This is a genomic window from Streptomyces sp. NPDC003284, from assembly GCF_053589675.1.
The window spans coordinates 56,696-111,994 of sequence record NZ_JBSFSI010000024.1; the positions used below are offsets into that span (position 1 = coordinate 56,696).

The 55,299-nt window shown below is 72.9% G+C and carries 47 protein-coding genes and 3 pseudogenes (1 of these 50 running past the window's edge); 17 read left to right on the forward strand and 33 right to left on the reverse strand.

Annotated features, from left to right (window positions below):
- From ACWDYF_RS32820 to ACWDYF_RS32835, 4 genes are all read right to left on the reverse strand, one after another.
- A protein-coding gene (locus ACWDYF_RS32820; RefSeq protein ID WP_389474037.1) for a GTP-binding protein crosses the window boundary here: on the reverse strand, positions 1-90 show its start. 561 nt of this gene lie to the left of the window's left edge; the window shows 90 of its 651 coding nt (coding positions 1-90); the start codon lies at positions 88-90; the stop codon falls past the left edge of the window.
- Positions 71-427 (reverse strand): DUF742 domain-containing protein, encoded by a 357-nt coding sequence (locus tag ACWDYF_RS32825; RefSeq protein WP_389474034.1) that lies wholly within the window; start codon positions 425-427, stop codon positions 71-73. Before ACWDYF_RS32825 ends, ACWDYF_RS32820 begins: the two co-directional genes overlap by 20 nt.
- Positions 424-843, reverse strand: coding sequence for a roadblock/LC7 domain-containing protein (locus tag ACWDYF_RS32830; RefSeq protein ID WP_037873192.1), 420 nt, complete (start codon positions 841-843; stop codon positions 424-426). The genes ACWDYF_RS32825 and ACWDYF_RS32830 overlap by 4 nt, the downstream gene beginning before the upstream one ends.
- 226 nt (positions 844-1,069) lie before the next feature.
- On the reverse strand, positions 1,070-2,911 hold the full coding sequence (locus ACWDYF_RS32835) for a sensor histidine kinase (protein WP_389474032.1): 1,842 nt from the start codon (positions 2,909-2,911) through the stop codon (positions 1,070-1,072).
- A 554-nt stretch (positions 2,912-3,465) separates the two neighbouring features.
- Between ACWDYF_RS32835 and ACWDYF_RS32840 the strand changes: the two genes are divergently transcribed.
- On the forward strand, positions 3,466-4,641 hold the full coding sequence (locus ACWDYF_RS32840; RefSeq protein ID WP_389474114.1) for an MFS transporter: 1,176 nt from the start codon (positions 3,466-3,468) through the stop codon (positions 4,639-4,641).
- A gap of 112 nt (positions 4,642-4,753) precedes the next feature.
- The gene (locus ACWDYF_RS32845; protein WP_389474030.1) at positions 4,754-5,521 is read left to right on the forward strand and encodes an AraC family transcriptional regulator; all 768 of its coding nucleotides are present in this window, start codon (positions 4,754-4,756) and stop codon (positions 5,519-5,521) included.
- A 34-nt stretch (positions 5,522-5,555) separates the two neighbouring features.
- Here the strand turns inward: ACWDYF_RS32845 and ACWDYF_RS32850 are convergent, their stop codons facing one another.
- Genes ACWDYF_RS32850 through ACWDYF_RS32870 form a run of 5 tightly spaced genes read right to left on the reverse strand, consistent with a single transcriptional unit; the run spans position 5,556 to position 11,264 of the window.
- On the reverse strand, positions 5,556-6,341 hold the full coding sequence (locus ACWDYF_RS32850) for a class I SAM-dependent methyltransferase (protein ID WP_389474028.1): 786 nt from the start codon (positions 6,339-6,341) through the stop codon (positions 5,556-5,558).
- Complete coding sequence (locus ACWDYF_RS32855; RefSeq protein WP_389474026.1) at positions 6,338-7,948, reverse strand: ABC transporter ATP-binding protein; 1,611 nt, start codon at positions 7,946-7,948, stop codon at positions 6,338-6,340. The genes ACWDYF_RS32850 and ACWDYF_RS32855 overlap by 4 nt, the downstream gene beginning before the upstream one ends.
- Positions 7,936-8,784 carry an ABC transporter permease subunit gene (locus tag ACWDYF_RS32860; RefSeq protein ID WP_389474024.1) on the reverse strand — a complete coding sequence of 283 codons (849 nt, stop codon included), beginning with the start codon at positions 8,782-8,784 and terminating at the stop codon, positions 7,936-7,938. The genes ACWDYF_RS32855 and ACWDYF_RS32860 overlap by 13 nt, the downstream gene beginning before the upstream one ends.
- Positions 8,781-9,725 carry an ABC transporter permease gene (locus ACWDYF_RS32865; protein WP_381736937.1) on the reverse strand — a complete coding sequence of 315 codons (945 nt, stop codon included), beginning with the start codon at positions 9,723-9,725 and terminating at the stop codon, positions 8,781-8,783. Before ACWDYF_RS32865 ends, ACWDYF_RS32860 begins: the two co-directional genes overlap by 4 nt.
- Before the next feature lie 6 nt (positions 9,726-9,731).
- Positions 9,732-11,264 carry an ABC transporter substrate-binding protein gene (locus tag ACWDYF_RS32870; RefSeq protein ID WP_389474022.1) on the reverse strand — a complete coding sequence of 511 codons (1,533 nt, stop codon included), beginning with the start codon at positions 11,262-11,264 and terminating at the stop codon, positions 9,732-9,734.
- Between the two features lie 294 nt (positions 11,265-11,558).
- Between ACWDYF_RS32870 and ACWDYF_RS32875 the strand changes: the two genes are divergently transcribed.
- Positions 11,559-13,172 carry an MFS transporter gene (locus ACWDYF_RS32875; protein ID WP_389474020.1) on the forward strand — a complete coding sequence of 538 codons (1,614 nt, stop codon included), beginning with the start codon at positions 11,559-11,561 and terminating at the stop codon, positions 13,170-13,172.
- On the opposite strand, the gene ACWDYF_RS32880 is transcribed toward ACWDYF_RS32875, so the two are convergent.
- The gene (locus ACWDYF_RS32880) at positions 13,159-13,956 is read right to left on the reverse strand and encodes a helix-turn-helix domain-containing protein (RefSeq protein ID WP_381736934.1); all 798 of its coding nucleotides are present in this window, start codon (positions 13,954-13,956) and stop codon (positions 13,159-13,161) included. The two genes, ACWDYF_RS32875 and ACWDYF_RS32880, sit on opposite strands and share 14 nt — an antisense overlap.
- A gap of 86 nt (positions 13,957-14,042) precedes the next feature.
- Here ACWDYF_RS32880 and ACWDYF_RS32885 point away from each other — a divergent pair, with 86 nt between their 5' ends.
- Entirely contained in the window at positions 14,043-15,638 is a 1,596-nt protein-coding gene (locus ACWDYF_RS32885) for an oxidoreductase (RefSeq protein ID WP_389474018.1), read from the forward strand.
- Between the two features lie 31 nt (positions 15,639-15,669).
- Here the strand turns inward: ACWDYF_RS32885 and ACWDYF_RS32890 are convergent, their stop codons facing one another.
- Both ACWDYF_RS32890 and ACWDYF_RS32895 read right to left on the reverse strand, forming a co-directional pair.
- Complete coding sequence (locus ACWDYF_RS32890) at positions 15,670-16,746, reverse strand: polyprenyl synthetase family protein (protein WP_389474016.1); 1,077 nt, start codon at positions 16,744-16,746, stop codon at positions 15,670-15,672.
- A 79-nt stretch (positions 16,747-16,825) separates the two neighbouring features.
- Positions 16,826-17,710, reverse strand: a complete 885-nt coding sequence (locus tag ACWDYF_RS32895) for a helix-turn-helix transcriptional regulator (protein WP_389474014.1) — start codon at positions 17,708-17,710, stop codon at positions 16,826-16,828.
- Between the two features lie 263 nt (positions 17,711-17,973).
- Here ACWDYF_RS32895 and ACWDYF_RS32900 point away from each other — a divergent pair, with 263 nt between their 5' ends.
- The 5 genes and pseudogenes from ACWDYF_RS32900 (at position 17,974) to ACWDYF_RS32920 (ending at position 21,652) form a co-directional block, all read left to right on the forward strand.
- Complete coding sequence (locus ACWDYF_RS32900) at positions 17,974-18,990, forward strand: zinc-dependent alcohol dehydrogenase family protein (protein WP_389474012.1); 1,017 nt, start codon at positions 17,974-17,976, stop codon at positions 18,988-18,990.
- 101 nt (positions 18,991-19,091) lie between these two features.
- The gene (locus ACWDYF_RS32905) at positions 19,092-19,508 is read left to right on the forward strand and encodes a (R)-mandelonitrile lyase (RefSeq protein WP_389474010.1); all 417 of its coding nucleotides are present in this window, start codon (positions 19,092-19,094) and stop codon (positions 19,506-19,508) included.
- Positions 19,509-19,750: 242 nt separating this feature from the next.
- Positions 19,751-20,568, forward strand: a pseudogene (locus ACWDYF_RS32910) (IS5 family transposase).
- Positions 20,569-20,675: 107 nt separating this feature from the next.
- Complete coding sequence (locus ACWDYF_RS32915) at positions 20,676-21,059, forward strand: PadR family transcriptional regulator (protein ID WP_026252246.1); 384 nt, start codon at positions 20,676-20,678, stop codon at positions 21,057-21,059.
- Entirely contained in the window at positions 21,056-21,652 is a 597-nt protein-coding gene (locus ACWDYF_RS32920; protein ID WP_381736929.1) for an HAAS signaling domain-containing protein, read from the forward strand. Before ACWDYF_RS32915 ends, ACWDYF_RS32920 begins: the two co-directional genes overlap by 4 nt.
- A gap of 7 nt (positions 21,653-21,659) precedes the next feature.
- Here ACWDYF_RS32920 and ACWDYF_RS32925 read toward each other — a convergent pair whose 3' ends face one another.
- On the reverse strand, positions 21,660-22,202 hold the full coding sequence (locus ACWDYF_RS32925) for a DUF4232 domain-containing protein (protein ID WP_389472800.1): 543 nt from the start codon (positions 22,200-22,202) through the stop codon (positions 21,660-21,662).
- A gap of 300 nt (positions 22,203-22,502) precedes the next feature.
- On the opposite strand from ACWDYF_RS32925, the gene ACWDYF_RS32930 reads away from it, so the two are divergent.
- Positions 22,503-22,880 carry a nuclear transport factor 2 family protein gene (locus ACWDYF_RS32930; protein WP_037894940.1) on the forward strand — a complete coding sequence of 126 codons (378 nt, stop codon included), beginning with the start codon at positions 22,503-22,505 and terminating at the stop codon, positions 22,878-22,880.
- A 76-nt stretch (positions 22,881-22,956) separates the two neighbouring features.
- Here ACWDYF_RS32930 and ACWDYF_RS32935 read toward each other — a convergent pair whose 3' ends face one another.
- The gene (locus ACWDYF_RS32935) at positions 22,957-23,322 is read right to left on the reverse strand and encodes a helix-turn-helix transcriptional regulator (RefSeq protein ID WP_381736926.1); all 366 of its coding nucleotides are present in this window, start codon (positions 23,320-23,322) and stop codon (positions 22,957-22,959) included.
- A 213-nt stretch (positions 23,323-23,535) separates the two neighbouring features.
- Between ACWDYF_RS32935 and ACWDYF_RS32940 the strand changes: the two genes are divergently transcribed.
- A complete protein-coding gene (locus tag ACWDYF_RS32940) occupies positions 23,536-23,838 on the forward strand; it encodes an STAS domain-containing protein (protein WP_389472795.1) in 303 nt (100 codons plus the stop codon).
- 21 nt (positions 23,839-23,859) lie between these two features.
- On the opposite strand, the gene ACWDYF_RS32945 is transcribed toward ACWDYF_RS32940, so the two are convergent.
- On the reverse strand, positions 23,860-24,321 hold the full coding sequence (locus tag ACWDYF_RS32945) for a MarR family winged helix-turn-helix transcriptional regulator (protein ID WP_389472791.1): 462 nt from the start codon (positions 24,319-24,321) through the stop codon (positions 23,860-23,862).
- Positions 24,322-24,399: 78 nt separating this feature from the next.
- On the opposite strand from ACWDYF_RS32945, the gene ACWDYF_RS32950 reads away from it, so the two are divergent.
- Positions 24,400-24,771, forward strand: a complete 372-nt coding sequence (locus ACWDYF_RS32950) for a VOC family protein (RefSeq protein ID WP_381736924.1) — start codon at positions 24,400-24,402, stop codon at positions 24,769-24,771.
- A gap of 104 nt (positions 24,772-24,875) precedes the next feature.
- On the opposite strand, the gene ACWDYF_RS32955 is transcribed toward ACWDYF_RS32950, so the two are convergent.
- On the reverse strand, positions 24,876-25,049 hold the full coding sequence (locus ACWDYF_RS32955) for a CsbD family protein (RefSeq protein WP_018566047.1): 174 nt from the start codon (positions 25,047-25,049) through the stop codon (positions 24,876-24,878).
- 136 nt (positions 25,050-25,185) lie between these two features.
- On the opposite strand from ACWDYF_RS32955, the gene ACWDYF_RS32960 reads away from it, so the two are divergent.
- The gene (locus tag ACWDYF_RS32960; RefSeq protein WP_026252243.1) at positions 25,186-25,356 is read left to right on the forward strand and encodes a hypothetical protein; all 171 of its coding nucleotides are present in this window, start codon (positions 25,186-25,188) and stop codon (positions 25,354-25,356) included.
- Between the two features lie 107 nt (positions 25,357-25,463).
- Positions 25,464-26,069: a class I SAM-dependent methyltransferase gene (locus tag ACWDYF_RS32965; RefSeq protein ID WP_389472787.1), complete on the forward strand. Its 606-nt coding sequence runs from the start codon at positions 25,464-25,466 to the stop codon at positions 26,067-26,069.
- A gap of 108 nt (positions 26,070-26,177) precedes the next feature.
- Here ACWDYF_RS32965 and ACWDYF_RS32970 read toward each other — a convergent pair.
- Positions 26,178-27,257 (reverse strand): annotated as a pseudogene (locus ACWDYF_RS32970) (coagulation factor 5/8 type domain-containing protein); the annotation flags it as partial.
- Between the two features lie 92 nt (positions 27,258-27,349).
- Here ACWDYF_RS32970 and ACWDYF_RS32975 point away from each other — a divergent pair.
- The 3 genes and pseudogenes from ACWDYF_RS32975 to ACWDYF_RS32985 all read left to right on the forward strand — a co-directional run.
- A complete protein-coding gene (locus ACWDYF_RS32975; RefSeq protein WP_389472784.1) occupies positions 27,350-28,444 on the forward strand; it encodes a barstar family protein in 1,095 nt (364 codons plus the stop codon).
- A gap of 93 nt (positions 28,445-28,537) precedes the next feature.
- The gene (locus tag ACWDYF_RS32980) at positions 28,538-28,951 is read left to right on the forward strand and encodes a hypothetical protein (protein WP_389472782.1); all 414 of its coding nucleotides are present in this window, start codon (positions 28,538-28,540) and stop codon (positions 28,949-28,951) included.
- Positions 28,952-28,957: 6 nt separating this feature from the next.
- Positions 28,958-29,650: pseudogene (locus ACWDYF_RS32985) on the forward strand (ricin-type beta-trefoil lectin domain protein); the annotation flags it as partial.
- A gap of 88 nt (positions 29,651-29,738) precedes the next feature.
- On the opposite strand, the gene ACWDYF_RS32990 reads toward ACWDYF_RS32985, so the two are convergent.
- The 16 genes from ACWDYF_RS32990 to ACWDYF_RS33065 all read right to left on the reverse strand — a co-directional run.
- Positions 29,739-30,704, reverse strand: a complete 966-nt coding sequence (locus ACWDYF_RS32990) for an alpha/beta fold hydrolase (protein ID WP_389472779.1) — start codon at positions 30,702-30,704, stop codon at positions 29,739-29,741.
- Between the two features lie 259 nt (positions 30,705-30,963).
- The gene (locus ACWDYF_RS32995) at positions 30,964-32,619 is read right to left on the reverse strand and encodes an MFS transporter (protein WP_389472776.1); all 1,656 of its coding nucleotides are present in this window, start codon (positions 32,617-32,619) and stop codon (positions 30,964-30,966) included.
- A 181-nt stretch (positions 32,620-32,800) separates the two neighbouring features.
- Positions 32,801-33,712: a phosphoenolpyruvate mutase gene (gene aepX / locus ACWDYF_RS33000; RefSeq protein WP_389472774.1), complete on the reverse strand. Its 912-nt coding sequence runs from the start codon at positions 33,710-33,712 to the stop codon at positions 32,801-32,803.
- Positions 33,709-34,881, reverse strand: a complete 1,173-nt coding sequence (locus ACWDYF_RS33005) for a thiamine pyrophosphate-dependent enzyme (RefSeq protein ID WP_389472772.1) — start codon at positions 34,879-34,881, stop codon at positions 33,709-33,711. Before ACWDYF_RS33005 ends, aepX begins: the two co-directional genes overlap by 4 nt.
- A 2-nt stretch (positions 34,882-34,883) precedes the next feature.
- A complete protein-coding gene (locus ACWDYF_RS33010) occupies positions 34,884-35,726 on the reverse strand; it encodes a TauD/TfdA dioxygenase family protein (RefSeq protein WP_381736916.1) in 843 nt (280 codons plus the stop codon).
- Entirely contained in the window at positions 35,720-36,784 is a 1,065-nt protein-coding gene (locus ACWDYF_RS33015) for a polyprenyl synthetase family protein (protein WP_381736915.1), read from the reverse strand. Before ACWDYF_RS33015 ends, ACWDYF_RS33010 begins: the two co-directional genes overlap by 7 nt.
- Positions 36,781-37,671, reverse strand: coding sequence for an SAM-dependent methyltransferase (locus ACWDYF_RS33020; RefSeq protein ID WP_389472767.1), 891 nt, complete (start codon positions 37,669-37,671; stop codon positions 36,781-36,783). The genes ACWDYF_RS33015 and ACWDYF_RS33020 overlap by 4 nt, the downstream gene beginning before the upstream one ends.
- A 231-nt stretch (positions 37,672-37,902) precedes the next feature.
- Complete coding sequence (locus ACWDYF_RS33025; protein WP_389472765.1) at positions 37,903-39,279, reverse strand: cytochrome P450; 1,377 nt, start codon at positions 39,277-39,279, stop codon at positions 37,903-37,905.
- Complete coding sequence (locus ACWDYF_RS33030) at positions 39,276-40,280, reverse strand: polyprenyl synthetase family protein (RefSeq protein ID WP_389472762.1); 1,005 nt, start codon at positions 40,278-40,280, stop codon at positions 39,276-39,278. The genes ACWDYF_RS33025 and ACWDYF_RS33030 overlap by 4 nt, the downstream gene beginning before the upstream one ends.
- On the reverse strand, positions 40,277-40,531 hold the full coding sequence (locus ACWDYF_RS33035) for a hypothetical protein (RefSeq protein ID WP_381736911.1): 255 nt from the start codon (positions 40,529-40,531) through the stop codon (positions 40,277-40,279). Before ACWDYF_RS33035 ends, ACWDYF_RS33030 begins: the two co-directional genes overlap by 4 nt.
- A 25-nt stretch (positions 40,532-40,556) precedes the next feature.
- A complete protein-coding gene (locus ACWDYF_RS33040; protein ID WP_381736910.1) occupies positions 40,557-40,955 on the reverse strand; it encodes a hypothetical protein in 399 nt (132 codons plus the stop codon).
- Positions 40,956-41,370: 415 nt separating this feature from the next.
- Positions 41,371-42,585, reverse strand: coding sequence for a cation:proton antiporter (locus tag ACWDYF_RS33045; RefSeq protein WP_389472813.1), 1,215 nt, complete (start codon positions 42,583-42,585; stop codon positions 41,371-41,373).
- A 298-nt stretch (positions 42,586-42,883) separates the two neighbouring features.
- Positions 42,884-44,182 carry a cation:proton antiporter gene (locus ACWDYF_RS33050; RefSeq protein ID WP_389472758.1) on the reverse strand — a complete coding sequence of 433 codons (1,299 nt, stop codon included), beginning with the start codon at positions 44,180-44,182 and terminating at the stop codon, positions 42,884-42,886.
- Positions 44,183-44,216: 34 nt separating this feature from the next.
- A complete protein-coding gene (locus ACWDYF_RS33055) occupies positions 44,217-45,791 on the reverse strand; it encodes a tryptophan 7-halogenase (RefSeq protein ID WP_381736908.1) in 1,575 nt (524 codons plus the stop codon).
- 202 nt (positions 45,792-45,993) lie between these two features.
- On the reverse strand, positions 45,994-53,205 hold the full coding sequence (locus ACWDYF_RS33060) for an amino acid adenylation domain-containing protein (protein WP_389472810.1): 7,212 nt from the start codon (positions 53,203-53,205) through the stop codon (positions 45,994-45,996).
- Between the two features lie 20 nt (positions 53,206-53,225).
- Positions 53,226-55,299 (reverse strand): condensation domain-containing protein (locus ACWDYF_RS33065; RefSeq protein WP_451584318.1); only part of this gene is annotated, 2,074 nt, incomplete at its 5' end.

Genomic DNA, 55,299 nt, shown 5'->3' on the forward strand with positions numbered 1-55,299 from the left:
GGTGTCGGCCAGCGGTGTGCGGTGGGAGGGCGGCTCAAAGGTCCGAGGCGATACGGACGCGTCGGACGTCTCAGAGGTTGCGGAGCCCATGGAGCACCTCCTTGAGAAGGGCGGAATCGGGGAGCGAGGCGACGGAGGGCGCCGCGCGCGGGTGCCGGGCGGTGATCCGGCCGGTGTCGAGCAGGTCGCCGAGCAGGATCCGCACCACGGTGATCGGCAGTCTCAGCTCGGCCGCGATCTCGACCACGGCCGTCGGGTGGGCGCACAGTTCCAGGATCCGGACATGCTCCGACTGCATCCCCGCCGCCGGACGGCACTCGCTGACCACGAGCGTGACCAGGTCGAAGGAGTCGCCTGCACGGCTGCGCCCGCCCGTGACCGTGTAGAGGCGGTCGGGGTCGCCGATGTCCACGGGCTTGCGCGTCATGAGGCACCGCTCCCTCGGACGGGCTGTCGGGGCTCCGCGCGCAGATGGTCGCCGATCTGTTCGACCAGCTCCGTCATCTGGTGGCCCACCACGCCCGGATCGGCGTCCTCCTGGGCGACGACGGCGAGGTGCGCGCCCTCCCCGGCCTCCACGATGAACAGCAGCCCGCCGTGGAACGCCGTCATGGAGTGGCGCACCCCGCCGCTGCCGTCGCCGAACTCCGCGGACGCGCCCTGGGCGAGCGCCTGGATGCCGGAGCAGATCGCCGACATCTGGTCGGCCTGGTCGAGGGTCAGATGCTCGGTCCAGCACAGTTTCAGTCCGTCCCGGGACAGGACCAGCGCGTGCCGGGTGCCGGGGGTGCGCTCCAGGAGGCTCTGGAGGAGCCAGGTGAGGCTGTTGTCGGTGGTCTGCATGACGGGTGTCGGGACGGTGGTGCCCGGCTGGCCGGTCACCGGCCCGTTCCTCCAATCTCATGTCTCATGAACTCGACGGGGAGGTGGGCGCCGGGAGCCCCGCGTGGGGCGCGGAAGCGGAGGGGCGGAAGAGGCGGAAGAGGCGGAAGGGGCGGCGGGGATACGGGCCGGGCGCGCGGGGGCGCCCGCGGAGCGGGGAGGGACGTGGCCGGGGTCGCGCGCCGGGCTAGGACGCGGTCGGCGGCCGGGAACCGGGCCGGTCCTCGCCGTCCGGTCGCGTGGCGCCGCCCGCGGACTGGCGCCCGCGGTGGAAGGCACCGAATCGCGCACCCGCGTCCTGCCCCGGCGGGCGCTCGGAACGGGACTCCGGACGGCCGTCCTGCGCCGCTTGTGACGCCTGTGACGGCGACCGGCGCTGCTCGCGCTCCCGCTCGGCCTCCGCCATGGTCCGGCCGGGGCTGCGCACCGGCAGGCCGTTCGGGGTCGCCCCGGCGGGGCGCCGGTGCCGCCCCGGCTCATGGGGGTCGGACCGGTCGGCGGGCCGCGCCGCGAGGGCGGGGCGCACCGCCGGGGCGGGGGCCTGCGGCTGCCTGGGGAGCGCGTCGAGGTCGGGAGCGGGTGCGGGCGCCGGGACGGCCGTGCGCGTGGCGGCGGGCGCGGCGCCCCCGGCGGGCGCGATGGCGGTGACCGGCGGGCGGACCGGCTCGCGCGGCGCGGGTTCGCGCTGCTGGGCGAGGAGTTGCGGGGGCAGCAGGACGACGACACCGGTGCCGCCGCGTGAGGAGGGCCGGTAGTTGACGCTGATGCCGTACTTCAGCGCGAGCCGCCCCACCACGATGAGGCCGAGCCGGGTGCCCTGGAGCGAGGCCAGGTCGCTCATCCGGCCGGACACCGCCTCCTCGGCCCGGCGCATCGCCGCGTCCGCCATCTTCAGACCGCTGTCCTCGATGGTGACCACGAGCCCGGCGCTGCGCTCCTCGACGTAGACGTGCACCTCGTCGATGGGCGGGGAGAAGTTCGCGGCGTTGTCCATCAGTTCGGCGAGCAGATGCATGACGCCCTCGGCGGCGAAGCCGGAGATCGCGGCGGTCGCGGAGCAGTGCAGGCGCACCCGGCGGTAGGCGGCGATCCGGCCCACCGCGCCGCGCAGGACGCTCTCCATCACGATCGGCTTGTTCCAGGCGCGGCTGGACCGGCCGCCCATCAGCAGCGCCAGCCGGTCGGTCAGCAGACCGAGCTGGGAGGTGTTGTGGTCCAGCTTCAGCAGGTCCCCGAACACCTCTTCGCTGTGTCGTTCCTGCATGTCCCGCAGATCGGCGAGCATGCCGACGGTCTTGGCCTGGACCCGGCTGAGCGCCTTCGCGGAGGCGGCCTGCGCCGCGGCCACGCGCCTCTCGCTGCGGGCGAGTTCACGGACGAACGACTCGGCGAGCGTGCGGACGGCGGGCAGTCGCGGCAGGTCGAGTTCGGCGAGCACCGTGTCGGCGGACTCGCCCTCGCCCAGCCGGGCGACCGCGGCCGGCAGCGTCTCCCGTGTCAGCCGCTCCAACTCGGTCATGACAGCGCCCACTTCGTGCCGGGCCTGCCGGCGCTCGCCGTCCAGGAGCGCCGTCTGCCGTGCGCCCTCCTCGACCGTGGCGGCGAACGCCTGCGCGAGCCCGCCCAACTGCGCGTCGCCCGGGGGCGGTACGTCCCGCAGCGCCTCCGCCGCGCTCGCGCCGCCCCGCACCCGGACGGCCACGGCGGGGAGCGTGACATTGACCAGGTGCGCGGTCTGAGCGGAGTGGTGCGCGAGCTGGGCCCGGAGCCTGCCCGCCTCGGTCTCCTGCGCGGCGGCCGAGCGGCGGGCCCGGCGCGCCAGCCGGGTGCCGACGAGCACGGCCACGGTCACACAGACCCAGCCGGTCACCGCCACGCCCAGGGTCCAGGCGCGGACGCCGCCCGGTGCCAGGGCGACCGCCGCACCGGCCGCCACGGCGCTCACCGCCGTCACGGCCACGGGGACGGCCGGTGAAGTGTGCGGCTCCTTCGCCGATCGGTGCTGGCTGGGCGGTGCAGGCACTGGCATTCCGCGGTCCCTCGGTCCGTGAGTGGGGGAGAAACGGTGCGGCCCGTGGACTACGGCCGCAGGTCGTCGCGACACGCCCCAAGAGGAGGACGATCTTCCGACCGGACTCCGGTTCATGTTAGCCATCCTGACCGCAGGAGACGTTCGGTCCAGCCGTACAGTCCCTCGTCGGCCCGACTTCGTCGCGAACTCGCCGTTCCGTTTCCGTCGGCGTGATAGAGGGGGCGGCCGGATCCGGACCCGGCTGACATGCACGGACCCGGGGTCGTCCGGCTGACGCACCCTCACAATGTGCTGGGATGCGAGGTTTTCGAGGTCCCGTCCCCTCACACGGACGCCTGGTTTCCAGCCAAGCACCGTCCCGCCCCTGACCGATCGCCTCGTTCCCGGGCCGGATGTGGCGGCCGGTGACGCCGTCCGGCGGTTCTCCGGCATCGATGGGCAGAATATGGGAAGCGCGCCTGCCCCCGGTTCACCATCGTGGTCCTGTGACTTCGACCCAGGAAACGACCCGCTCCCGCGGCGTCGGCGACCCGCCCGGACACTGGCGCCGGATGAGGGTGTGGGCCACGGCCCACGCCGTCGACGACTTCTATCAGGGCCTCGTGCCCGCCGCCGTCCCCTACTTCGTGCTGGAACGGCACTTCAGCTATGTCGAGGCCTCCGGGCTCGCGCTGGCCGCGACGCTGGGCAGCGCGCTGCCCCAGGTGCCGATCGGCCTGCTGGCCGACCGCCACCGGCTCCGCTGGATGGCACCGCTCGGGATCAGCCTGGCGGGCGTCGGAGCGGGACTGTCCGGTCTGGCGCCCGCCTACCCGGTGGTGTTCGCGCTGCTGCTGCTCGCCGGGGTCGGCATCGCGATGTTCCACCCGCCAGCCGGACGCGACGCCCGCCGGGCGGCAGGCGGCAGCGCCACCGCGATGAGCTACTTCGCGGCCGGCGGAAGCGTCGGCTTCTTCGTCGGACCGGCCCTGGTGACCCCGGCCCTGGACCGGCTCGGGATCGGCGCGACCGCGCTGTTCATCCCGCCCGCCGTCCTCATGGGCTTCGTCCTGCTGCGCCACCACACCCGCACGGCGGACACCGCGGTGCGCAAGGCCGGGCCGCACGGCAAGGACCAGCCGGGACGCTTCGCCGCGCTGACCGCGGTCGAGGTCGCCCGGTCCACGATCTCGACCGGTCTGAACACCTTCATCTCGCTGTACTGGATCCGCCACCTCGGCGCGGGCAGCGGACTCGGCGGGACCGCCCTGACCCTGGAACTCGGCGGCGGTGTGCTCGGCACCCTGCTCGGCGGACGGCTCGCCGACCGGATCGGCATGGTCCGGACCGTGCAGATCGGGAACGCCGCCATGCTGCCCGCCCTGTGGGCCATGCTGGCCTGCGACGACAAGTACGCGGCCCTCCCGCTGGCCCTGCTCGTCGGTCTCGTCTCGAACATCCCGTTCGCGGTGCTCATCAAGCTGGGCCAGGACTACCTGCCCAGCCGCCCGGGGACCGCGGCCGGTGTCACCCTCGGCCTGGCCGTGAGCGCCGGCGGACTCTTCATGCCCCTGCTGGGCCTGGTCGCGAGCCACCACGGACCGCGCGGCGCGCTCGTGGTCCTCGCCGCCGTCCCGGTCCTCGCCATCCTGCTCTCCACCGCGCTGCGCGAACCGGCGCACGAACCGGCGCACGAACCGGACCCCGGTGAACCCGCCGGACCAGCCCCCGGAGCGGCCCCACGGTGACCGGGGGACCGGGTGAGCGGGTGCGCGCCGCGCCGCCGTACGGGCGCGGCCACCTGCCCCGCCCGGCGCCGGGCCCCACGCCCCGTACCGACAAGACCTATCCTTCCCCTCGATGTCCGAGATCCGACACCAGCCGGTCGCGCCGACCAGCACCCAGTCCCGCGCGGGCGGCGATGTCATCGACCGCCACCGCCACGACGACCACCAGCTGATCTACGTCAGCTCGGGCGTCCTCGCGATCCGCACCGAGCACGGCTCCTGGATCGCGCCGAACGACCGGGCCCTGTGGATCCCGGCGCACACCTGGCACGAGCACCGCTTCTACGGCCGCAGCCGCTTCCACACCGTCGGCTTCCCGGCCGGGGACCCGAAGCCCGTGCTCGACGCGCGGACACCGGCCGTCGTCGCCGTCGACGCCCTCGTGCGCGAACTGCTGATCGCCCTCACCAGCCCCGACCTCACCCGCACCGAGACCCGTCACATCGAGGCGGTCCTGCGTGACCGGCTCCGCCGGGTCGCGGAGCAGCCGATCATGCTGCCCGTGCCGAGGGACCGGCGGCTGGCCCAGGTCTGCCGCCTGGTGGAGGCCGACCTGAGCCGCCCGTACACCCTCGCCGAACTCGCCCGCCACGCCCACGTCGGCGAACGCACCCTGTCCCGGCTGTTCCGCGGCGAGTTCCGTATGACCTACCCCCAGTGGCGCACCCGGGTCCGTCTCTTCAACGCCATGGTGCTGCTCGCCGAGGACGCCACCGTCACCGACACCGCCCACGCCTGCGGCTGGGCGTCGGCCAGTGCCTTCGTGGACATCTTCGCCCAGGCCATGGGCACCACACCCGGGACGTACCGCGCGGGAGTGCACGACCCTCGGGAGCGGTGAGCGTGTCCGGCGCGGTGTCCCGGCGCCCGAGGGTTCAGCGCAGCGCGGCCACCAGCGCGTCGCTCGCCGAGCACCACAACTGCCGTGCCTCGGTGAAGCCTTGCTCCCGCAGCGTGTCCAGGTGCCAGCTGGTGGCCGTGGGGCGGTCGGGTAGCGCACCGGCGGGGCGGGGCTCGCGCGGATCGCCGAGCAGGGCGAAGCGGCGGGCCGCCGGTCCGGCGAGAACGGGATCGTCCGCGACACGGCTCCACCAGTCGGCCCAGTCGAGGGCGCCCGCGCGCCGCCGCCGCTCCCGGCCTTCGAGCAGCAGGGCGTGCAGGGCCGCGTTGAGCCGGGGCGCCGACTCGTCGCACATGTGGTCGGCGTTGAGGAACACACCGCCCTCGCGCACCAGCGAGGCCAGGCTGCCGTAGAGGCGGCGGAGCGGGCCGGTGTCCAGCCAGTGCAGGGCGGTGGCGGTCACGACGGCGTCGAACGAGGCGACGGGCAGCCGCGCGGTCCAGTCCGGGTCGGTGAGGTCGGCCTCGGCGAAGGTGACCCGCCCGTCACCGGCGAAGTGGCCGCGGGCGATGGTCAGCAGGGCCGGATCGATGTCCACGCAGACGGTACGGGCGCCGGGGAGCCGCCGCAGCAGGCGGTCGGAGATGCTGCCGGTGCCGCAGGCCATGTCCAGGACGAGCGGAGTACGGCCCGCCACGGCCTCGACCGCGTCGGTCATGACCCGGAAGCGCTCCTCCCGGTCCGGCATGTACCACTCCTGCTGGCGGTCCCAACTCGTCTGCCACCGCTGCCAGTCGGACGCGGTCGAGGTGGTGGTCATGGGTGGGGGTGTTCCTTTCGCTGGACGCCGGACGGGGCCGGTTCGACGGGTGCCGTGCCCGCGGTGCCCAGATGCCGGGACCGCAGCAGCAGGCGGGTGGTCTCGGAGCGCGGGGCGGCCAGGACCGCACGGCTGCCGCCCGATTCCACGACGCGGCCCGCGTCGAGGACGACCAGGTCGTCGGCCAGCCGCTCCACGAGCGTGAGATCGTGGCCGATCCACAGCACGGCCGTGTCGCTCCGCTCGCGCAGGCGGCCGATCTCGGCGGTCACGAGCCCGGTGCTGACGGCATCGAGCGCCGTGGTGATCTCGTCGCAGACCAGCACATCCGGCTCGGCGAGCAACGCCCGTGCCAGCGCAGCGCGTTGCAGTTCCCCGCCGGACAACGAGGCGGCGTGCCGCATGGCGTGCTCCGGGGTGAGCCCGAGCCGCTCCCACACCTGCCGGGCCCGCCGCTGTGCCTCCGCCGCCGTCAGACCGCGCAGGCGTACGGCGGTGCGGGCGACCTGTTCCAGCACGGTGCGCCGCTCGTCGAAGGAGTTCCGCACCTCCTGCCAGACGTACTGCACACCCCGGATCTGCCGGGCCGTGCGGTGGCGCAGCACGGGCAGCGGCGAGTCCCGGAACGTGAGGTGTCCCCGGTGGCGTTCGTGCAGCCCGGCGAGGCAGCGCGCGAGCACGGTCTTGCCGCTTCCCGAGGGTCCGACGACGGCGGTGCAGCCGCCTTCGGGCACCCGCACGGACACCTCGCGCAGGACCTCGCCCCGCCCGCCCGGCCGCAGCCACGCGGTCAGGTCCCGCGCCTCCAGCACGGCACCGGCGACCGCGGTGGAGACGCGCGCCGGGGGAGCGGCGGGCGAGGGCGCTGCCTCCGGGAGCGGCGGGAGGACGTCCGTGGTGGGGCCCGTCGCGGCGACCCGGCCGCGTTCGAGGACCACGGTGCGCCCGGCCACCGCCCGTACCAGTTCATGGTCGTGGCTGAGCAGCAGCAGCGCGTACCCGTCGGCGGCAAGCCGCGTCAGCTGTCCGGCCAGCCGCAGCCGCGCCACCGTGTCCAGACCGGTGCTGGGCTCGTCGAGGACCAGCACCCGGGGGCCGCAGACGAGTACCTGGGCGAGCGCGACACGCTGCCGCTGGCCGCCGGAGAACTGGTGCGGGAAGCGGCGCCGCACGGCCGGGTCGTCCGGCAGCCCGGCGGTGTGCAGCGCCTCGGCGGCGTACCGGGCGGCGGCGGCCCGGCCGCGGGCGTCCGGCCGGTGCAGGCGCGCGAGTTCGGTGAGGACCGAGCCGGTCCGCCGGGCCGGGTTGAGGGCGTGGGCCGGGTGCTGGGGCATGTAGCAGACGACCCGGCCGCGGACGTCCCGTCCGGCGCCCGTCGGTCCGTCGGCGCCCACCACCGGGACGCCCGCGACCCGGACCGTGCCGCTCAGCCGTACTCCGGGCGCCGCCTCGCCCAGCAGGGCCAGCGCCGCCGTGGTCTTGCCGCTGCCGGACGGCCCCACCAGCGCGGTCACCGTGCCCGGAGCGGCCGTGAGCCCGACACCGTCCAGGAGCCGGGCCGTCCCGGCGTGCGCCGTCAGGCCGCTGACCTCGATCACCGGTTCCACGGCACCGCCTTCCCGCGCGTCCGCGCACCGGAGCGCGCGGCGTGCGGCAGCAGCCCGTCCGCGAGCAGGTTGGCGCCCACGGTGAACAGCACCAGCATCAGGGTCGGCGCCAGCACCGCCCACGGCTGCACGAACAGCGCCTCCCGGCTCGCGGCGATCACCACGCCCCAGTCCGGCGAGGTCGGATCGAGGCCGAGACCGAGGAAGTTGGCGGCGGCCACGGTGAAGACCGCGCCGCCGACGCGCGTCCCGGCGTCCGCGGCGGCCACCGGCAGCACGGCCCGCCCGACGTGGTGGACGAGGACGCGCGCCGCCGACTCGCCCTGGAGCCGCATCGCCTCGGCCACGGGACCGCTGGCCGCGTCCAGCGCCGCCGCGCGCAGCAGCCGGGCGACGGCGGGCACGTTCAGGGCGGCCACCGCCAGCGCCACCGCGACCGGATGCCCGCGCCAGCCGACCCCCACCACACTGATCACCAGCAGCGAGGGCAGCGGCAGCAGCAGTTCCACCGGCCTCATCAGCAGGTCGTCCAGCAGACGGCTGCGGGCTGCCGCGGCGGTCAGCCCGAGCGCACCGCCCGCGGCGACGGCCAGCGCCACCGCGGCACAGGCCACGCCCAGGGCGCTGGCCCCGCCGCGCAGCACCAGGGTCAGCACGTCCCGGCCCAGGGCGTCCGTCCCCAGCGGATGCCCGTCGCCGAGGGCGTAGGGCATGCCGTCGGACGGGATGCCCGGGTCCGTCACCAGCGGGCCGACGACCGCGGCGGTGACCGGCAGCGCCAGCAGCAGCGCGCCCCCGGCCGTCCGGCGGCCCCCGGACCGTCCGCGGGCCCTCATCGCAGTACCTCCGTACGGGGAGCCAGGCGCTGGCCGACGAGATCCGCGGCCAGGTTGAGCAGGCACGCCACGGCCGCCAGGGCCAGGGTGAGGGCCTGCACGGTGGGTACGTCGCGGTTCTGCACGGCCGCGACCAGTGCCGTGGCGGTGCCCGGGACCGCGAAGACGGCCTCGACGACGAGCACCCCGCCCAGCAACTGGTCGCCGGTGCGGGCCAGTTCCTGGATGCCGGGGACCGCCGCGTTGGGCAGGACGTGCCGAAGCACCAGCCGGGCGGGCGGCACACCGAGCCGCCGGGCCTGCACCGTGTAGCCGGAGTGCAGCGCGATGACGGTGCCGGCCCGGATCTGCCGGGACAGCACGCACACGGTGCGGGCCAGCAGCACCGCCACCGGCAGCACGAACAGCTCCGGCCGCCGCCACCACACGCCGTCCGCGCCGATCCAGGTCGACGGCAGCCAGCCCAGACGCAGCGAGAAGACACCGACCAGCAGCAGCGCCAGCACGAAGTCCGGTACCGAGGTGAGCGCCAGCGTCACCGCGGACACCACGCGGTCCGCCCTGCTGCCCGCCCGCAGCCCCGTCAGCAGGCCGAGCGCGACGGCCAGCGGCACCAGCAGCACGACCGTGACGGCGGCCAGCGCCGCCGTCACCGGGACCGACGACGACAGCACCTCGCCGACCGGGCCGCCGCCGACCAGCGACGTGCCGAGGTCACCGGTGAGCAGGCCGTGCGCCCAGTCGGCGAACCGCTCGGCGAGCGGCCGGTCGAGCCCCATCTGCTCCCGCAACTGGGCCACTTGGCCGAGCCCGGCCTGTTCGTTGAAGTCGACGGTGGCCGCGTCCCCCGGCAGCAGATCGGTCAGCAGGAAGACGATGACACTGAGCGCGGCGAGCTGGACGAGCGTCCACCCGCACCGCCGCAGGGCGAAGCGCAGCACCCGTGCTCAGCCCAGCCACACCGTGTCGAACCGCGCCCAGTCCACCGTGTTGGGCGGCGCCTCCCGCACACCCCGGACGGTGCGGGACACGGCGTTCAGCCACTGCGGATGCCCCCACAGCACCAGACCGCCCCGGTCGCGCAGCGTCGTCTGCACCGCGCGGTACCGCTCGGTGCGCCTGCCGTCGTCCGCCACGGCCCGTGCGGCGGTGAACGCCTCGTCGAAGTCCCGGTGCTTCCAGGCCGTCGCGTTCTGCGGGGCGTCGCTCAGCAGCCGCTCGCTGAGGTAGGTGGGGATGGTCATGGCACCGCACCGGTGGTTGGTGACCGTGCCCTTGCTCAGCACGTCGGTGAAGTACGACTCCGGCGGACCGTCGACGACCTCCACCCTCAGACCCGCCTCACCGGCCTGCTCGGTGAACAGGTGGGCGGCCTGCGCGAATCCGTCGGCCGCCGTGGAGGTGTAGAAGGTCACCTTCTTGTTGTACAGACCGGTGCGCCTGAGCAGCCGCCGGGCCTCGGCCACGTCCCGTTCGCGCTGTTCGAGCCCGTCCGGGTAGTACGTGTAGCCCTTGCCGTACACGTCGTTGCCGATCTCGGCGCGGCCCGAGCAGACCACGTCCACCAGCCGCCTGCGGTCCACGAGGAGCTTGACGGCCAGCGCCGCCCGCGGGTCGTCGAACGGCGCCCGGTCCGTCTTCAGCGCGAAGCCCTGCACCCCGCTGCGTTCGGTCGCCACCACCCGCACCCGGCTGTCGTGCTGCACCGTACGGGCGAAGGTCGGCGTCATCTCGTGCGCGAAGTGCACCTCCCCGCTGCGTACCGCTGCGGCGCGCGCCTCGGTCTCGGCGGACAGGATCCGCACCTCGTCCAGGTGCGGGGCGCCGTTCCAGTGGCCGTCGAAGCGGCGTCCGGTGAACTCGCGTCCCGCGGTGAAGGAGACGAACCGGAACGGGCCGGTGCCGACGGGGTGGCGCGGGTCGTTCCAGCCGTCGCGGACGACGGGTGTGCCGGTCATCGCCAACTGGCCGGGCAGTTCGGCGTCCGGCCGGGTGAGCGCGATCTCCACACTCCGGCGGCCCGCCTTGCGGCAGTTGGGCAGATCGATGTGGGCCAGGGAGTTCCTCGCGAGATGGTCGGCGGCGCGCGGGTCGAGGATCCGGGAGAGGCTGTACAGCACGTCGTCCGGGGTGAGGGCGTGCCCGTCGTGGAACCGGGCCTCCCGCAGCTCGAACCGCCACACCCGGGCCTCGGTGTCGCTCGACCAGGAGCGGGCCAGCCGCGGCACCGGCCGCAGTGTGGAGTCGAGTTCGACGAGTTTGTCGAAGACGGCCTTGTGCCGGGCGATGTCGACGAACTGCCGCTGCGCGTGCGGGTCCATCGTCTCCTTCACCCCCGCGCCCGGGAAGGCCGCGCGCAGCGTCCCGCCCTTCTTCGGCGCGGAGGAGCCGGAGTCCGCGGCCGAACAGCCGGTGAGCAGGCCGGCGCCTGCCGCGGCCACCGCGGTGAGCACACTCCGGCGGGTGGGGGTGACCGGCATGTGGACGTCCCTTTCAGCCTGTTGCTCCAGAACCACGGCACACGCATCAAATAAGCAATTGCAACGATCATGCAATAGCGGCCCGTGTGGGACTGGTCACGCGGGCGGCGCGGCGACCGTTCAGGCGGGCGGAGCGGCCCGGCCCCAGGTTGTCCGCTGCGCGACACTGCTCGTCCTGGTACGTCATTTCCGTCGGGCCGCCCGCCCCCTAGCGTGATCGGTGCGGCACCGGCCCCCCACTGCACGGCGGTGTCCCCGCACCCGCATCCCATGCCCGCCCACCAGGGGGAACCCATGCCCTTGACCGCGACCGACACCCGCGGAACACCACCCGTCGACATGCCACGCCGCCCCGGCACGGTGCTGTTCATGGTCTGTGCCGCGATCTTCATGCTGATGCTCGACGCGACCGTCGTCACCGCGGCACTCGCCGACATCCGCACGCAGTTCGACGCCTCCATCGACGGCCTCCAGTGGGTCATCGACGCCTATTCGATCCCGCTGGCCGGCCTCCTGCTGACCTTCGCCACCCTCGGCGACCGGTTCGGACGCAAGCGGATGTTCCTGGCCGGCATGGCCGTGTTCACCGGCGCGTCGCTGGCCCTCACCCTCGCCGGCGGCATCGTGCAGCTCGACATCCTGCGCGCGGTGCAGAGCGTCGGCGCGGCCATGCTCTTCGCCACCGCGCTGCCCCTGCTGTCGGCGGCCTTCCCCGAACCCGCCGCACGGGCGAAGGCGATCGGCGTCTACGGCGCGGTGATGGCGGGCGCGACCGTCCTCGGCCCGGTCATCGGCGGCGCGCTCGTCACCCGGTTCGGCTGGCGCTCCATCTTCACCGTCAACCTGCCCATCGGCGTCGCCCTCCTCGTGCTCGCCGCACTGAAGATGCCCGAGGCGGCCCGCGCGTCCGGCCGCCGGGCCGACCCGCTGGGCTCACTGCTGCTCACCGGCGGTCTGGTGGCCGGTGTGTTCGCCGTGACCCGCAGCAGCGTCCTCGGCTGGACGTCACCGGCCGTCCTCGGTCTGCTCGCCGCCGCGGCCGTCCTGGTGTCCGGCTTCCTGGCCTGGCAGATACGCGGAGCCGAGCATCCGCTGCTCGACGTCGCCATGGCGAGGAGACCCGGCTTCACCGGCACCGCGATCGTGTCGGTCGCCCACATGGCGACACTGATGGCCGCGACCACCTACCTCTCGCTGTTCCTCATCGGCACGCTCGACTGCACACCTCTCCAGATGGGCCTGCGGGTCATCCCGCTCAGCGTCGGCGCGATGATCGCCGCACCCCTGACCGCGGTCCTCGCGAAGAAGGTGCCGATCTCCGTCTCGCTGACCGTCACCATGGCACTCGTCGCGGCGGGCATGTTCCTCCTCGGCGGCTTCGGCCCCGACGACGACTGGACCCACTTCCTGCCCGGTGAACTGGTCGGCGGTGTCGGCCTCGGCGCGATCACCGCGGCCACCCAGGCCGCGTCCCTGACCTTCGCCGCACCGGAGAACGCGGGAATGGCCAGCGCCACCTTCGGCACGCTGCGGCAGGTCGGCATGGCTGTCGGGATCGCCGGACTCGGCTCGGTGTTCGGCCATGTGGCCCGGCAGCAGGCCGCCTCCGGCCTCGCGGCCGTACCGGGAGCGGACTCGGTGCCCCAGGACCTCAGGGACGCGTTCGTCCACCAGGTCGGGGCCGGCTCGGGTCACCAGGTGCTGGAGGCGGTACCGCCCCGGCTCCAGGGCAGCGTGCCCGCGCTGACCCGGGTCGCCGACCACGCGTCGGTCGACGCGCTCAACTCCGTGGCCACCCTCGGCTCGGTCGTCGCCGCGGTCTCCGTGGTCCTCGCGGTGATCGCCTTCACCGTCGACCGCGGCCGCGCCGCCAGGGCGGCGGCCCGAACGCGGCTCACCGGGGTGTGAGACCCTCACCGGCACCGGCACCACTCGCGCCGAAGTACGCCGCGGGAGTGGTGCCGATCTCCCGCCGGAACGCGGCGACGAAGGCGCTCGCGGTCCGGTAGCCGACCGCGCGGGCGACCCGCGCGATCGGCTGTCCCGCGCCCAGCAGCGGCAGCGCGGCGTCGAGCCGCTGAAGCGTCCGCCAGCTCGCGAAACTCACCCCGGTCTCGGCACGGAACCGGCGCGACAGCGTGCGCGCCGATGCCCCGACCTCCTGGCCCCACTCCTCCAGATCCCGTGCGTCGGCCGGATCCGCACGGATGGCGAGCGCCACCCGCAGCGCCAGCGGGTCGTCGGGAAGGATGACCGGCAGGGTCGCGACCGGCACGGGCTCCAGCAGGTCCCACAGCACCGCGGTGGCCCGCGTCCGCCGGTCCCCGGTGCCGATGCCGCCGTCCAGCTCCATCAGGTAGGACAGCAGCGGCCCCACCAGCCCGGTGGCGTCGACGATCGTCGGGGAGACCCACCGGAGCGGGCAGCCGTCCGGTTCGAAGTACAGCGAGAGCATCGCGCCGGACGCGCCGGGCAGGACCCCGTGCTCCACCCCACCGGGGATCCACAGCGCGCGCGACCGCTGCACGACCCAGCGGAAGTCACCCGCCTCCATCGTCAGCACACCGTCCGGCGCCCAGGCCAACTGGTGCTGCGGATGGCTGTGCGTGGGCAGTCCGCCGCCCGCCGCGAGCGGGATGACGATGCCCGCACGCTCCTCGTAGCTGATGCTGATACGCCCCGGGCCGCTCACAACAGCCCACTCTACGCCGGGCACTTCGGCACGGCGGCCGCACGAGACCTTGCCCGGCCCATCCCGCACGGGAAAGATCGACGACCATGCGCCCCGACGAACTCAGCCCCTACGAGAGCCGGTTGTGGCACGCCTTCGCCCACGGCGGCACCGTCGACCTCCGCGACGTCCGCGACGGCCCACCGGCCGTCGAACCGGAGATACGGGCCGAGGTCGTCGCGGCGCTGCTGACGGGCGCCGCAGCCGCACCCGCCCCCGGCGCCCGCCCGGCGCTGCGCCTCACGGGAGCCCGCGTCACCGGCCGGCTCGACCTGCGCTTCGCCGAGATCGCGGCGCCCGTCGCCCTGGACGAGTGCGCCTTCGACGAAGTGCCCCTGTTCCAGGGCGCGAACCTGCGCGACCTCGCCCTCACCGGCTGCGCCCTGCCGGGTCTCGCCGCCGACACCGCCCGGATCGACGGCCGGCTGGTCCTGTCCCGCTCCCGCCTGACCGGCCCCCTCGTCCTCACCCGCGCCCAGATCCACAGCGACCTGGATCTCCGCGAAGCCGTGGTCACCGCACCCGGCACGGAGGCGGTCTCCGCGGTGCGCCTCACCACGGGCGGCGACGTCCTGTGCACCGGTCTCACCGTCCGGGGCGCGTTCCGGCTCACCGGCGCCACCCTGTCGGGCGAGCTGGACATGGAGGGCGCCTCGCTCAGCAACCCGGGCGGCCACGCCCTCGACGCCTACCACGTCCAGGTCACCGAGGACTTCACCTGCCATCCGGGCTTCAGCGCCGAAGGACGGGTCATCCTCTCCGGCGCCACGGTCGCGGCGGCGATCGGCTTCTGCGGCGCCCGGCTGGACAACGCGGGCGACATCGCGCTGGAGGCCGTCGACGTCAGCGTCGCCCGCAACTTCGACCTCGGCCAGGGCCTCACCGTGAACGGCGGCGTCACGCTCGACGGCAGCCGCATCGGTACGCGGCTCAGCTTCCGCGACGCCACGCTGACCGACCCCGGCGGCACCGCCCTGTCCCTCCGCCTCACCCAGGCCCGCGAGACCGACCTGCGCACCCGGCGTCCGGCCGAGGGCACGGTGGACGCGAGCAACGCCCACCTGGGCACCCTCTACGACACCCCGGCCACCTGGCCCGCCGACCTGCGACTGGCCGACACCGCCTACACGGCCCTCGCCGCCCCGCTGACGGCCGCCGAACGGCTCCGCTGGCTCCGGCGCGGCAGCGACGGCTACCACCCGCAGCCCTACGAACAACTCGCGGCGGCCTACCGGCGGCTCGGCCACGAGGACGAGGCACGCACGGTCCTCCTCGCCAAGCAGCGCCGCCGCCGCTCCCTGCTGCCCCCGCACACCCGCCTGTGGGGCTACGTCCAGGACGCGACCATCGGCTACGGCTACCGTCCGCTCCGCGCCGGACTCTGGCTCCTGGCCCTGCTCTGCTGCGGCGCGCTCTTCTTCGGCGCCCACCACCCCGCGCCCCTGGAAGCGGGCAAGGCACCGCCGTTCAACGCCCTCTTCTACACCCTCGACCTGCTCATCCCGATCAGTGCCTTCGGCCAGGAGACCGCCTTCGCCCCCCGGGGCACCGGCCAGTGGCTCGCCTACGCGCTGACCGCGGCGGGCTGGATCCTGGCCACCACCACGGCCACCGGCATCTCCCGGTCGATCAGCCGCCAGTGACCGGCCCGCCCCGGTGCCGCGGCACCCCAGGTCACCGGGCGCGGCGCGCGGCCCACAGCGGCAGCCGCTCGAAGAACGCCACGGCCTCCTCGCGCCACCGCGGCCGCCAGCCCGCCGCGACCGAGGCCGCCTCCTCGGCGAGCCGGTTGAGGTCCGTGCGCATCCGCTCGTCGACCCCGTGCCGACGGGCGATGTCACGGACCTGTCCGACCGTCTCCGGGCGGCAGCCGGGACCGGCGAGCGCGGCCTCCACGACCTCCCGCTCGCGTCCGGTCGCCGCTGCCAGGACCGCGCACACCGCGTAACTGCGGCGCCCCTCCCGGAGATCCGACCCGGCCGGTTTGCCGACCGTGTCGGAGTCCGCGAACAGGTCCAGGTAGTCGTCGCGCAGTTGTCCGCCGACGCCCACCAGCGTCGCGTACCGCGCGAGGTCCTCGTCATGGGCGGCAGGATCCGCGCCCGCCGCGAGCAGACCCAGCCGCAGCGGGGCGAGCACCGAGTACCGGGCGCTCTTGTACTCGGACACCAGGTCCAGCATCTCCCGGTCGGGAACCGGGCCGAAGTCCCGTTCCAGGTCCAGGATCTGACCGGCGACCGTGTCGGCCCCCGCCGTCGCCTGGACGGCCGCCATCGCCTGCCGCAGCTCGGGGGAGACGGGCGCGGTCAGCAGGACCCGCAGCGACAGGAACGCGGCCAGGTCCCCGGCCAGGACCGCCAGTCCCAGGGCCGTCTGCGGCCGGCCGGGGAAGCGCTCGCGGTACGCGTAGTACACCGACGGCGCCCCCCGGCGCACGGGGGAGTCGTCGATGATGTCGTCGTGGATCAGCCCGTGCGTGTGCAGCAACTCCATGCTGAGCGCGGCCTCCTCCAGCCCGGCCACGGCCTCGGGGGTCACCAGCCGGGCCGCCTCGTACAGCAGGGCGACCCGCAGCCGCTTCCCGCCGCGCAACGACATGTCCCGCACCAGCTCCAGCGCCTCGGGCACGAACACCCCGCGCGAGGGCCGCTCCCGGGCGACCGTGTCGAAGTAGCGCGCGAACCCGGCGTCGAAGCGGTCCCGGTGGCCGGTGAGCCGCTCGCGGACACCGGTCTCGTTCCCAGTGGTCATCGTTCTCCCCGGGTCGGTGGGCCGAAGCAGAGTGGCGCCGGTCGGCACCACCGGCCCGCATTCAACACCACCCGTCCCCTCAGGCCCGCACGTCCGGTGCCGGGCTCTCGTGGGTGGCGGCCCAGGAGGCGAGCAGACGCAGGGCCTCCTCGGACGCCGAGCCGGGCTCGGCGGCGTAGACGGTCATCGTCAGGCCGGGCTCGGCGGCCAGTTCGAGACCCTCGAAGGCGAGCGTGACCTCACCGACGATGTCATGGTGGAAGTGCTTGGTCCCGGTGCCGTGGTGGCGGACGTCGTGGGCGCCCCACCGGGTGCGGAACTCCTCGCTGCGGGTGGCCAGTTCACCGATGAGGTCGTGCAGGTCCCGGTCGTACGGGTTGCGGCCCGCCTCGGTGCGCAGGACGGCGACGGTCACCCCGGCGAACATGTCCCAGTCGGGGTAGAAGCGGCGGGAGGCCGGGTCGAGGAACTGGAACCGGGCGAGGTTGGCCTGGTTGCCGGGGTCGGCGTAGAGATCGCGGTGGAAGGCGCGGCCGAGCTGGTTCGTCGCGAGGACGTCCAGGCGGCCGTTGCGTACGAAGGCCGGTCCCGCCGTGACGGCGTCCAGCGTCCACTGGAGGCTGCGGTGGACCTTCCACCGGTCCCCGGTGCGGTGGCGGCGCGGGCGGGCCAGGACGTCGGTGCCGTCCGCCGCCTGGGCGAGGTTCAGCAGATGGGCGCGCTCGGCGTCGTCCAGCCGCAGCACGCGCGCCACGGACTCCAGGACGGCGGGGGAGACCCCGGCGAGGCTGCCGCGTTCGAGCTTCGCGTAGTACTCGACGCTCATGTCGGCCAGGGCCGCGACCTCGCTGCGGCGCAGGCCCGGCACCCGGCGCCGGGGTCCCTTGGGCAGTCCGGCCTGCTCGGGGCTGATCCTGGCGCGCCGCGAGGTCAGGAAGTCGCGGACCTCATCACGGTTGTCCATGCCTCGACGGTACGGCCCGCGGGCCCCCTGAGCGATGTACTGCCGGTACACCCTTCACCGGTGACTCGCTCCCCGGCCCGAGCAGCGGTTTCCTGGAAGACGTGGCACCCGGAGGCCGCCCCGAGGGGCGGCCGGGGTGCCCGGCCCGGGACCGTGGCGCACAGCGCGCCGCCCTCGCCCCGGTCCGCCACCGCGGTCGGCGGCGACCGGCACACCGGAGGGTGCGCGGTCCGCCACAGTACGTCACGTAAGGAACTTCTCTCATGCGCGGAGCAGTGATCCACGCCCCCGGCGACATCCGCTACGAGACCGTGGACGACGCGAGGATCCAGCAGCCGACCGACGCCGTCATCCGCACGGCCGTGACCTGCGTGTGCGGCTCGGACCTGTGGCCGTACCGCGGCGCGGAGCCGACCGAGCAACCTCATCCCATGGGGCACGAGTACGTCGGCTTCGTGGAGGAGGTCGGCTCCGCGGTCACCGGCCTGCGGCCCGGACAGTTCGTCGTGGGCTCGTTCGCCACCTCGGACAACACCTGCGCGAACTGCCGCAACGGCTTCCAGTCCAGTTGCCTGAACCGTGAGTTCATGAGCACCTGCCAGGCCGAGTACGTCCGCATCCCCCACGCCCAGGGCACGCTCGTCGCCACCGACGGGGTGCCCGACGAGCGGTTCTGGCCGGGACTGCTGGCCGTCTCCGACGTGCTGGGGACCGGCTGGTGGGCGGCCGACGCCGCCGAGGTGACGCCCGGCTCCACCGCCGTCGTCGTCGGTGACGGAGCGGTCGGTCTGTGCGCGGTGATCGCGGCGAAGGAGAGGGGCGCGGAGCGCGTCATCGCCATGTCGCGCCACGAGAGCCGGCAGCAGCTCGCGCTGGAGTTCGGCGCCACCGACATCGTCGCCGAACGCGGCGAGGAGGGCGTGGCCCGGATCAAGGAGCTGACCGGCGGGATCGGCGCCGACAGCGTCCTGGAGTGCGTCGGCACCGCCCAGGCCATGCGGCAGGCGCTGCACTCGGCACGGCCCGGCGGCAGCGTCGGCTTCGTCGGGATGCCGCACGGCGTCGCCGTCGACGGCCAGGAACTCTTCTTCTCGCACGTCGGGCTGCGCGGCGGCCCCGCGCCCGTGCGGCGCTACCTGCCCGACCTCATCGACCGCGTGCTGACCGGGAGCATCGACCCCGGCAAGGTCTTCGACCTCACGCTCCCCCTGGACCAGGTCGCCGAGGGCTACCGGGCCATGGACGAGCGCCGCGCGATCAAAACACTCCTCGCACCCTGACGGCCGGGGCCGGACCCGCTGTCCGCCCCCTCGGCGCGAGGACCGTCCGACCTCGGCAGACACATCCCCGTCCGATCGACACGCACCGGAGGAAGCACCGAATGGAACTCATCGAACCCCAGCCCACCAGCAAGGCACCCGCGGACTGGTTCACCGGCGACGTGTGGTGGGACGTCATCGTCGCCGGCCGGGAACCCTCCCGGATACGGGCCAACCTCGTCCGCTTCGCCCCCGGCGCCCGGACCCACTGGCACGCGCACGCCGTGGGCCAGACCCTGCACGTCGTCTCCGGCATCGCCCTGATCGGCACCCGGGACGGCACCGTCCTCGAAGCCCACCCCGGCCAGACCGTCGCCTGCCCGCCCGGCGAGGAGCACTGGCACGGCGCCGCCCCCGACCGCTTCATGGAACACCTCGCCCTGTGGGAGGGGACCGGCGACGACACCCCGGAGACCCGGTGGGCCGAGGCTGTGACGGAGTCGCAGTACGGCGGGGCGCGTCAGAAGAGGCAGGAGTGAAGGGTATGGATCGTGACCTCGGCGCCGGGGAGTAGGGCTTCGTAGCGGGCCGGGGCCAACTCCCCCGAGTTCTGCCCCGGATACAGCTCGACCGAGCGGATCCGCGGGCAGCCGGCCGAGGCGGGGAAGTGCGCGGGAGGGGAAGTGCGCGGGAGCGGTGAGGCGTTCGCCGTGCCGGGTGAGGGTGCGCGGCGGGAGCACTAAGACCGTGTCCTATGTGGTGATCGCTCGTTGGGCTGTCTATGGGGCGGGGTACGTGGAGTTGGATTGTTCCGGACGGCTTGTGGGAGATCGCCGAGCCGCTGATCCCACCGTCGAAGGTGCGGCCGCAGGGCGGGGGAACGCAGGACACGCCTGATGAGCCGCTGTTCGCGGCGATCACCTACGTGCTGGTCAGCGGTTGTGCCTGGCGGGCTCTGCCGCCGTGTTTCGGGATATCGAAGTCCACCGCGCACCGCCGGTTCCTGATCTGGTCGCGGGCTGGCGTGTGGGGACGGCTGCACGAAGCGGTGCTGCACCGATTCGATGACGCTTGCCTCATCGACGTCTCGCGGGTCGTCCTCGACTCCGCTCATGTCCGGGCTAAAAAAGGGGCGAACTCACAGGTCCGAGCCCCGTGGACCGGGGTAAGCCGGGTTCCAAGATGCATGTCCTGTCGGACGCGAACGGACTGCCCCTGGTCGTCGGCGTCTCGGCCGCCAACACCCACGACAGCGAAGCGCTGAAGCCCATGGTCGAGGGTCACCAAACGAGACACGACCCCCACCGCGGCCGCCACTTCAAGCCTCAACGCATGCACGCCGACAAGGCGTATGACGTCCCCCACCTGCGGAAATGGTTACGCGGCAAACGCATCGGCGTGCGCATCGCCCGCAAAGGCATCGAGTCCAGCGAACGGTTGGGCCGCCGAAGGTGGGTGATCGAGCGGACGATCTCATGACTGTCCGGCTACCGCCGACTCAGCCCCCGCTACGAGCGCGACCCCCGTAACTACCTGGCCTTTCTCGGCCTCGCCGCAGCCATCTGCTGCCACAAGCGACTCGTCCGCCTCACCACATAGGACACGGTCTAAGGGGATCCGGTCGGCGAGGCGGGCAGACCCGCACCTGCCCGGTTTCCTGGGACCCCCCTTCCCAGGCACTTGTCCGACCAGGTATCTTGCATCGCATGGAACCAGGTGATTCGACCAAGCAGGCTCGGGCGGCAGCCCAGCTGCGCAAGGGGGTCCTGGAGTACTGCGTACTCGCCCTGATGCGGGACCGCCCCCGCTACGGTGTGGAGCTTCTCCATGCCCTGGAGGACTCCGGTGCCCTCGCGACCAGCCAGGGCACCGTCTACCCCCTGCTCTCGCGGCTGCGCCGCGACGACCTGGTCACCACCACCTGGCAGGAGTCCGCGTCGGGACCGCCCCGCCGCTACTACGCGCTCACCGACAGCGGGCGGGCCGCGCTCGACGAGTTCACCCACGTCTGGCCGGGCTTCCGCGACGCCGTAGACACCTTCCTCGCCACCCCGCACCACCCGCACCATTCCACCGGAGACCTCGTATGAAGACCACCGCCGACCCCGTACGCGACTACCTCGCCGCCGTCGAGCGCGAGGCCGGCGCACTGCCCGCCGACCGCCGCCAGGAACTCCTCGCCGATCTCGCCGAGCACATCGAGGTCACCCGCGCCGAACGCCCCGGTGTCGCCGTCGGCGCGGTCCTGGCGGAGCTGGGGGACCCCCGTGCGATCGCGGCGACGGCGCTGGCCGAGGCGGGGGAGCGGACCACCGGGGCGCAGGCCGCGGGCGGTGCCCCGGCACCCGCGCGACGGGGCAAGGTGCACCCCCTCGTCCCGCTCGCGATGCTCACCCTCTCGCTGCCCTTCATGATGGTCTTCCCCGGCCAGCCCGGCCCGCTGTTCGGCGTCCTGTTCCGCATCACCGGCGCGGTGCTCCTGTGCACGTCGGTGCACTGGACCGCCGTCCAGAAGTCCACCGGTGTCCTGGTCACCGCCGTCCTGCCGACCGCCGTCATCGCCACCTGGAACCTGTCGCGCGGCGGCCCGTTGGGTGGTTCCCCGGCCCTGGTGGCCAATCTGGCGATGCTCGCCCTGCTGACCGGCGCCGCGGCATGGCTCTGGCGGGTCCGCCGGCCCTGAGGTGTCGCTACAGCCCGACCGGGTTGAGATAGGTGGCCGGGTGGGTGGCGCCGTCCTGCTTGAGGATCTGGCCGCCGAACGGCCACTTCAGCGTGAAGTGCCGCGTCTCGTCCGGCGGTGTGACCAGGAACGTCGCCGGGACGAACTTCTCCTTCCGCGGCGTGGAAGCGGCCACCGGGAGCAGGGTGATGCCGAAGTCCACCGTGTCGCCCCGCTCCAGGGTCATCCGCACGGGCTTCGCGGAGGAGCGCACCAGCGACCAGGTGCCGTCGGTCTTCTGCGCGCCGACCATGTCGACGCCGGCGAAGCCGGACAGGGTGCAGGTGCGCTTGCTCCGGTTCGTGAACCAGATGTGCGCCTGCGTCTGCTTCTTGGTCTGCTTCATCTCCGGCATCGCGTCCTCCCCCGTGGCGAAGCCGGCCTTCAGATCGGCGGTGTGGCAGCGGGTCGGCCGGGCCGCGGCGGGGGCGGCCGAGGCCGGGACGGCGGCAGCGGCGGTACCGGTGGCGACGGCGGCCGCAAGGGCCACGGTGATCAGTTTGCTCTTCATGGAGTTTCGCGTTCCCCTCGCAGGACGGACCGGCGCGCGCGGTCGGTGCGCGCCTGTGCACCTGAAGATGCGCGACACCCGTGGGAGGTTCGGCGTCAGGAAGAACCTTTTGCGTGACCTCGGGACCCGATGGGAACGCTTGCCCGTATGCCAAGTACGGGTGTTCCCATGGGGGTTGCGGGCGCCCCTGACGGCGGCGGCCGGACGGCCCGCGGCACGTGACACGGACCCGCGAGGCCGCGGCCGACGCCCCCGCCCTCCGGCTTCGCCGCCGACCGGCTCGGCTGGTATTACTGGGGCATGCAGGAAGAGACCGCACGCTCCGCGATCGACACGTTCATCTCCGCGTTCAACGCCTCGGACGACAGCTATGTGACGGCCCTGCTCTCCCAGGCCCTGACCTCGGACGTGGTCTTCTGGGGGCCGTTGGGGCGCAGCGAAGGGATCGAGGCGGTCGAGCGGTTCGTGCTGGACATCCGGCGCCACCCGGCCGGGACCGGCACGATGGTGCGCTGCTCGGCGGTGGACATGCCGGACGAATGGGCCCGGTACCAGTGGGTCTTCACCACCCCTGACGGAGGCCCCCGCCTCGCGGGAACGGACGTCGTCCATCTGCGACGGAGCCTCATCGACCAGATCATCGTCTTCGCGGGGGAGATCGAGCCGTTCGCCTCCTGAGCCGTCCTTCCGCCGCTGCCCTTCTCCCGAACCTGCCCCGTCGGCGCTCCGGCCCGCTGTTTCCCCGGTCGGAGCGCTACCGGGCGCCGTCGTCACGGGCCGTGCGCCGCGCGGACCGGGCCGTCGGCTGGGCGCCGCGTTCGGTCTCGTCGCGCACCAGGAGGGAGAGCAGCGAGGCCACGGAGAGACCGGCCTCCGCCGGGTGGCGCAGCACCTTGTCCGGCTCGATGCGGTAGGTGTTCGTGCGCCCGTCGCGGGTGTGGGAGAGGTAACCGCCCTCCTCCAGATCGGAGATGATCCGCTGGACGGCGCGCTCCGTCAGCCGGCAGTGGGCGGCGATGTCCCGGATGCGGACGTTCGGGTTGTCGGCGATGGCCGCCAGCACACGCGCGTGGTTGGTGATGAACGTCCAGCCGGTGTGGGATTCGGGTACGGCGACCATGCGCAGCATTTTAGAGCACATCATTGCCGGAATGCGGATACGTGACATACTTTTCGTGCAATGGCTGACCGGCTCCCGTGGGGGGAGGCGACAGTGAGGAGCCCGAGAGTGCCTTGGGAAGAGGCCCCGATGTCCGACATGAGGAGCACTGCCGGGAGGGGTGACGGGGTGCCGGAGCGGACCGGCCCACGCGCCTCGGCGGGAGCCGCGGTGATGCAGTACGAACTGCGCGGAGTCCGGGTCGTCGTCATGCACGGTGCCTACGACCAGCACTCGATCCCGCCCCTGGAGGAGGCGCTCGCCGCCGCGGCCCGGGACTGCTCCCTCGTGGTCCTGGACGCCTCCGGTGTGAGGTTCGCCGACTCGTCCCTGCTCAACCTGATGCTCCGCACCCGCCGCGTGGTCGCCCTGCGGCTGGCCGCGCCGCCGCCCCAGCTCCAGCGGCTCCTGGAGATCACGGGGGCCGACGCGGTGCTGGACACGCGGGCGACCGTGGAGGAAGCCGTCGGCGCATAGGCCCGGCGGCGGGACGGACGCTCACTCGTCGAGCGCGGCCGTCATCGCGTCGAGGTCGGCGAGCAGCGCCGCGAGACGGTCCTCGGGTACGTGTCCGATCATGCGTCGCTCGACGGCGTACACGGCGCCGCGGGCGGCGTGCAGGCGCTGCTGCCCGGCCGGAGTGAGATGGACCGGCAGGGCACGGCCGTGGTCGGTGGTGGCCGCCCGGGTGATGAGGCCGGCCTCGCTGAGGCCGCGCAGGACGACGTTGGCCGACTGCCGTGTGACGAAGGTGCCCCGCGCCAGGTCGGCGTTGGACAGGCCGGGCCGCTGGTCGAGGAGTTCGAGGCAGGAGTACTGCGGGACGGTGAGGCCGTGCTCGCGCAGGGCCTTGTCCATGGCGCCGCGCAGCGCGGCCGCGGCACGTTTGAGGCGGTACCCCACATGCTCCGTCACGTCCTGGGCCGGATGGGGCGGGGGCACGGCTGAACGATCATCCATGTCAGTATTTTGACATACCAGGAGCGGGCGCCTACGGTTTCTTATGTCAAAGTCCTGACATACACCTCCGGAGGAACCATGACCGCCACCGTCGAAGGCCCCGATTTCATCGCTCTCCAGGTGAAGGACGTGCCCGCCGCGGCCGCCTTCTTCGAGGAGCGCCTCGGACTGCGCCGCGCGCCCGCCTCGCCACCCGGCGCGGTGGTGTTCACCACCAGCCCGGTCCCGTTCGCGGTGCGTGAGCCGCTCCCGGGCGTCGACCTGGACGGTGCTGCCCGCCCCGGCCTGGGTGTGGCGCTCTGGCTGCGCGCCTCGGACGCGAGCGCGGTGCGCGAACAACTGGTGCGGGCGGGCACGGAGGACGTCAGCCCCTTGCAGGACAGTCCGTTCGGCCCGATGTTCTCCTTCACCGGCCCCGAAGGATATCGGCTCACCGTGCACGGCGGCTGACCCGGAACACCGCGCGGAGCGGCCTCGAACACAGCGGAAAGGGGCCTCCCTGGACGGGAGGCCCCTTTCCGGGGTCCGGGCGGCGGAAAGAAGGAAAAGGGATCTCAGTCCTTGAAGACGTCCTTGGTCTTCTCCTTGGCCTCACGGGCATCACCCAGACTCTTCTCGGCCTTCCCCTCGGCGGCCATCCGCTCATTGCCGAGCGCCTTGCCCACGGCCTCCTTGGCCACGCCCTGGGCCTGCTCGGTCTTCGCCTTGGCCTTCTCGCCCGCGGTCATGACAGGCACCTCCTCAGAGAGTATTCCGGTGTTGCGACGACCCCCTTGTGCCCCTGCTTCCCCACCACAAACAAAAGTTTTCCGAGGAATGCGCGACGGGATGCAGGGCACACGGCAGTCCAGGAGGTTGATAACTATGGTTCCCCTTTTGCTGGTCCTGCTTCTCGCCCTCGTCCTTTTCGGCGCGGGTTTCGCCCTCAAGGTCCTGTGGTGGGTGGCTCTCGTCGTCCTGGTCGTGTGGCTGCTCGGGTTCCTCATGCGCTCCACCAACGCGGGCGGCGGCCGTGGCCGCTGGTATCGATGGTGACCTGACACCGCAGCTGCCCCCGCTCTTCGCAGGGCCCGACCGCACGGCGGTCGGGCCCTGCGGGCATGAGGGCGAGCGGGCCGCGGGGCCGTCCTATAGTTGCCCGCATGAGCCGTTGGAGGGATGTGACCGGGGGGAAGTCCGGAGAGGACTACGCCGCACGGTTCGCGGCCCTGGCCCGCGCGGGCCAGGACGTGCACGGCGAGGCCCGGTTGTGCGCGGCGCTCGTGCCGCCGGGAGCACGCGTGCTGGACGCCGGGTGCGGCACCGGGCGGGTCATGATCCGGCTCGCCGAACTCGGCTACGACTGCGTCGGCGTGGATCTCGACGCGTCGATGCTGGCGGTCGCGCGGCGCGAGGCCCCGGGACTTCCCTGGTTCCAGGCCGATCTGGCGGAGTTCGACCCGGCCGGGCTCGGCATCGCGGGAGACTTCGACCTGGTCGTCGCCGCGGGCAATGTCCTTCCGCTGCTGGCCGCGGACACCGAGGCCGCGGTGGTCCGGCGGCTGACCACGGCGCTTGGTCCGGGCGGTCTGCTGGTCGCGGGCTTCGGCCTGGACGAGGCCCACCTGCCCGTGCCGTCCGGCATCACCCTGCCGGAGTACGACGGCCACTGCGCCGCGGCCGGTCTCACTCTCGTCGACCGCTTCGCCACCTGGGACGCGGAACCGTACGACGGCGGTGGCTACGCCGTCAGCGTCCACCGCCGGTGAGGAGCGGACGGCGCCTTTCCCGCGGGCCCTTCGCGACCGGGGGTGCGCGGAGGGCACCGGGGCATGCGGGAGCCTCCTGGGAACCCGGCCCGGCCGGAGCCGGGCGGGTTACGGGTAGCTGGTGAGGTAGGCGACGTTGTGACTGGGGGTGACCGTCGCGCCGGAGTCGTTGATGATGTGCGTGATGGTGCCCGCGCCGCCGAGAACGGTGGTCACCATGTCGTGGAACACCACCCCGGGTGTCTGCGGCACCTCGAAGGAACGTGCCTCGACCACGGACGGGTTCACGTTGAAGTACGCGTAACTGCCCAGCCCCCACGCCTGGTGACTGGTCACGGCGGCGCCCACCTTGTAGGCGGGGTAACCCTTGGTGGAGCCGTTCGTCCAGGAGCCCTGGTCCGGGGGGTCGTAGGGCAGTTCGTTCTGGAAGAAGTAGGTGCGTCCGCCGTCGCCGTTCCAGACGACCTGGGTCTTCTGGAAGTGCTCGACGAACAGGCCGTAGGCCGTGACGTTCCGGCCGTTGACGACCAGTCCCGTGTCCGCGGTGTTGGTGTTCCAGCCGACCGTGCCCGGGTTGCCGTGGTCGGCGCGCCAGATCCAGGTGTGGTCGATGATCGTGTCGCTGGTGTTGACGACGAGGGACTGGGTGGCCTTGCCGGTGGCGGCCCCGCCGATGCGGAAGAAGACGTCGTTGAGGGTGACCGGATCCGAGGTGTGGCGCGCCGACGCGCCGTCCGGGCCGATCCGCATCAGGACAGGGGAGTTGGCGGTGCCCGCGTCGACCAGCACCCCGGCGATCTCGATCCCGTCGACATCGGCGGTGCTCAGCGCGGTGACGCCGTGGTCGGGGACGAGGGTGGCCAGGCCCATGCCGAGCACCACGGTGTCCGGCCGGGTGACGTTCAGTGTCCGGTCGAGATGATAGACACCGGGGGTGATCAGCAGGTTCTTGCCCGCGGCCAGTGCGGCGTTCATGTCGGCCGCGCTCGCTCCGGGCCGGGCGATGTAGAACTGGTCGATCGGCAGGGAGGTGCCGGCCTGCGTCCGGCCGCTCCAGGTGGTCGCGGAGGCGTCGCTCTGCACGGCGGGGACGTTGGTGTACGTCGGGAACGACTGGGCGGGCGCCCCGGTGTCACCGACGAAGACCATGTTCCAGTTGGCACCCGACCACGAACCCATCCGGGAGTTCAGCGCTTGTGTGCGGGTGGTCAACGACCGCGCTTGAGGCATCGCGACCGACTGCGGAGGAAATGGCTTCGCCGTGGGAACCTGGTCCCGGCATGATTCCCTCCGTGCACGAGGACGAGGACCATCGCGGGCGAATGCGGTACACGCTGACTGAGACGGAGCATGGGCATGCCTGGGGCGTCTGCGCCGAGGCGGAAGGGCTGTTTGGGGAACCCCAACGCGGGACTTACGAGCTGTTCGGCTGGGTTCCACAAGCGGAAGTGCACGGCTGGGTCGGCAACCGAGTGTGGCTGGTGCCGGACGACGAGACACTCGACCCTTGGCTGCTCGAGGACGCGGAGAACTCGGTGCAGCTCCTTGGGACAGACAGTCTTGTGCTCACCGGCCTGGACGACTATGAAGGCCCGCCCGAGGGACACAGGGGCCGCGTCCGCGTGCACGACGGGCACCGTTGGCTCGGCTCCTGCCGGGAATTCGCCCGTGTCCTGCCGCGCGAGCAGGGCGCACACCCGCTCGTCCTGCGAGGGCTCGCCCCACGTGATCAGCTGAGGGCGGCACTGATGAAGGGCACCCGACGGGCGCTGGACCTGGAGCAGGCCTCCCTGGAGATACAGGACGACCAGGGCGAGCCGCTCACCGAACGCCTGCTCTGGGCCAGAGTCAGCGCCTGGCGCCCATCCTCCTACGGGACGGATCTGATCGACCTGGAGCTTGACGGCGAGCTCGTCACACCCGTTCCCGAATACGCCCGGCCCATCTGGGAGCGGTGGCTCGCCGGGCCGCCGGACACGGCGGCTGCCTGGGCGGGCCTCGACACCCGGCGCCGCTGGGCCTGGCACGATCTCGTCCGAGAGCGGGCCTGCCGGCGTACTCACCGTGACCGGCCAGCCGGTCACGCCTACGAACTCGATGGTCGGCATGTCACCGACGAACCGGGCCTCTACCTGGCGCTCGGCGAGGCAGTGAACGGGCCGGGTGGCTACTTCGGCGGCTGTCTTGCCGCCCTCGACGACTGCCTGCGTGGCACCTTCGGCTACACCGCCCCGGCAACTCTGTTCTGGCGGGACGCTGCGACCGCACGCGAGCACTTGTCCCAGGCCCTGTCACCGGGTGGCCAGCCCTACGACCTGTTCGGTGTGGTCCTCGATCTCCTGGCCGAGGGTGGCATGCACGTCACCCTGGCGTGAGCCATGGTCCGCCCGCCGGGCATCGGCCATGTCCGATCGGTTCCCAACCACTTGTGCGCCGTGGCATTGACAGCGATGCCGTACGGTCCGTGGGTGTTGCAGCTTGGAGCCTGGTCAACCCACTTCATCACTAGGGATCTGCCCGAGTCGGCAGAACCGGCTGGCTACCTGCGCCTTCCCCCTGCCGAATGGGAGCGAAGGCTGGATGACCTGGGAATTCCCGACGGCACGCCGTACCTTCTCTCACCGAGCTTCGTCTACGACGTCCGCCTGAACTCGTACTTCCGTCGGGTGGATTTCCTGGAGGGTCCGCTCAACAGCCAGAACAATAGTGCGTCGGCTTTGGCGCGGTTCTTGAACTTCCTGCACTCCCATCGCGGCGGGAAGGGCTGGCAGGACGCCACCGAGGCCGATCACCTCGCCTGCCACCACTGGCATCGACGTGACCTGCGCGGGCCCAGGGTCGACGGCGGTACCTGGAGCCAGGAGGTGTCACATCTCCAGTAGTTCTACGAGTGGTACAGCTGGCAGAACGACCTGCGGAACAACCCCGCCATCGACATCCTGGCCTCGATGGACCCCTCGACCTTCCCGATCGGCACCGACCCCGACCAGACCTGGTACAGCGGCTACTACCCGATCGTCTGGTCCAACCGCGACTACCGCATGGTCTACAACAACTTCGGGCACAACGCGATGGACTACGCGACGAACACCGCGCTGTCGTCGACGTTCGCGAGCCCCGGGCAGAACCGGCTCCTGCTCCAGGAGATCGCGTGGGCGGCCGGCGGCAGCGGGCCCGTCACCCCGCCGCCCGGAGGCGTGTCCGGCCGGATCACCGGCTACGGCGGCACATGCGTGGACGTGGCGGGCGGCGGCTCCGCCGACGGCACGGCCGTCCAGCTCTACGCCTGCAACGGCACCGCGGCCCAGCAGTGGACGGTCGGCTCCGACCGGACGCTCAGGGCGCTCGGCAAGTGCCTGGACGTGACCGCGGCGGGAACCGCCGACGGCACGAAGGTGCAGTTGTACGGCTGCAACGGCTCAGGAGCCCAGATCTGGGCGCACCGTTCCGACGGCGAACTGGTCAACCCCGCCTCCGGGAAGTGCCTCGACGCCACGGGCCCCAGCTCCGCCAACGGCACCCGGCTCCAGATCTGGACCTGCTACGCGAGCGCCAACCAGCAGTGGAAGCTCCCGAGTTGACGCCACGTGCCGACGCGCGTCCCGCCGGTGCGCCGCCGGGAGGGAGCAGCCTCCCGGCGGCGCACCGGCACACCGCCGCGGGACTCCGTCACGCGCCCCGCGGACAGGAGCGGAAGAAGTCGACGAGGGCCGCGCTCACCTCGGCGGGCCGTTCCTGCTGGGTCCAGTGCCCGCAGCCGGTCAGCTCCAGGGGCGGGCGCAGCAGGCCGGGCATCCGGTCGGGCAGCTTCCGGATGAGTTCGGGGGTGCCGGGGAAGGCGGCGACGGGGTCCCGGTCCCCGTAGACGTACAGGGCGGGCGAGGTCACGACGGCGCCCGCCCACGGAGCGGTCAGCTCCCAGTTGCGGTCGAGATTGCGGTACCAGTCGAGCGCCCCGGTGAAGCCCTCGGAGAAACTCTCGGTGAGCGCGTCGAGGTCGTTCTCGGTGAACCACCCGGGCAGCGTCCCCGGGTCGGGCATGGCCGCGAGCCAGCCCCGTTCGGGATCGACGAGCGGCTGCCTGATCTCGCCGGGCACATCGCCGGACGCCCAGTAGATGAACTTCCGCAGCGCGGTGCGCGGGTCCCGCCCGAACTCGGCGTCGGCCACCCCGGGGCGGTTGAAGTAGTTCCAGTAGAAGCGCCCGCCGAACGCCTTCTCCATGGCGACCAGGGGCGGCTGCCTGCCCCGGAACGGCGGCGGCACGCTCAGTCCGGCCACCCCGAGGACCAGGTCCGGGCGCAGCAGCGCGGTGTGCCAGGCGACCGGTGCTCCCCAGTCGTGCCCGACGACGTACGCCTTCTCCTCGCCCAGCTCCCGGATCAGCCCGACGACGTCACCGACCAGGTGCAGGATGCTGTACGCCGCGACGTCCGCGGGATGGTCGCTGCGGCCGTAGCCCCGCTGGTCCGGGGCGACCACGCGGTACCCCGCCTGGACCAGGGGACCGAACTGGTGGCGCCAGGAGCGCCAGGACTCGGGGAAGCCGTGCAGCAGCACGACCAGGGGGCCTTCCCCCTCCTCGGCGATGTGCAGCCGGATCCCGTTCACATGGACCACGCGATGCTCGATCATGAGCCGAGCGTACGCGCCGCCGCACGCCCTGGGCGGGGTCTTCGCACGGCCGGTGGCAGGCCCGTCGCCCGGTGCCGGACGCCGTGCGCAGACGCGTCGGGCGGCACGACGCGGACCTCGCCGCGACGATGTCCGCGCGTCTGCTCGGGCCCCGCTTCGGCGACCTGGAACAGCGCCCACCCGCGACCGCCCGGCACAGCGCGGCGCCGACGGACAGCTCCGGGCTGAGCCGCACACGGTCGACGCGCCGATCGTCCGGCTACGCCGACGGCCCGGTCTCCCGGACCTGATCCGGGCCGTCCGCGGGACCGGCCACCGCCTGACCGGCCCCGTCCGACGGCCCGGGGCCCATCACCAGGAACACGAAGACGGTGGTGAGGAGCACGACGACCGACGCGGCGAGCCAGGTGGTGCGCATGGCGTGGAGGAAGCCGCCGTACGCCGCCTGGGCGACGGCGTACGACTGCGGGCCGTGGCCGTGCGCCGCCAGGTCCTGGGCGACCTGGAGCGTCGCCGCGACGGATCCGCGCGCCCGCTCCGCCAGTCCGTCGCCCAGACCGCCGACCGCCGGGTCGATCCGGGAGCGGTAGGCCGCGTTGAGCACGGAGCCCAGGACGGCGGCGCCGAGCGAACCACCGACCTGCCGGAAGGTGTTGTTCACCGCCGAGGCCGCGCCCGACTCGCCGGCCGGCAATGTGGAGACCACCGTCGCGGTCGACGGCGGATGCACATGCGCGGTCCCGGTGCCGAAGACGAACAGCCAGATCTCGAACAGCCAGATCGGCGTGGACCGGCCGACCGCCGCCAGCCCCAGCAGACCCGCCGCCATGGTCGCCAGACCGAACGTGCACACGGCGCGCACACCGAACCTGGCGACGAGCCTCGGCACCCGGGGCGCGAAGATGATCAGCGAGGCCGCGAGCGGCAGCACACACACCCCGGTGAGCAGCGGCCCGTAGCCGCGCACGCTCTGCAGATAGAAGGTGATCACGAAGGTGCCGCCGACCAGCGCGAAGTAGAGGACGGCCAGCGAGGTCGCCGCGGCGGCGAAGCCGCGCTCGCGGAAGTAGCGCATGTCCAGGGCGGGTTGGGCGACGCGCCGCTCCCACAGGACGAAGGCGGCCAGCAGCACCGCTCCCGCGGCGAGCGGCAGCCCCGCGTCGCGGCCCGTCCAGTCGTTCAGCTCGCCGGCCCGGATCACCCCGTAGACCACGCCGAGCAGCCCCAGACCCGACAGCGCGATGCCGAGCAGATCCATGCGGCGGCCCTCGGAGGTGCCGGACCGCCGGGCGGCCGGCACGAACCGGACCATCGCGACCAGGGCCACGGCCACGATCGGCACATTGACCAGGAACACCGAACCCCACCAGAACCGTTCGAGCAGCGCGCCGCCGATGATCGGGCCGAGGGCGACGGCCACGCCGACCACCGCGGTCCAGATGCCCAGGGCCTTGGTGCGCCGCTCGCCGGGGAAGACCGCGGAGATGATGGCCAGGGTCGCGGGCATGATCAGCGACCCGGCCACGCCCATGACCGCGCGCAGCCCGGTCAGCTGGTCCGGTGTCCTCGCGTACGCCGACAGGGCGGAGGAGACACCGAACAGGGCGACGCCCGCCACGAGCAGCTTCTTGTGCCCGACCCGGTCGCCGAGCAGCCCGGAGACGAGCAGGAGGCCGGCGTAGGCGAGCGTGTAGGCGTCGACGGCCCACTGGAGCTGGCTGTGGTCGGCGCCGAGGCCGACGGGCGCGGGCTCGGCGAGGGTCTTCAACGCCACGTTGAGGATGGAGTTGTCCATCGACACCAGCAGCACGGCGGCCAGCACGGCGACGAGGACGGCGGTGCGGCGTGGCTCGCGGCCGGTGCCCTCGTGCGTCCGTGAGGGGCGGTCGGCCGCGGCGGGGACCGGTGTGCTCAAAGTCCTGTGTCCTCTCGGGGACAGCGACGCCCGGCGGGGCCGGGCGGGCAGGAGTGCGGTCCGGCCGCGTGCCGGTCCCGGACCGGTCGGCTCGGCTCGGACGTCTCGGCTCGCGCGGAGTCTATCCGCGCGGGACGGGGACCGAGGGGAGCGCGGCCGTGTCGTCCCGCGTGATCGCGCCTCAGCGCCTCGGGGCGTTCCGCCTGGGCAGCCAGCGCTGTTCCGCCTCCGCCAGCTCGTCCTCCCCCTGTAGTTCGAAGACCTCGGCCAGGGACGCCACCGTGACCTCGACGTTCCGCAGATGCTGTTCGGAGTGGATCGTGGCGGCGGTGAGCTGCATGGCCCGCAGGGCCGAGCGCATGAGGTGGTTGGCCCACACGACGGTGGAGATGCCCTCCTCGGCGAAGACCTCGGTGGGCGTCGTGTAGTACGTCGTCGGCACGATGACGACCGGCAGCCGGTCGCCCCACTCCGCCTTGAACGCCAGGATCTCGCTCGGGTCGGAGCGGGCCGAGTGGATCAGGATCGCGTCGGCGCCGGCGCACCGGTACAGCTCGGCGCGGCGCAGTGCCTCGGCCGGTCCCTCGCCCGCGATGAGCGCCTCGGTGCGGGCCACGACGACGAAGTCGGGGTCGTGCTGGGACGCCTTCGCGGCCTGGATCTTCCCGGCGAACTCCTCGGCGTCGGCGAGTGGTTGGGTGCCGCCGCGGACGAAGCTGTTCGTCTTCGGGAAGAGTTTGTCCTCGATGCACACTCCGGCGATCCCGCGCTGTTCGAGTTTGCGCACAAGACGGCGTACCGAGTTGAAGTTGCCGTAGCCCGTGTCCCCGTCGAGCAGGATGGGGATGCCGGTCGCGTCGCTCATGAACTCGGCGACCTCCAGGACCTGGGTCCAGCTCGCCTCGTTGCTGTCGCGCACCCCCAGCGCCGCGGCGATCGACAGACCGCTGGCCCAGATGCCCTCGAAGCCGGCGCGTTCGACGAGCTTCGCCGACAGGCCGTTGTGCGCCTCCATCAGGAAGCTGATCTCCGGGCGGTCCAGCAGGTGTCTGAGCGTGGCTGTCTTGTTCGACGCCGGGCCGGTGTCGCTCATGAGGCCGTCGCCGTCGTGACGGGGGAGCCGTACAGGGCGCGCAGCCGTGTCGCGATCTCCGGGAGGGCGAGGGGGACCCGCGGCGCGGGCACCGGGTCGGTCGTCACCTTGATCTCCAGCAGCCGGGGCCCCGGTTGTGCCATCAGTTTGCCGTACGCGGACGGGAGTTCGGCCGGTGCGGCGCAGTACGCCGTCGCGGCGTAGCCCAGCAGGTCGGCGGTCGCGGCGAACGGCACCGGCCCCTGGAGCGGCTGGCCGCCGGTGGAGTCGTAGCAGCCGTTGTTGTAGATGACATGGAGCAGGTCCGGCCCCGACGCCGCGACACTGACCAGGGTCCCGAAGCGCATCAGGGACGCCCCGTCGCCGTCGAACACCGCCACCGGCCGTCCGCCCGCGCGCGCGATGCCGAGGCCGACCGCCGAGGCGCAGCCCATGGATCCGCTGAGATAGAGATGGGTCGGGCGGTCCCCGGCGGCGTACAGCTCACGGCCGGTCAGCCCGGTCGTCGTGACGACCACCTGCTCCTCGGGCAGCCGCTCCCGCAGCCATCTGATCGCCTGCGCCCTGCTCAGCCGGTCGCCGGTGCCCGGCACCTGCTGCGGCACGCTCCGGCCGAGCGGCACGGCCTGCGGGCCGTCCCGGAAGGTGCCCTTCCTGATCAGCAGGCAGTAGGCCCGTCGGGAGGCGTCCATCGCCCGCTCGGCCTCCTCCACCGCCCGGACGAACCCGGCGGAGTCGGCCGGGACCCACGCGTGGGCGATCCCGACGTCGTCCAGGATCCGCGCCGTGGTGCGTCCCATCACGTCGTGGTGCGGCTCGTCCCGGGTCCCCGGCTCCCCGCGGACCGACATCAGCAGCAGCACCGGCACGCCGTAGGGCAGGCACAGCGAGGCGAGCGGGTTGAGGGCGTCCCCGAGCCCGGAGTTCTGGAGGGCGACCACCACGCGCCGGCCGGTGAACCAGGCGCCCGCGGCGACCGACACCGCCTCGCTCTCGCAGGTCGCCGGGAAGTAGGTGACGTCCGGGCGCCGGGCGGCGCGCGCCAGCAGCGGTCCGAGATAGCTGCACGGCACCGCCGCCATCTCGCGGTAGCCGCGGGCCAGCAGGGTGTCGAGGACGAGGTCGGGGTCCAGGGCCGGGGTGTCCCCGGGCGCGGACGTCGCGTTCACGGTCACCTCGCCTGGATCCGGCGCATCAGCCGACGCGCCCCGTCCGGGATCGCGTCCCGGCGGTGCATCATCGCCCGGTTGTCCCAGACCACCAGGTCGCCCGGCTGCCACCGGTGCGCCCAGGCCGCCGCCGGGTTGTCGCAGTACCCCCACAGCTCGTCCAGCAGCGCCTCGGACTCGGCGAGCGGCAGACCCGGCACATAGGCGTTGAGCCGGCGGCCCAGGTACAGGGCCTTGCGGCCGCTCTCGGGCCGGACGCGCACCAGGGGGTGGACGGCGCCCGAGGAGGTGGTGATGTCGGTGACGGGAGTACGGCCGTGGCGCAGGTCGCCCGCCGCCGTACGGCTGTCGTCGTGCTTGCACGACAGCGACCCGATCCGGTCGCGCAGGGCGGCGGGCAGCGTGTCGTACACGGCCGACATGTCGAGGAACCAGGTGTCGCCGTGCCCCTCGGGTGTCTCGACGGCGTGCAGCGCGCTGGCGAGCGCGGGCTCGGCGACGTAGCACATGTCGGTGTGCCAGCCGAGTTCGCCGCCGCCCAGATGACCGAGCGGACGGCCGTCCTCGACGATGTTCGAGATGACCATGACCTCGGGCGGCAGCCCGGTGGTGTCGACGATCGCCTCCTGGGTGGGCACCGGCACCGGCGTGCCGAACAGCGCGCCGAACCTCACCAGGTCGTCGGGGGACAGCTCGCACCGGTGGAACACCAGGACCGGATGGCGCAGCCACGCCTCCTTGATGCGGGGCGCGAGTTCGGGCAGCCGGGCCGAGGTGAGCGGCGGCAGGGTCGCGAACGGGGGGACGGCCGGCGCGGCTTTGTCGGCCGACGAGTGCGTCACCACGTGAATCCTCCTTGCGGCAGGGCGGGAGCCGGACCGGTGAGCCCGCCGAACAGGCTCTCGGTCAGCTCGACGAGATCGGAGACGGCGAAGCGGTCCAGCGGCGGCCGTCGCAGACACGCGACGGCCAGCTCGGACAGGCGCGCGACTTCGCGCAGGGTGGCGCCCGGGGCGTCGGCCCCGTCCAGCAGTTCCATGATCGCCGCGATCTCGGTCTCGCCCGGATGCGGGACGGTGAGCAGGGCCTGGAGGCGGCGGCGCTCGGCCGGAGCGCACCGCTGGTGTCCGACGACGATCGGGAACGTCTTCTTGTGCTGGCGCAGGTCGCTGCGGAGCGGCTTGCCGTTGCGCGCCTCACTGCCCCACAGCCCGCGGTAGTCGTCGATGACCGAGAACGCCGTGGCCACCAGCGCACCGAACTCCCGGAAGGCCGCGCGGACCTCGCGCTCGGGGGTGCTGACGGCCGCCGCCAGCTCGATCCCGCATCTGATCAGGCACGAGCGGCCCAGAGCCACCGTCCTGACCTGGTCGAGCGTCATGTCGAGCCGCTGCTCCCAGTCCAGGTCGATGTGCTGGGAGTCGGCCATCTCCAGACACGAGTCCAGCAGGGTCCTCGACAGGTCCCGCGCCTCGACATGCGGCCATGCCCCGTCCAGGTAGTCCTGGAGCGCGTCGAGTCCGACGACATAGATCCCGGCCGCCGCCGTCATCGCGTGCCCGGTGCCGTAACTGACCCAGAGCGCCGGGCGGTTCCGGCGGGTGCGGTCGCCGTCCATGATGTCGTCGAGGATGATGCTGAAGTCGTGGACGAGCTGCACCGCTATCGCCGCCGGTACCGCTCTTCGGTGGTCACCGGCTATCGCCCGCGCGGTCAGCAGCGCCAGCAGCGGCCGCACCCGCTTGCCGCGGGAGTCGTCCGCCGTCGGCTCGCCGTCGTCCCAGGAACGCCAGGCCATGTGGTCGCTGACCATCCGCCGGAACGTCTCGGACCGCGGCTGCTCGCGGTGCAGGAAGGCGAACAGCTCCTGGTCGAACTGGTTCAGCAGCGTCCCGGGGATCACGTCCCGGTCCGTTCCGCGGCGACCATGAGATAGGCGATCGAGGAGGCGTGGTACCCGTCGATGAACAACTGCTCGATCGTGTCGCTGTGTTCGCTGCGCCGTCGCAACTCCCAGTAGGGCAGCGCGTCGTCGTCCATCTGGGCCACGTGGTACGGCACGAACCCGGAGTCCAGCAGCGCGCGGAGGTAGGCCCCGCGGGTGTGCATGGTGCAGGCGTAGTGGCGGTCGATCGCGGCGATCACATCGTCCGCCGAACCGCTCTCGTCGACCGCCCAGGTCGCGAAGACATAGCGCCCGCCCGGCTTCACGATCCGGGCGAACTCCCGGAACAGCGCGGTCAGATCGCTGACGTACATCGTGACCTCGTTGGTCAGCGCCGCGTCCATGCTCGCGCGGGGCAGCCCGGTGCGCAGCATGTTCATGTAGTGGAACCGGACCTTGGCGTCGCAGCCGCGCTCTCGGGCGCTGCGCTCGGCGAACCCCCGCTGGTACCGCGAGATCGTGGCGCCGTCGACGAAGCAGCCCAGGCGCTCGTGGGCCATGAAGGCGGTGCCGCCCCGGCCCGAGCCGCCGTCGAAGACCCGGTGCTCGGGCCCCAGCCCGTCGAGCAGGTCGAGCAGCCGCTCGGTCTGCGCGTTCTCCAGCTCGTGCAGCCGGCGCTGCACCGCGGCCTCGTCCTGGAGCGCCCCGGGCGTCCGGTCGAAGTCCCCGATCCCGAAATGGTGGTGGACGAGGTTCGTCTCCTTGCCGAGCAGCAGGTTGAAGTCGTCCTGCTTCTCGTCGTACATCCGGGCGACTTCCCGCTCGTAGGCGGTGTCGACGACTGCTCGACCGCCCGCTGATTCACTCGGCTGCGCTTCGACGGAGTCGAGCGAGACCTTTCTCATACCAGTACCTCGTCACGGTGAGTGGCGGCGCGACTCCCGGTGTCCGTCTGACGTCGGCCGGGCCGGAAGTCGATGGGGGTGTGCCTGCCGGACGGGCCCGCGGCCGGTGGACGGCACGGACGGCGGATCCCGGTCGAAGGGCTGCGAAGGGACGCGAGGGACGCGAAGGGCTGCGAAGGGACGGGAAGGGACGCGAGGGACGCGAAGGGCTTCGAGGGGACGCGGAAGGGTTCAGCGCGGAGCGACGTCGAGAACGAGTGGGTCGGCGCGCCGCAGGAAGGACACGGGCTGGAGTCTCGCGGGAGCGGTGTCGGCGAGCGTGAAGCGGAAGCGCCGCAGCAGGGTCGCGACGACCAGTTTCAGCTCCATCATGGCCACACCCCGCCCGATGCAGACACGCGGTCCGTAGCCGAACGGGAGGTACGCGGCGCGGTGCGCCTCACCATGGGTGCCGCGGTGGAAGCGGCCGGGATCGAACCGTTCCGGCTCGGTCCAGTGGGCCGGATCCCGGTGCAGCGCGTACGGCGACACCAGCAGGACCGTGTCGCGGCCGAGGCGGTGGCCGCCCAGGGTGTACGTGCGCCGTACCCGTCTGCTCAGCAGCCAGCCCGGCGGGAAGAGCCGGATCGCCTCCAGGATGGTGTCCTCCGTGTACTCCAGGGTGTGCAGGTCCTCGTACCTGAGCGGCCGGTCCGACGGCAGGCGGTCCAGCTCGTCCACCACGCGCGCGGTGATCTCCGGATGGCGGCCGAGGAGGTCGAACAGCCAGACCGCCGCGGTCGCGGTCGTGAGCCATCCGGCGACGAAGGTCGTCTTCACCTCGGCCAGCAGCTCGTCGTCCGTCCAGCCCGCGCCGGTCTCCTCGTCGCGGCACTCCATCAGCATCCGGAGCAGGCCGGCCCGCTCCGGCGGGTGGGCGCGGTGGTCGTCGATGATCTCGGTGATGCTGGCGTTCAGCCGGGCCACCCCGTCGTCGAACCGGCGGCTCGCCGGGGTCGGCAGCCAGCGCGGCAGGCCCGCGGGCGCCCAGCGGCGGCGCTGCCGGTACTCCAGGCCGTAGTCGAAGGCGCGGGTCAGCTGGGCGGCGGTCTCCGGGACCGCCACACCGAACATCATCCGTACGATCATGCGCTGGAGCAGGTCCAGCAACGCGGCGCTGCAATCGACGGATCCCCGGGCCTCGGCGACCGGCGCGAGGCGCGAGACGGTCCGGTCGATCTCGTCCGCCGCCGAACCGAAGAGCTCCGGCAGGTGGGAGGTCCGGAAGGCGGGCTGCAACTCGTCGCGCCGCTTGCGCCACACCTCGCCCTGCATGGTGAACACCGACTCGCCGAACAGGGTGCCCAGCACGTCGTTGGTACGGGTCATACCGACGTCCGCGTACGGCGCGGTCATGACCGCCCGCACCAGATCCGGGTCGTTGACCTGGTAGAACGATCGTCTGCCGATCCGTCCGAGCCGGACGACCGGACCCCGGCGGCTCGCCTCGCCCAGGTAGGCGATCGGATCCTTCCGCATCCGCGCGATGCCGCCGAAGTACGGCAGCCCCGGCATGGCCGCCGGACGCGCCCGGCCGGCGGGTGCCGGTGGCGCGGCGGTCTCGGTCACCGGACGGCCTCCGGCGTCCGCCGGAAGTAGGCGTCCGCCCAGCGTTCCAGCGGGTCGGCGAGCTTGGGCAGCACCTCGGACAGCGCGTCGACGGCCAGGGAGATCCGGTCCCGGATGAGGAATTCGAGGAACGCGCGGGCCTGGACGCCGTCGAGGATGTCGCGTGTTCTCGCCACGTCCCGGCCGGCGGCCGGGGTGTGCAGCAGATCGACCAGCTCGTCGCGGCGGGGGTGGTCGAGCGCGAGGGCGTAGGCGAGGGGGGAGGTGACCTTGACGGGGTCCTTCTCCAGGTCGTCGCCACCGCCCCAGACGCCCCCGGCGTCGTCGAGCACCTGTACCGCGAACCCGATGTGGTGGCCGAAGCGGGCCAGCGCCTCGGCCGCCGCGTCCGGTGCCTCCATGGTGAGGGCCGCGCAGCGCAGCAGGCACTCGTAGATGACGGACGACTTCCAGCCGACGAGCTGTTCGTAGAAGAGCGCGACCCGGGTGGCGGCCCGCACGGGGTAAGGGGGCTCGGAACGCAGCTCGGAATAGCCCACGACGTCGAGGTACTCGCCGATCGACGCCGTCAGGCACGCCGAGCCCAGTTCGACGGTCGCCCGGGACACCGCCTGGACCGTCGCCGTGTCGGCCGCCGGGTCGAGCGCGGCCAGGGGGGCGCGCAGCACCTGGTCCTTCAGCGCCAGCACCAGCTCGATGGCGCCGGCACCGCCGAGCTGGCGCCACTGCTCCGACATCGGGTCGCGGTCCACGAGCTGGTCGATCGGCGCGGAGAGGTGGACCATCGTGAACCAGCCGCTCAGGACCCGCGCGGAGGCGTCGGAGGGCCGGTGGCCGAACTCCGTGGCGAGCAGGGTCAGCAACGGCTCCCACAGCCGGGTGCGCTTGCGCAGGGAGCGGGCGAACTCGGCCCTGATGGCGGGATGGCCGTCGAACGCGGGGTAGGACACCGCGTGTTCGGCCAGGTTCCATTCGATGTCGTCGCGCACGGGGGCGTTCATCCGTGTCCGACCTCCTCCGCGATCTCGAAGTCGACCATGTCGGTGTCGGTCATGGGAAGCCGCAGCATGCGCTCGTCCTCGGGGCTGGCGAGCAGTTCATCGAGGACGTGTCCGATCCGTGTGCGCTCGGCCGCGGGGACCGTTTCGAGCATGTCCCGCCTCTTCGCGGCATCGGAAGAGACGCCGGCTTCGAACAGCTTTGCCAAATCGACGAGATTGATGGGGTTCACGGCAGCAGTCACCTCGTTCATTTCCTTGCGGTAGGGGCCTGCTGGTCTAGAAATCGGCTGCCTGCACCACCGTGGGCGCGACGACCCGGCCTTCCTCCATGGATTTCTCCATGGCGGCCTGGATGTAGTGGGCATTGATACGGGAGAGCGCGCTCTTGGCCAGATCGGGGCTCTTGACGACGGAGTTCGCGGCGGTGATCGCGAGTTCGGCCACGGCGGGCCCGCAGTCCGCGAGCAGATTGCCGCGCCGGAAGCTGTTGCCGGCGATGACCGAGGCCGCCGCGTGGATGCTCAGGTAGGTGAAGGCGGTGATCAGCTCGGGGAACTCGGCCTGGGCCTTGTGCAGGTCGGCGATCAGTGACTTTCCGTCGAGAGAGATCACGGAGGCCATGAAGGTCTCGTAGTCGGTGGGCTGTGCGGCGGGCTTTTCGGCGTCGTCGGTCATCTGTTCGCCTTTCACGGGGAGGGCGGAGTTCCGGCCGTTCCGGCGTGTGCGGGAACAGTCGGCCCCGGTAATCCGTGTGTTCGAATCGTTCGGGAGGCGGGAAAATCGAACGGATCGGCGGTGACAAGGTTGTCAGTCCCTGCGGACTGAGTGCGCGTGCAGGTGAGTTCTTGATCCCGCATCAACCGGCTGGTGCGAGTCCGTGGTTATTCTGCGGCATCGCGGAATTGCCGTGGAGTCGGAAATCGGTCAACAGATCTCCAGCACGCCCGAAAAAGGCTGGTGGCGTGAATTCCTGTGACTGCCGTTGCGGGTGAGTCCGTAGTGCGGCGCAGACGTGTTTCCGAAAGATCTTACGGTGATGGCCGGGACCGGTCGTCCGGCGTGCCCGCCCGCCTTCCGGAGCTGCGGTCCGTCACCACGCCTCCGATTCCGCCGAGGACACAGAGGCCCGTTCTTTTCGCCGGCCGCCTCCGCGCAGCCGCGTCGCGAGCACCGGCAGGACCAGTACCGAGACCATCGCGGCGCCGACCAGTGCCGCGGCCCGGTCCCCGCCGAGCACCTTCTGGTCCACACCGATGGTGGTGATCGCCACGACGAGCGGCAGACATGTCGACGCGAACAGCGTGAGCGCCCGGCGGTCGCCGGGGCCGAGTCCGGGTGGCGCGAGGAGGCGGACCGGGCCGCCCCGCACCAGCAGGAACAGCAGCAGAAAGACGGGCACCAGCGCCGCCGCGCGTGGGTCGTGCATCAGGGCGCGCAGATCGAACTCGATCCCGGTCACCACGTAGAAGAGCGGCACGAGGAACCCGAACCCGAGGGCCTCGACCTTGCCGAAGACCTCCGCGCCGTGCGCGGGCGAGGCGCTGTGCAGCACGAGCCGGGTGAGGACGCCGGCGGCGAAGGCGCCCAGCAGGATGTCCAGGCCGAACGCCTGCGCCAGGGCGAGCATGCCCGCCAGCAGCAGCATGACGAAGCGGACCGCGAACTGGCCGCTGCTGTGCAGGGTCGTGGCGACGAGCCGGGAGAACCAGGCCCGCCGGGGCCGCAGTGCCCACCGGACGGCCCCCGCGGTGATCACGGCGAAAGCGACGAGCAGCACGGTCGACTCGCCCGGACCGCGTCCGCTGAGCAGCAGCGCCATGGCGACGACCGGCCCGAACTCGCCCACCGCGCCGAAGGCGGACACCACCGTGCCGAAGCGGCTGCGCAGTTCCCCCTGGTCCCGCAGGATCGGCAGCACGGTGCCCAGTGCCGTACTGGTCAGCGCGGTGCCGATGACGAACGCCTGGTAGGCCGCGCCGCCGCTGATCAGGAAGCCGAGCCCGATGCCGGCGGCGAGGGAGACGAGCCAGGCGGCCGTGGCGCGGCGCAGGGTGGACCCGCGGACCGCCGCGAACTCGATCTCGTACCCGGCGAGGAAGATGAGCATGGCCAGGCCCAGGTCGGAGAGGGTGTCGACGACCCGGTCGGGGTGGGCCCAGCCGAGCACCGCGGGGCCGATGACGATACCGAGCACGATCTCGAAGATGACCAGCGGCACCCGGACCAGGCGTGTCACCGCCTCGGCGAGGACCGGTGCGAGGACGGCCGCCGCCATGATCAGGACGAGGGTGCCGGGGTGGGCCATGGTCCGCTCAGCAGGTGCCGGGGCGGCGCGTCGCGGAGCGGCGACCGCGAGGACGGTGCCCACGCCGCCCGGCGTCGGACTCGGCTGGGGTGTTCCGGTACATCTCGTGCTCCTCGTGGCGACCGGCCGGGACCGCGACGGGATTCGGCACGGACCACGGTCACCACGGCCAGCCTCACCCGGACCGCGCGCCCGGCACGACCGGTCGTACGCCGTAGGAGGGAAGCCCGGACGCACCGCGCCGCCACGGCACCCGCGCCCCGCCCCAGGGCCCTGGACGCGCGTGCCGTGCCGTCCTTCAGTTCCCCGGGCCCGCCCCCGCGTGGGCGACCTCGGGGACGGGACGCTCGCCGGTGCCGTCTGCGCCGTTCTCGCCGCCCTCGGCGTCCCCGTCCCGCCGGAGCCAGGTCAGCAGCGGGCCCGTCATCGCGGTCGTCGCGACCGCTACCACCACCAGCAGCGAGTACCAGCGGCCGTCGAGCAGGCCCGCCTGCTTGCCCACGTTGAGCGCGATGAGTTCGGTCAGGCCCCGGGTGTTCATCAGCGCCCCGATGACGGCGCTCTGCCGCCAGCTCCCGCCGCTGAGCCGCGCGGCGAGCGTGCAGCCCCCGAGCTTGGCGACGACCGCCACCCCGAACAGCGCGAGCAGCAGCAGCACGTCCGCGCCGCCCAGCCCGCCGATGTCGACGGACCAGCCGGTGGTGATGAAGAAGACCGGAAGCAGCAGGCTGCCCGCCCGGTCCGCCCACGACACCAGCTCCGGGTCGGGGGTGCCGTCCGTACGGCGCGGCATCAGCAGCCCGGCCAGGAACGCCCCGAACACCGCGTGCAGGCCGAGCACGCTGGTCGCCCACCCGGACAGCAGCGCCACCGCGATCAGCGGTCCGTCGCGCAGCGTCCCCCGGAGGGCGGCGGTGCGCCGCAGCACCGGCCGGGCCACCGCCAGCATCGCCAGCAGATAGCAGGCCAGCAGCCCGATCAGCACCGCCGGGGAGCGGCCTCCCGAACCGGCGAGTGCGACGACACCGGCCAGCAGCACCCAGCCGACGACGTCGGTCAGCGCCGCGGCGGCCGTGGCCACCGTGCCCGGTGTCGTCGCGGACAGCCCGCGGTCGCGGACGATGCTCGCGAGGACGGGCATCGCCGTGATGGAGAGCGCGACCGCCAGGTACAGCGGGAAGGCCCAGCCGTCGGGAACGCCCTGCGGCGCCAGATCGCTGCCGAGGACGAGCCAGCCGAGCCCCGCGCCCGCCGCCATGGGGACGGCGAGCGCGGCGGCGGACACCGTGGTGACCGCCCGGCCCTGGTGGCGCAGCAGGGACGTGTCCAGCTCGCAGCCCACGGAGAACATGAACAGCACCAGCGCCACCTGGCCGAGCACCCCGAGGTGGGGCAGTGCCTCGTCCGGGACCAGCGCGGAGCTGGGGTCGCCGGGGAACCGGCCCAGCACGCTCGGCCCGAGGACGATGCCCACGAGCACCTGGCCGATCACCGGCGGCTGCCCGACCCGGCGGGCCAGCGCCGAGAGCCCGGCGGCGAGGGCGACGACCACACCGGTGGCCGCCAGCACGCTCGACGTGATCTCCTCGGCACTCACCGGACCGCCCCCGTACCGGTGACGGCGCGCCCGGTCATGCGGCCGGGCCCCCCTGCGCGGACACGGCGGCCGCGGCGTCCGCCGTCACCGGCACGGCCCAGCCGAGACCGTCGGACGAGGCGACCAGGCCGCCCTCGAACAGCGGCTTCTCCAGGGTGGTCGCACCGCCCATGGAGGCGCGGGCCTGGACCTCGTTCATGCCCTGCATCACCTCCGTCACCACCTGGGTGCCGAACAGCTCGCCCATCCGCTCGCCGCTCTCGGTCTGCGCGGGCCCGGTGCGGGTGACCGCGTCCGCCAGCTCCCTGGAGGAGCCGCCGAAACGCTCCTTGAGCGTTTCCAGGTCGGTCAGCGCCGACTCGCCGGAGGAGACACCGCCGACCAGCTCCACGAACGCCCGCAGGTCGGTCGCCTCGGCCCGGGACACCTTGCGGGCCTGCCAGAAGTACGACTCCTCGTTGTGCTGCATGTCGTAGAAGGCGAGCAGGAATTCGTAGAAGACGCCGTACTCGCGGCGGTAGCGGCGCTCGAACTCGCCGAAGGCGCGCTCCTCGTCCAGCTCGCCGTCGAGCGCGCTGTTGATCGAACGGGCCGCCAGCAGACCGCCGTAGGTGGCCAGGTGGACGCCGGTGGAGAACACCGGGTCGACGAAGCAGGCCGCGTCGCCGACCAGCACCATGCCGGGCTGCCAGAAGCGCTCCATGGCGTACGAGTAGTCCTTGCGGACGCGCAGTTCGCCGTAGGGGCCCTCGGTGACGCGCTCGGCGTCCTGGAGGAATTCCTTGATCATCGGGGCCTGCTCGATGAACTGGGCCATGGCGGCCTCGGGGTCGCGCGAGAGGGTGCCGACCTGGGAGCGGTTGACGACCGCGCCGACGCTGGTGAGCGTGTCGGTGAGCGGGATGTACCAGAACCAGCCGTCGTCCCAGGCGCAGCACAGGATGTTGCCGGCGTCCGGGCCGGGCAGCCGCTTGCCGCCCTCGTAGTAGCCGTAGAGGGCCACATTGCGGAAGAAGTCCGAGTAGTTGCGCTTGCCGACCGTGCGGGCGAGCTTGCTGTTGCTGCCGGAGGCGTCGACCACGTACCGGGCGGCGGTCTCGTGGGTGCGGCCGTCCTCATCGGTCCAGCGCAGCCCGGTGATCCGCTCGCCCTCGCTCAGCGTGGCCACGGCCGTGCACCGTTCGCGGACCTCGACGCCGAGGCGGCGGGCGTTGTCGAGGAGGATCTTGTCGAACTTCATGCGCTCCACCTGGTAGGCGGTGGAGGTGGGGCCGGACATCAGCGGGGAGTAGGCGAACAGGAAGTTCCACGGCTCGGGGTTGGAACCCCAGCGGAACGTGCCGCCGCGCTTCGGCATGAAACCGGCCTTCTCCAGTTCCTCGGTCACCCCGAGGAAGCGGCAGACGCCGTGGATCGTCGCGGGCAGCAGTGACTCGCCGATCTGGTGGCGGGGGAAGGACTCCTTCTCCAGCAGCAGGACGCGGTGGCCGGCCATCGCGACCAGGGCGGCGGTGGTGGAGCCGCCGGGGCCGCCGCCGACCACCACGACGTCGTAGGAGCCGGCGGGACCCGCCGGGGTGGTGCCGGTGGCGTGCTCGGGCGTGGACATGTGATTCTCCCTGGGAGGACGGCCGGAGCCGGTGGGATGGGCGGTTGCGTGTCGTACGGGCCGCTCGGGCCGGACGGCGGCGCCCGAGAGGATCGGGCGGGGCCGGTACGGCGGGGGCGGCGGGACAGGTGCCGTGCAAGAGGCGGTGTCGGAAACGGGGCCTGGGGCCCGGCGACGACCTGCCCGGCAACGCAAGTAAGGCTTACCTTAGTTGGCTGGCGGACGCCGGGTCAATCGCCGTCGGCGGCCGCTGCGGGCCCCCGTCCGGGACGGCCCGCAGGGCCGCGTCCAGCAGGGGACCGATCTCGTCCAGCGCACCCGCCGACATCATCTCGTCGTGACCGCAGTCCAGTACGTGCTCGGTCAGCGCGCCGTCGATGTGGGCGGGCCACACCAGGCCCGGTGCGTCCTGCGCGAGGGTGGAGCGCGCGGCGGTGAAGAACAGCACCGGACCACGGAAGTGCCGGGTCCGGCTGCGCGAGAGCAGCCGCACACAGTGCACATTGGTGTCGACGAGAGCGTGCAGCAACTCCTCGTCGAACCCGGCGAGCAGACCCTGGCTGTCCCGGATCGCGGCGACCGCCTCGGCGCGGCTCACCGCACCGCCGGTGCCGCCGTCGAGACCGGCCACCGACAGCAGGAAGCCGCTCTCCTCCCGCTCCAGCCGCTCCCGCCAGTCGGGGGAGTCGAGGTGGGACCAGTCCTCCCGCTCGGGCGGGTAGGCGTCCAGCAGCGCGAGGAACGCCACCTCCTCGCCCCGCTCCTGGAGCATCGCCGCCAGCGTGTGCGCCACCGTGCCGCCGAAGGAGTAACCGGCGAAGTGGTACGGCCCCTCGGGCTGGACGGCGCGGATCTCCGCCAGGTACAGCTCGCACAGCCCGGCCACGTCCGCGACGGCGGGCAGGTGACCCGACAGGCCCGGTGACTGCACGCCGTACACCGGCCGCTCCGGGTCCAGGTTCCGCAGCAGACCGGTGTACTGCCAGCTGAATCCGGAGGCCGGGTGGAAGCAGAACAGCGGCGCCCTGGAACCCCGTTCGCGCAGCGGCAGCACGACCCGCAGGGCGTCCCGGCGGGCGTCGGTGCCGATCCGCGCGGCCACCCCGGCCACCGTCGGCGCCGACATCACCGTACCGACCTGCACCGGCACCCCCAGCTCGGCGCGGATCCGGCCCACCAGCCGCATCGCCAGCAGCGAATGGCCGCCCAGATCGAAGAAGTTGTCCTCCACGCCGACCCGTTCGAGCCCCAGCACCTCGGCGAACAGCCCGCACAGCAGCTCCTCGCGGGTGTCCTTCGGCGGGCGGCCCCCGCCCGTGTCCCCGAAGGAGGGCGCGGGCAGCGCGGCGCGGTCCACCTTGCCGTTGACCGTCAGCGGCAGCGCGTCCAGCGGGACGAACACGGACGGCACCATGAACTCCGGCAGCAGCGCCGACAGTCTGGCCCGCAGCGCGTCCGGCCCCGGCTCGTCCGGGGCGTCCGTACCGCCGGAGGCGGCGACGGTGTACGCCACCAGCCGCTTCACCCCGCCGGGACCCGTGTGCACGGCGACCGCGGCGGCGGCCACCGCCGGATCGCCGGTGAGCGCCGACTCGATCTCGCCCAGCTCGATCCGGAAACCGCGGATCTTCACCTGGTGGTCGGTACGGCCCAGGTAGTCGAGCTGCCCGTCCGCCCGCCAGCGCACCAGGTCGCCGGTGCGGTACATCAGCGTGCCGGACCCGCCGAACGGGTCGGCCACGAACCGCTCCGCCGTCAGCGCCGGGCGCCGGAAGTAGCCGCGCGCCAGCCCCGCCCCCGCCAGATACAGCTCGCCCGGGACCCCGCGCGGCACCGGCCGCAGCGCGCTGTCGAGCACATAGGCGCGGGTGTTGTGGATGGGCCGGCCGACGCAGGAGGACGCGCTCGCGTCCGCGTCCGCGCCGAGCGCGTTGATGGTGTACTCGGTGGGGCCGTAGAGGTTGTAGCCCAGGGTGCCCTCGGTGTCCCGCAGCAGCGTCCACAGCGAGTCCGGCACCGCCTCGCCGCCGAGCAGCACCAGCGTCGGCCGGTGCCGGTCCGCGTCCAGCAGACCGGCGTCGACCAACTGCTGCCCGTAGGACGGGGTGACGTTGACGACGTCGATGCCGACCCGGTCGTAGTGCGCGGTCAGCGCCGCCGGGTCCAGCCGCAGGTCCTCGCCGATGACGTGCACCTCGTGCCCGTCCACCAGCCAGAAGAACTCCTCCCAGGACATGTCGAAGGCGAACGACACCGTGTGCGCGACCCGCATCCGGCGCCCGCCCGCCAGCTCCGCGGCCGGACCGAAGATGCGCTCGCGGTGGTTGAACAGCATGTTGACCAGTCCGGCGTAGGGCACCACGACCCCCTTGGGGCGGCCCGTCGAACCGGACGTGTAGATCAGGTAGGCCGGGTGGCGGCCGTCCCGGGGCGCGAGCAGCTCGTCCTCGGTGACCGGCGCGCCCGAGCGGCCCGCGAGGTCCGCCACGGTCGGCGGCGCGTCCAGCACCAGCGGCGGCACACCCGGCACGCTCGGCACCCGGCCGGTGACCGCCGTCGAGGTCACCAGGCACAGCGGCGCGGCGTCCTCGACCATCGCCGCCAGCCGGTCCACCGGATGGTCCAGGTCCAGCGGCAGATACGCGGCGCCCGTCCGCAGCACCGCGAACAGGGCGACGACGAAGTCCGCCGAACGCGGCAGGCCCAGCGCCACCGTGCGCTCGGGACCGGCGCCCCGCTCGATCAGGGCCCGCGCCAGACGGCAGGACCGCTCGTCCAGCTCGGCGTAGCTCAGCCGCTCGTCCTCGAAGACCAGCGCCGTCGCGTCCGGAGTGGCCGCGGCCTGCCCCGCGAACAGGTCGATCAGCGACACGTCCGGCACCGGGTGCCCCGTGTCGTCGCCCAGTTCCAGCAGCGCCGCCCGCTCCTCGTCCGCCAGCGCGTGCAGCCGGCCCACCGCGGTGGCACCGCCCGCCGCGAACTGCGAGACCAGACGGCGCAGCCGGGCCGCCAGCTCCCCGGCGGTCGCCGCGTCGTACAGGTCGGGCCGGTAGGCGAGACTCAGCTCCAGCGAGGCGCCGGGCGTCACCGCCAGCGTCAGCGGGTAGTGGGTGCCGTCCACACTGTGCGTCCAGCCGATGCCGTACCGGGCGACGGCCTCCTCGCGGGCGGCGTCGTCCAGCGGCGTGTTCCGGAACACGTACAGCGTGTCGAACAGGGTCCCGAGCCCGGTGGCCTGCTGGATGCGGCCGAGCCCCAGATAGTGGTGCGGCAGCAGCTCGGCGTGCTCGCGCTGCACCCGTACCAGCAGGTCCCGCAGCGGCTCGTCCGGGCGCAGCGTCACCCGGAACGGCAGCGTGTTCATGAACATGCCGATCATATGGTCGACGCCGGGCACATCCGCCGGGCGGCCCGAGACCGTGGCACCGAACACCACGTCGTCCCGGCCGGTCAGCGCCGCCAGCGACAGCGCCCAGGCGGCCGACAGCACGGTGTTCAGCGTCACCCCGCAGCCACGGGCGAACTGCCGCAGCCCGTCGCTGAGTTCCTCGCCGAGCGCGATGTCCACCACCTCGGCGGTGACCGGCTGCCGCGCCGGATCGGCCGGTGCGACCAGGGTCGCCTGGTCCAGCCCCGACAGATGCGCCCGCCAGGCGTCCAGCGCCGCCGGGGAGTCGGTGTCCGCGAGCCACCGCAGATAGTCCCGGTACGGCGTCACCGGGGGCAGCGAGTCCAGGTCGCCGCCGCGCCCGTACAGCGCGAACAGCTCCTCGAAGAACAGCGACTCCGACCAGCCGTCGGTCAGGATGTGATGCTGCGTCACACACAGCATCCAGCGGTCCTCGGCGAACTTGAGCAGGGTGACGCGCATCAGCGGCGGCGCGGACAGGTCGAAGCGGGTCGCCGCGTCGGCGAGGGAGAACTCACGCTGCGCGGCCCGTTGCGCCTCCTCGTCGAGGCCGGTCAAGTCCTCGATCCGCCACGGCAGTTCCCACGCGGCCGGGACGGCCTGCACCGGCTGGGGCAGACCCTCGTGCCAGAAGCCCGAGCGCAGATGGGGATGCCGGCGCAGCATCGCGTCGAACGCGGCCCGCAGCGCGCCCGTGTCGACGGCGTGCCGCAGCTCCACGAAGTTCTGCATCAGATAGACGTCCAGCGCCCGGTCGTCGTACACCGCGTGGAAGTACAGGCCCTCCTGGAGCGGCGCCAGCGGCAGCACCTCGGCGATCTCACCGAACGCCCCGGCGAGCGCCGCCCGCCCGGCCGCGTCCGGGACCACCAGCGGCTCCCGGGACACGACCGGGGCGGCACCGGCGTCCACAGCGCGGGCGGCGGCCGCCAGACCCGCCGGGGTGCGCTGCTCGAACACATCGCGCGGGGAGAGCACCAGGCCCTCCTTACGCGCCCGCGTCACCAGCTGGATGGAGACGATGCTGTCACCGCCCAGGGCGAAGAAGTCGTCGTCCACACCCGCCGAGGCCAGGCCCAGCACCTCCGTGAAGACCCGGCACAGCGTCTCCTCACGGGCGTCGCGCGGCGCCCGGGACACCGCCGCGCCCGTCAGCACCGGAGCGGGCAGCGCGGCCCGGTCCAGCTTGCCGTTGACCGTCGTCGGCAGCGCCTCCACCACCACGACGGCTGCCGGAACCAGGTGATCGGGCAGCACCGCCGCCAGCTCCGCGCGGACCGCCACCGGATCGGCGGCGCCCGTCACATAGCCGACCAGCCGCCTGACCCCGGGAGTGTCCTCGCGGACCACGACCGCGGCGGACGTCACACCGTCCAGCGAGACGAGCGCGGACTCCACCTCGCCCGGCTCGATCCGGTACCCCCGGATCTTCACCTGGTCGTCGGCCCGCCCCAGATACTCCAACTCCCCGTCCGCGCCCAGCCGTACGAGGTCACCGGTGCGGTACATCCGGGTGCCGGGCGGGCCGTAGGGGTCGGCGACGAACCGCTCGGCGGTCAGCGCGAACCGGCCCAGATAGCCGCGCGCCGTACCGTGACCGGCGAGGTACAGCTCGCCCGTCGTCCCCGCCGGGACCGGGCGCAGCGCGCCGTCCAGCACATAGGCGCCGGTGTTGCCGATGGGCCGCCCCACGACCGGCGTGCCGCGCACGGAGAGGTCGGCGGCGAGCGCGTCCACCGTGTACTCGGTCGGCCCGTACAGGTTCACCGACATGACGCCACCGGCGTCCCGCACCTCGGACCACAGCTCCGGCGGCACCGCCTCGCCGCCGAGCAGCAGCAGCGCGGGCCGGTGGTGCGCGGCGTCCAGCAGACCCCAGTCGAGCAGTTGTCGGGCGTAGGTGGGGGTCACGTCCATCGCGTCGATGCGCCGCCCGCGGACGTATCCCACCACGAACTCCGCGTCACGGCGGCCCACTTCGTCCAGCACATGCAGTTCGTGCCCGGCGATCAGCCAGAACAGCTGCTCCCAGGAGGTGTCGAAGCTGAACGACGCCGTGTGCAGGGCCCGCAGGGTGCGCCCGCCCGCCGCCGCGACCACCGGACCGAAGACCTCGCCGATGTGGTTCGCGTACAGGTTGGACAACCCGCCGTGGGTGAGCACCACTCCCTTGGGCCGGCCCGTCGAACCCGAGGTGTAGATCACGTACGCCGGGTGCTCCGCCACCACGTCCGGGCACCCGGGCGCCGCCTCGGACGCGATCGGCCCGGCCCAGGTCGCGGGCGCGTCCAGCAGGATGCGCTCCGGCCCGCCCGACCGCGGCAGCAGACCGACCGCGTCGGAGGTGGTCAGCACGCACACCGGAGCGGCGTCGTCGAGCATGTACGCCAGCCGGTCCGCCGGATGGTCCAGGTCGAGCGGCAGATAGGCACCACCGGCCCGCAGCACCGCGAGGATCGCCACCACCGACTCCGCCGACCGGGGCACCGCCAGCGCCACCACCGACTCCGGGCCCACCCCGCGCGCGACGAGCAGCGCGGCCAGCCGCGCGGCCCGCCGCTCCAGCTCCGCGAAGGTGAGCGTCACCTCGCCCGCGACCACCGCGACGGCGTCCGGCGTCCGCGCCGCCTGCTCCGCGAACCGGTCCGCGACCGTCCCGCCCGGTACGTCCCGCACCGGACCCCGCCAGCTCTCGCGCACCCGCCGGGACTCCGCCTCGGGCAGCAGCTCCAGGGCGCCGACAGCGACTTCGGAGGGCCCGGACAGCCGCTCCAGCGCCAGCGCCAGACGTCCGGCGAGCAGTTCCGCGTGCCGGGCGTCGAACAGATCGGGCCGGTACTCCAGACGCAGCAGAGCACGCTCCTCCAGGGCCACGGCGAGGGTCAGCGGATAGTGCGTGGCGTCACGCGCCTCCACCCCGGTCACCCGGAGCCCGCCGCCGACCGTGCGCGTCGCCCCCGGGTCCACGGGATAGTTCTCGATCACCACGAGCGTGTCGAACAGCTCCCGGCCGGCCGCCTGCTTCTGGATCGGGCCGAGCCCCAGATGGTGGTGGGCCAGCAGTGCGTTCTGCTCGTCCCGGAACCGCCGCAGCAGCCCCGCCACGCTCTCCTCCGGGCGCGGCACCAGCCGGACCGGCACAGTGGTGATGAACAGGCCGAGCATCGACTCGACCCCCGGTATCTCGTCCGGGCGCCCCGACACCGTCAGACCGAACACCACGTCCTGACGCCCCGTCAACTGACCTATGACCAGGCCCCACGCGCACTGGATCAGGGTGCTCGGCGTCGTCCCGAGCCGCCGCGCGGCCGCCGTCAGCCGCGCCGTGGCCCCGGCCGACAGCTTCAGCGTATGCACACCCGGCCGCACCGCCGGACGCGCCGGATCGGGCGGCGCCACCAGCGTCGGCTCCTCCAGCGCCGCCAGCGCCCGCCGCCAGGCGGCCTCGGCCGCCGCCACGTCCTGCTTCTTCAGCCACTTCAGATGGTCCCGGTACGGACGCACCGCGGGCAGCGCGGACGCGTCGCCGTCACTGCCGTACAGCGCCAGCAGATCGCCCACCAGCAGCGGCATGGACCATCCGTCCACCAGGATGTGGTGCACGGTGATCACCAGCCGGTGGTCGTCGTCGGCGACCCGGGCCAGCACCAGCCGCACCAGCGGCGGCCGGTGCAGCTCGAACCGCCGCTCCAGCTCGGCGCGTTCCAGCTCGGCCAGCGCCCGCCCGGCCTCCCCGGCGGCGGACAGATCGGCGCGATCGACCCCGATGCGCACCTCCACCGGCACGAACTGCACCGGCTGCGGCACCCCTTCGTGCCAGAACCCGGCCCGCAGATTCGGGTGCCGCCGCAGCAGCGCCACCGCCGCCCGCTCCAGCCGGGCCGCGTCGACCGGCCCCGCCAGCGCCACCGTGACCTGCACGGTGTACACATCGGCGGCGCCCCGCCCGGCGTCGTAGACGGAATGGAACAACATGCCCTGCTGCAAGGGGGACAGCGGCAGCATGTCCTCGATCCGAGCCTGCTTCACTGCTGGGCCCTCCACATTTCTTCGAGCATGGTGATCTGGTCCTGGTCGAGTTCGAGCAGGTCGAGGTCCGAGGGCGTGTGCCCGGCGGTCGCCCCGCCGTCCGCCCAGGCGGTAAAGGTGTCCAGCGCGTCCAGCCAGCCGTCCGCCAGCGCGCTGACGGTGCCCTGGGACAGGACCCCGCCCGCCCACACGAACGACGCCGCGAGCTGCGGCCCGTCCGGTCCGCCCGTCACCTCGGCGACGACCTCCAGCGCGTGGGAGAGCGGAAGGGCCGGATCAGGGGCCACGGCCAGGGCGTCCGCCTCGGGGGCCGGACCCCAGTCGGCGGTGGCGCGGGCCGTCTGGCGGCCCAGGTAGTTCCACAGGATCTCGGCCGCGCCGGGACCGAACAGCCCGGCCGTACCGGCGTTCAGCCGGCGCAGCAGACCCGCGCCCACCCCGCCGTCCGGCACACCGCGCACCTGCTCCTTGACCTCCTTCAGAGCCGCGCCCGCGTCCTCGGACCCCGCCAGCACGGCCGCCGGGTCATAGGCGCGCGCCCCCAGCCGCAGCGGATACACCGAGGTCAGCCAGCCGACCGTACGGGTCAGATCGGCGCCCGGCACGAGATCCTGCTCCCGGCCGTGCCCCTCCAGGTCCACCGCGAACCCGGCCGCCTCCGCCGACCGGCCCGCACGGGCCGCCCAGTCGCCCACGGACACCGCGAACGCGGTCAGCAGGATGTCGTTCACCGTGCCGTGCACCGCCGAGGGGACCCGCTCCAGCAGCGGTGCCGTCCGCTCGGCCGACAGCCGCACATCGAGCCTGCGCGCCGTCGACACGGTGTCCCGCCCCGGATCCAGCGCCCGGTCGGTGAGCAGCCGCCCGCGCTGTGCCTCCGCCAGCCAGCGGTCCAGCTCCGCCAGCCGACGCGCACTGTGCGCCTCGGCGAGCAGCCCGGCCGTCCAGGTCCGCAGCGACGTCGGCACCGGCTCCGGCGCGGGCGCCCGGCCCGCCGCCGCGGCCTCCCAGGCCGCCCGCAGATCGGGCAGCAGGATCTGCCATGACACCTCGTCGACCACCAGATGGTGCGCCACCAGCAGCAGCCTGCCCGGCCCGGCCGGACCGGCGTCGAGGAACACCGCCCGCACCGTCCGTCCGGCCACCGGATCCAGCTCCCCGGCCGCCCGGTCCGACTCGCGCGCCACCAGCTCACGCAGCGCCCCGTCACCGAGGCCCACGGCGTCCACCGTACGCAGCACCGAAGCGGCCGCCAGTGCGCCCACCGGCCGCACCTCGGCGCTCCACAGCCCCGGCCGCGCCACCGTCAGCGCCAGCCGAAGCCCGTCGTGCCGGTCCAGCACCGCCTGGAGCGCCGTGACCAGATCGGCCGCGCGCACTCCGGCGGGCAGCCGCACCAGTCGGGCCTGACAGAAGCGCTCGTACGGGCCGCCCCGGGCCGCCAGCCAGTGCGCGGCCGGCGGCAGCACCAGGGGCCCGGTGCCCACGTCCGCCGGACGCGGAGCCGTACCGGTGTCCTCGGGCGCCACGACCACGGCGAGCGCGGCCGGTGTCGGATGCTGGAACACCTGGCGTGCCGTGACGGTGAGCCCGGCCTTGCGGGCGAGGCTCACCAGCCGGATCGAGACGATGCTGTCGCCGCCCAGCTCGAAGAAGTTGTCCTCGACGTCCACGGCCGGCAGCCCGAGCACCTCGGCCATCAGCCGGGCGAGCACCTGCGCCGCCCCCGCACCCGCTCCCGAGGAGACGGACCGGGCCGCACCCGAGGGCACGGGCAGAGCACGGCGGTCGAGCTTGCCGTTCGTGCTCAGCGGCAGGGCGTCCAGCGTCACGAAGAGCGCCGGGACCATGTACGTGGGCAGCCGCTCCGCCGCATGGGCACGCAGCTCGTCCGGTACGACGGCCGCACCGGGCGCGGGCACCACATAGGCGACGAGCTGCTGCACCCCCGGCCGGTCCTCGCGGACGTGTGCGGCGGCTTGTGCGATGCCGGGTGTGTCGGTCAACGCGGTTTCGATTTCGCCGAGTTCGATGCGTTGGCCGCGGAGTTTGACTTGGTGGTCGGTGCGG

Coding starts and splice junctions, on each gene's coding strand:
- ACWDYF_RS32825 (WP_389474034.1), bottom strand. CDS start 427: ATGACGCGCAAGCCCGTGGACATCGGCGACCCCGACCGCCTCTACACG.
- ACWDYF_RS32830 (WP_037873192.1), bottom strand. CDS start 843: ATGCAGACCACCGACAACAGCCTCACCTGGCTCCTCCAGAGCCTCCTG.
- ACWDYF_RS32835 (WP_389474032.1), bottom strand. CDS start 2,911: ATGCCAGTGCCTGCACCGCCCAGCCAGCACCGATCGGCGAAGGAGCCG.
- ACWDYF_RS32840 (WP_389474114.1), top strand. CDS start 3,466: ATGAGGGTGTGGGCCACGGCCCACGCCGTCGACGACTTCTATCAGGGC.
- ACWDYF_RS32845 (WP_389474030.1), top strand. CDS start 4,754: ATGTCCGAGATCCGACACCAGCCGGTCGCGCCGACCAGCACCCAGTCC.
- ACWDYF_RS32850 (WP_389474028.1), bottom strand. CDS start 6,341: ATGACCACCACCTCGACCGCGTCCGACTGGCAGCGGTGGCAGACGAGT.
- ACWDYF_RS32860 (WP_389474024.1), bottom strand. CDS start 8,784: ATGAGGGCCCGCGGACGGTCCGGGGGCCGCCGGACGGCCGGGGGCGCG.
- ACWDYF_RS32870 (WP_389474022.1), bottom strand. CDS start 11,264: ATGCCGGTCACCCCCACCCGCCGGAGTGTGCTCACCGCGGTGGCCGCG.
- ACWDYF_RS32875 (WP_389474020.1), top strand. CDS start 11,559: ATGCCCTTGACCGCGACCGACACCCGCGGAACACCACCCGTCGACATG.
- ACWDYF_RS32885 (WP_389474018.1), top strand. CDS start 14,043: ATGCGCCCCGACGAACTCAGCCCCTACGAGAGCCGGTTGTGGCACGCC.
- ACWDYF_RS32890 (WP_389474016.1), bottom strand. CDS start 16,746: ATGACCACTGGGAACGAGACCGGTGTCCGCGAGCGGCTCACCGGCCAC.
- ACWDYF_RS32895 (WP_389474014.1), bottom strand. CDS start 17,710: ATGGACAACCGTGATGAGGTCCGCGACTTCCTGACCTCGCGGCGCGCC.
- ACWDYF_RS32900 (WP_389474012.1), top strand. CDS start 17,974: ATGCGCGGAGCAGTGATCCACGCCCCCGGCGACATCCGCTACGAGACC.
- ACWDYF_RS32905 (WP_389474010.1), top strand. CDS start 19,092: ATGGAACTCATCGAACCCCAGCCCACCAGCAAGGCACCCGCGGACTGG.
- ACWDYF_RS32915 (WP_026252246.1), top strand. CDS start 20,676: ATGGAACCAGGTGATTCGACCAAGCAGGCTCGGGCGGCAGCCCAGCTG.
- ACWDYF_RS32920 (WP_381736929.1), top strand. CDS start 21,056: ATGAAGACCACCGCCGACCCCGTACGCGACTACCTCGCCGCCGTCGAG.
- ACWDYF_RS32925 (WP_389472800.1), bottom strand. CDS start 22,202: ATGAAGAGCAAACTGATCACCGTGGCCCTTGCGGCCGCCGTCGCCACC.
- ACWDYF_RS32930 (WP_037894940.1), top strand. CDS start 22,503: ATGCAGGAAGAGACCGCACGCTCCGCGATCGACACGTTCATCTCCGCG.
- ACWDYF_RS32935 (WP_381736926.1), bottom strand. CDS start 23,322: ATGGTCGCCGTACCCGAATCCCACACCGGCTGGACGTTCATCACCAAC.
- ACWDYF_RS32940 (WP_389472795.1), top strand. CDS start 23,536: ATGCAGTACGAACTGCGCGGAGTCCGGGTCGTCGTCATGCACGGTGCC.
- ACWDYF_RS32945 (WP_389472791.1), bottom strand. CDS start 24,321: ATGGATGATCGTTCAGCCGTGCCCCCGCCCCATCCGGCCCAGGACGTG.
- ACWDYF_RS32950 (WP_381736924.1), top strand. CDS start 24,400: ATGACCGCCACCGTCGAAGGCCCCGATTTCATCGCTCTCCAGGTGAAG.
- ACWDYF_RS32955 (WP_018566047.1), bottom strand. CDS start 25,049: ATGACCGCGGGCGAGAAGGCCAAGGCGAAGACCGAGCAGGCCCAGGGC.
- ACWDYF_RS32960 (WP_026252243.1), top strand. CDS start 25,186: ATGGTTCCCCTTTTGCTGGTCCTGCTTCTCGCCCTCGTCCTTTTCGGC.
- ACWDYF_RS32965 (WP_389472787.1), top strand. CDS start 25,464: ATGAGCCGTTGGAGGGATGTGACCGGGGGGAAGTCCGGAGAGGACTAC.
- ACWDYF_RS32975 (WP_389472784.1), top strand. CDS start 27,350: ATGATTCCCTCCGTGCACGAGGACGAGGACCATCGCGGGCGAATGCGG.
- ACWDYF_RS32990 (WP_389472779.1), bottom strand. CDS start 30,704: ATGATCGAGCATCGCGTGGTCCATGTGAACGGGATCCGGCTGCACATC.
- aepX (WP_389472774.1), bottom strand. CDS start 33,712: ATGAGCGACACCGGCCCGGCGTCGAACAAGACAGCCACGCTCAGACAC.
- ACWDYF_RS33020 (WP_389472767.1), bottom strand. CDS start 37,671: ATGAGAAAGGTCTCGCTCGACTCCGTCGAAGCGCAGCCGAGTGAATCA.
- ACWDYF_RS33030 (WP_389472762.1), bottom strand. CDS start 40,280: ATGAACGCCCCCGTGCGCGACGACATCGAATGGAACCTGGCCGAACAC.
- ACWDYF_RS33035 (WP_381736911.1), bottom strand. CDS start 40,531: ATGAACGAGGTGACTGCTGCCGTGAACCCCATCAATCTCGTCGATTTG.
- ACWDYF_RS33040 (WP_381736910.1), bottom strand. CDS start 40,955: ATGACCGACGACGCCGAAAAGCCCGCCGCACAGCCCACCGACTACGAG.
- ACWDYF_RS33045 (WP_389472813.1), bottom strand. CDS start 42,585: ATGGCCCACCCCGGCACCCTCGTCCTGATCATGGCGGCGGCCGTCCTC.
- ACWDYF_RS33055 (WP_381736908.1), bottom strand. CDS start 45,791: ATGTCCACGCCCGAGCACGCCACCGGCACCACCCCGGCGGGTCCCGCC.
- ACWDYF_RS33060 (WP_389472810.1), bottom strand. CDS start 53,205: ATGCTGCCGCTGTCCCCCTTGCAGCAGGGCATGTTGTTCCATTCCGTC.